Origin of the sequence: Pseudomonas sp. RIT-To-2, assembly GCF_029623465.1 — a bacterium.
GTDB lineage: Bacteria > Pseudomonadota > Gammaproteobacteria > Pseudomonadales > Pseudomonadaceae > Aquipseudomonas > Aquipseudomonas silvicola.
In genome coordinates this window covers 1-57,671 of sequence record NZ_JAPYKM010000040.1, presented here as the reverse complement: position 1 = coordinate 57,671, position 57,671 = coordinate 1, and the positions used below count along the sequence as shown (strand labels likewise).

Genomic DNA, 57,671 nt, shown 5'->3' with positions numbered 1-57,671 from the left:
GTTGCCCCTGACGCCCGTTCAGCGCATGTTCTTCGAGCGAGACATCCCTGCTCGCCACCATTGGAACCAGTCGGTACTGCTGCAGGTCAATGAACCGCTGTTGCCTGAGTGGGTGGAAAAAGCCTTGCAGGTGTTGCATACACAGCACGACGTGTTGCGGCTCGGTTTCGCGCAGCAACAGGGTCACTGGAGGGCGGAACACACCGCACCGGGTGCGGGTTCGCTCGCTCAGGAGGTGCTATGGGTGCGCCAGGCAACGAGCCAGGAACACCTCACCGCCTTGTGCCAGCAGGCGCAGGAAAGCCTGAACCTGCAACAGGGGCCATTGCTGCGGGCCTTGCTGGTGGATATGTTCGATGGTAGCCAGCGCCTGTTGCTGGTCATCCACCACCTGGTGGTGGACGGCGTGTCCTGGCGAATCCTGCTGGACGACCTGCAGACCGCCTGTCAGGCCATGGCCCGCGGGGCTACGGTGACACTGCCCAGCAAGACCACTTCGTTCAAGGCGTGGGCACAACGCCTCGAGCACCACGCGACTGGCCTGCAAGGGCAACTGGCCTATTGGCAGGCCCAACTGCAGGACGCCAGCGACAACCTCCCGCGCGACCGAGCACAAGGCGGTTGCCAGGGGCGCCATGCCATCAGCGTGGTTACTCAGTTGCGACGTGATGATACCGAACGCTTGCTTCAACAAGCCCCCGCAGCCTATCGCACGCAGATCAACGACCTGCTGCTGACGGCCCTTTCACGGGTCATCTGCCGCTGGACAGGGCAGTCGTCCGCCCTGGTGAGACTGGAAGGGCACGGTCGAGAGGACCTGTTTCGGGAGGTAGACATCACCCGCACGGTGGGCTGGTTCACCAGCATGTACCCCGTGAAACTCACACCGGCAGATAGCGTTGCCGATGCCATCAAAGGGGTCAAGGAGCAACTGCGCGCGGTGCCGGACAAAGGCATCGGTTACGGGCTGCTGCGCTACCTGGGAACGGCCGAGGCGCGAGCGACGCTGCAGGCATTGCCGCAGGGGGAAATCGTCTTCAACTACCTGGGGCAGTTTGACCAGAGCTTCGATGCACAACACGGCCTGTTCGCGCCCGCCCTGGAGCATGGCGGCGCGGGTCAAAGCCCCGACGCGCCCCTGGACAGCCTGATCAGTATCAATGGCCAGGTGTATGCCGGGGAACTGGTGCTGAAGTGGACGTTCAGTCGCGAAATCTTCGAGCGCAGCACGCTGCAACGCCTGGCGGATGACTATGCGCTGGAGCTCAAGGCTGTGATCGATCATTGCGTGAATGGCCAGGCCACGGGGGTGACGCCGTCCGACTTCCCGCTGGCCCGGCTGACCCAGGCGCAGTTGGACAGTCTACCGGTGCCGGCCAATGACATCGCCGACCTCTACCCCCTGTCACCCATGCAACAGGGCATGTTGTTCCACAGCCTGGAGGATACCCAGGCGGGCCTGTACATCAACCAGACCAGCGTACCGGTTTCCGGCCTGGATGCACGGCGCTTCGTCGAGGCCTGGAGGCAGGTGGTCAACTATCATGACATCTTGCGCACCAGCTTCCACACCGGCGGCCTGCTGGGCGAGCCGGTGCAATTGGTGCACCGTGACGTCGAGCTGGAAGTCAACCTGCTCGACTGGCGCGGCGAGGCCGACGCGCCCGGGGGTATCGAACGCTTGATCGAAGCGGATGCACATCGTGCTTTCGACCTGGCCCGTGCGCCGTTGATGCGCCTGACCCTGATCGAACTCGGCGAGCAACGACAGCACCTGATCTGGACAGCGCACCACGTGCTGCTCGATGGCTGGAGCACCTCGCAGTTGCTGGGTGAAGTACTGGCACGCTATGCCGGGCAAACCGTGGAGCAGGCACCAGGCCGCTACCGCCAGTACATCGACTGGCTGCAGCGCCAGGACGACGATGCCAGCGAAGTATTCTGGCGCCGCCACCTTCAGGCACTGGACGGTCCGACGCTGCTCTCCAGCGCAGGCGCTGCGCCTGCCCAGGGTCTGAACGGCCATGCCGCGCTGTACTTGAACTGGGATGCGTCGCGCACTGCCAGGTTGCACCAATGCGCACAACGCCTGCGTGTCACCCCCAATACGCTGGTCCAAGCCACGTGGCTGATGCTGTTGCAGCGCTACACCGGTCAGGAAACGGTATGCTTCGGGGCCACCGTGGCAGGGCGTCCGGCTGCCTTGGCCGGGGCGGACAAAATGCTCGGGTTGTTCATCAACACCGTCCCCGTGGTCCAGACGCCAGCGCCAGAACGGCGGGTTGCCAGCTGGCTGCAGGCGCTACAGCACTACAACCTGGAGGCGCGGGATCACGAGCATACCTCGCTGGCCGATATTCAGCGCTGGGGTGGTCAGAGCGGCCAGGCGCTGTTCGACAGCATCATCGTCTTCGAGAACTACCCCATCGACGAGCGTCTGGCCCAGGCCGGGCACCAGGATGTCAGCTTCGGCAAGGTCAAGAACCGCGATGTCACCAACTTCGCAATGGACCTGGCCGTGCACCTGGGCAGCACTTTGAGCATTGAGTTCCTGTACCTGCGCAACCGCTTTACCGAACAGGCCACGGCGCAGATCCTGGCTTGCTTCCAGCACCTGCTCCAGTCCTTGCTGGACAACCCTGACGCCTGTATCGGCCAATTGGCCATGCACCCCGCGGTCGTTCTGCCGATAACGGATCCTGCGCCCGTGCGGCCGTCAGTGGCGGAACTCATCAGCCGTCAGGCACGTCTGCAACCGGGTGCGATCGCAGTTTGCTGCGCGGGGCAGTCGCTGACCTATGCACAACTGGAGCAGCGCGCCGAGCACCTCGCACGAGTGCTGCGTGCACAGGGTGTGGCGGCGGAGGCCCGCGTTGGCGTGGCAATGGAGCGGTCGGTTGACACCCTGGTTGCTTTTTATGCCGTGCTCAAGGCGGGCGGGGCGTTTGTACCACTGGATATCGACTATCCGAAGGAACGGCTGCAGTGGATCGTTCAGGACGCTTCACTCAGCCTGTTGCTGAGCCACTCATCGGTCGCCGGCCGTCTGCCGCCGTTACCGGGCACGCCGTATCTAGAGATGGATTCACTCGATCTTTCCGCGCCATGTATCGACCAAGCAGAAAGCGCCGTCAGCGTCGACAATCTCGCGTATCTGATCTACACCTCCGGCTCCACGGGCCTGCCCAAGGGCGTCGCGGTGAGCCACGGGCCGTTGAGCATGCATTGCCAAGCGATCATCGAAGCCTACGAAATGGATGCCAGCACTCGTGAGCTGCATTTCATGTCATTCGCGTTCGACGGCGCCCAGGAGCGCTGGTTGTCGACCCTGATCAGCGGCGGGCAACTGGTGTTGCGTGATAGCCAATTGTGGACGCCGGAGCAGACCTTCCAGGCGCTGCATGATCACGGCATCACCATTGCCTGCTTCCCGCCGGCCTACTTGCAGCAATTGGCCGAGCATGCGGCTACCCAGCCCAGCGCACCGCCGGTGCGCATCTACTGCTTCGGGGGCGATGCGGTCGCCGACAGTACGTTTGAACGGGTCAAGGCCACGCTTCGCCCGAAGTATCTGACCAATGGCTACGGGCCTACCGAGACCGTGGTCACGCCGTTGCTGTGGAAAGCCGCTGCACAGGAGGGGTGCCAGGCGCCGATCGCGCCGATCGGGAGCGCGGTGGGCGAGCGCACCTTGTACGTGCTCGATGCCCAGCTCAACCTGTTGCCAGAGGGTGTGGCCGGCGAGCTGTACATTGGCGGTTACGGCCTGGCCCGTGGTTACCATGAGCGTCCCGGCCTGAGTGCCGAGCGTTTCGTGGCCGACCCGTTCTCGGTCGGTGGGCGTCTGTACCGCACCGGCGACCTGGTGCGCCGGCGTGCCGACGGGGTGTTCGATTACCTTGGGCGCCTGGACAACCAGGTCAAGATCCGTGGGTTCCGTATCGAACTGGGCGAAGTCGAGGCTTGCCTGCGTCTTCAACCCCAGGTGCGTGACGCCGTTGTCGTGGCATGGGACGGCGGCACGGGCAAACAGTTGATCGGCTACGTCGTCGCCGAAGATTCGGCTGCTGAGCTGCCCAAGCACTTGCGCGGAGAAATGCAGTCCCGATTGCCCGATTACATGGTGCCTGCCCAGATCATCGTGCTACCGGCATTCCCGCTGTCGCCCAACGGCAAGCTGGACCGCAAGGCCTTGCCCGCACCGGGGCAGATGGGCGAGCGCGATAGCTTCATCGCCCCGCGCAATGAGCTGGAGCGGCAGCTGGCCCAGGTGTGGAGCGAGGTGCTGGGTATCGAGCGGGTAGGGGTGACGGATAACTTCTTTGAACTGGGCGGCGATTCGCTGCGCAGTCTCAAGGTTATCTCCAGGGTCAGGGCGCTGCAGTTGTCAGGCTTCGAGCTGCGCCTGCGTGACCTGATGACGCGACCCACCATTGCCGACCTGTCGGGGTACGACGAAGCGTCTGCGGCGGTTGATCCCCTGTTGCTGCTCAACCGTCAGGTCATCGGCATGGCGCCACTGTTCTGTATTCACGCAGGCTTCGGCACGGTGTTCGATTATGAACCGCTGGCTCGTCGCCTGGACGGCCAGGTCAGTGTCTATGGGCTGCAATGCCGGATGCTGCTGGACCCGGATTGGCGCGACGCAGGCTTGCGGAGCATGGCGGCTGATTATGCGATGCATATTCGTCGCAAGCAGCCCGATGGCCCCTATCACCTGTTGGGCTGGTCATTGGGTGGGACCCTGGCCGCGTTGGTGGCCCATGAATTGGAGTGCCAGGGGCAGAGGGTCGCGAGCCTCTCATTGGTTGATAGCTTCATTCCTCAGCCACCAGCGGTCGAAACCGAGCAACAAAGCGACTGGCGTGCGGAGCTTGTCGAGTTCCTCCAGGTGCTGGTTCCAGGCCATGGGAAGGTGGCATGGGAATCGCCCGCGCCGGGGGATCTTCCTGATCGTGTCGCACTGGCCACCCTGATCGAGGCTGCCCTTGCAGCGCCTGGGGCAGGCGTCAGCGACGGCTCGGTACAGTGGTCTGTCGATGACCTGGCGCTGGGCTTCAGTGTTGCCATGCACCTCAAGGCGGTTTCGCGCTTGCCCGTGGAACTGCCATCGCTGCAGGCACGTCCCAGGTTCCTCTGGGCTGATGCCAGGAACCAGGAGGCCAAGCGTCAGTTCGAGTCTGTGGTGAGCCCTGCTGGTGTTCACAGGCAATTTGATACGGACCACTATGGAATGTTGAAAATGCCTGAGGTCATCGAAGAAGTCGTCGTTGCCTTGGCGGGCAGCCCTGATCGGGTTGGTGGCTGATGTTGTCGGGCCGGTGCACCCGCATCGGCCATTTTTCTGGTAAAGGAGTCAGGGCATGCCGTTGCATCCCGACGTTGAAGCTTTTCTTGAATTGGTAACCCTGGGGCGTGAGGTTGGCCTCCATCAGCCTATGCATGAGCTCGAAGTGGCGCAGGCCCGCTCCGAGTTCGAGGCGAGTGCGGGCGTTCTGGACCCAGACCCGCCCCGGGATACTGCGGTTGTTCGCACGGTGATCCCCACACGCGACGGGAACGGCATCGAGGCGCGCCTTTACCGGGCACCCCAATGCCCCGGCGCGGGTTGCCCGGTGATCCTGTACTTCCATGGCGGCGGGTTCGTGGTGGGCAGTCTTGATTCCCATGACAGTGTCTGCCGTCGGCTATCGGCGGCAACGGGCCATGCCGTGCTGGCCCCGGCCTATCGGTTGGCGCCTGAGCACCGGTTCCCGACAGCCACCCATGATTCGGTGGATGCGGCCCTGTGGCTATCGGCGAACGCCCAGGCGCTAGGGCTCGATGCCACCCACATGGTGGTGGCTGGCGACAGTGCGGGCGCGACACTGGCCACCGTGCTGGCACAGCTCGCGGCCGTGGGCGAGGAAGGGCTGAGCGTGCAACCCGTGGCCCAACTGCTGTTTTACCCAGTGACCGACGTCTCCCGCAAGCGCGACTCCCATCAACGTTATGGCCAGGGTTTTCTACTGGAGACAGCGACGTTGGATTGGTTTTACCAGCACTATCTGGACAACGTGGCGCAACGCCAGGACGCGCGCGTGTCGCCCTTATTGCGCACCGTACCGGCAGACCTTGCGCCGGCCTACGTCAATATCGCCGAATTCGACCCATTGGCCGACGAAGGGCTGGCCTACGCCGAAGCACTGAAGGCCAGCGGAGTGCAGGTGACGCTGAAAGTGGAGCAAGGCGCGACGCATGACTTCCTGCGCATGACGGGGATTTCGTCCCAGAGCACGCAGGTCTATGCTGCCGTCGCTCAGTGGTTGGAGGAACAGTCGGCCCCCGAGCGCAGGTGACAGCGCAACGAGCGCGCAAAAAAAAGCCAGAGCTGCCTCTGGCTTTTTGTTTGCAGGTATCGGTGCCCCGGATCAGAAGTCGTAGCGGGCGTTGACCATGAAGTTTCTAGGGTCGCCGTAAAGCCCTTGGGCGCCTTTGATACTCGACAGGTAGGTTTTATCGAAAATATTGTTGATGTTGAGTGTCGTGGAAAGATGCTTGGTGATCTGGTAGCGCGCCATGGCATTGAAGACGAAATAATCGTCCTCGGAGATCTTGTTGTTGTTGAACACGACAAAGGTAGGGCCGTTCCAGTTCATGCCGCCCCCAACGGTAACGGGGCTGAGGTCGCCTGGCAGGCGGTATGTGGACCAGAACTTGACCATATCAACCGGGAGCGAGGTCATGCTGCGCTCCCCGTCGGCATCCTTGGTCACGGCATGGGTATAGCTGGTCATCACGTTCCAGCCAGGCGTCAGCTCACCAGACAGCTCCAGGTCGTAGCCTTTGGTCTTGGCGCCCTTGATAGCCTTGTACGCGCTGTCGGTCGTTCCCGGCACGGTGTAGCCGACATCCAGCTCGGCAAGGTTGTTGCGTTCAACCTGGTAAACCGCGACGCTCGCGTTGAGGCCACCGTTGAAGAACTCCCCTTTCCAGCCTGCTTCATAGTTCTTGCCGGTGACCGGGTCGAGTACCGCCCCGGTCCTGTCCTGTGCGCTCTGGGGTTGGAAAATATCGGTGTAGCTGACATACACCGACTGATCCGGTGTCAGGTCGTAGACCATGCCAGCGTACGGTGTCACTTGCCCGCTTTCACGCCTTCTCGAGGCGTTGCGCGTCGTGGTGGTGAGGTACTGCAGGCTGTAATCGTATTTGTAGTCAGAGGTTCTGGCGCCCAGTATCAGGCTCAGGTCATCGGTCAGTTTGAAGCGGTTGGCGGCGAACAGACCGCTTTGTTCATATTCGGTCTTCATCACAAAACTGGGCGTGAAGCTGGTACCCCGTGGAAGGTAGTTGTCCCAGGTATAGAAATTGAACAGGTTCGAGATGCCATCGCTGTAGGCGGTATGGGTGTTCTTGTAGGTGTTGTAATTGTACCCGGTGATGAACTCATGGGTCTGGCCGAAGAGGGTATAGGGCCCCTGCAGGGTAATGTTCAGGCCTTTCTGGGTCTGGTTCGCCTCCGATTTGCCGCGGTCGGCCCGAGCATTGCCGGTGCTCTGATTGAGCGATGGCAATACACCCACGTCCTTGAACAGGTAGTTGCCGATCAGTGTTGAACGGTCAATGTCCATATAGTTGGCCGCCAGGTTCAGCGACCAATCGTTGGGCAGCTTCTGCTCCAGGTTGACGATGTAGTTGTAGGTCTCGATTTCATCCTTCGCCCAGCGTGCGCCGACACTGGTGGAGCGGGGGAAATAGGCTCGCTGTCCGTTGCTGTACACCAAGGGGACGCCCGCCGCGCCATCGACCTGGGTCTTGGAGTAGTCGATGCCGGTTCTGAGCACGGTCGAGTCCGTCAGGTCCGTTTCCACTACGCCATACAGGATATCCCTCTGGTTGCCGTAGGCGTCCATGAAACTGTTCTGTGTCTGTTTCGCGCCTACCAGGCGGCCCCGTACGCGGCCGTCTTCGGTCAACGGGCCGGAGACATCCGCTTCGGTGCGGTACAGGTCCCATGAGCCGAAGCCAGCCTGTACGTACGACTGAAACTCGGCAGTCGGGCGCTTGCGGACCATGTTGATCAGCCCGCCCGGGTCGCCTGACCCCGTCATCAGCCCCGATGCGCCACGCAGCACCTCGATACGGTCATACAGCACCATGTCCATGGAGGTCTGTGGAATAGTGCGTGTCTGGCTATCGGTCTGTGTGGTAATGCCATCCAGTTGATAGTTGGTGATCGCACTGCCACGCGAATAGATATCAAACCTGTCCATGCCACTGAAGGTGACATTGATCCCTGGGGTCTGCTGCAAGACATCAGTCAGGCGGTTGAGTTTCTGGTCGTCCATTCGCTGGCGGGTCATCACCGTGACCGACTGCGGCGTCTCACGCAGCGACAGGTTCATTTTGGTCGCCGTGCTGGCGGAGCCTGTGGTGTAGGACCCGGTGCCTTCGGTCGTGGCGCCCAGGCCGGTTGATTGAATGCTGGTGGCGCCCAACTCCAAGGCCGAACCACTGCTGGCGACCACGGTGACGGTATTGCCCTCGACCTGATACCGAAGGCCACTACCTTGCAACAGGATACGGATCGCATCCTCGACCCCATGACGCCCACTGAGCGAAGCGCTGCTCACATTCTCCACGTCCTGTGGGCTGTACAACACCTGTACGTTGGTCTGCATGCCAAAAGCCTGCAGCGCCGAAGCCAAGGGTTGTGCCGGAATATTCAAGGTCCACTCCTGGGCCTGGGCCTGAGCGGCCAGCGGAAGCGCCAGGCTCAGGCCCAGCGCCGGGACGCGGGTCTTGAATGCGTATTGCAAGCGAAGCACATGGGTCAGTGGGTTGAGTTTGGGGTGCGTGGGCATTTTTATGCTCTTTGGCTATGTTGGTTGGCAAGGTGTCGCAGGGTGATTTCAGGCCAGGCAGGGTTCGGTGATAACCCTGCCTCGCTCCATCCGTACCAGTTGGTCGGCCACATCGAAGTAGCGGTCGTCATGGCTGATGACGATGATGGTCTTGCCCATCCGCTTGAGCTCGGGAAGCAGCTCGGTGTAGAACACCCGGCGGAAGGTGGGGTCCTGGTCCGCAGCCCATTCGTCGAAGACCAGCACGGGGCGCTCCTCCAGCCAGGCATTGATCAGGGCCAGGCGCTTGCGCTGCCCGGTGGACAGGTCGGTGGTGGTGAACGCGCCATCGCGAATACTGACCTTGTGGGCAATCTCAAGCCGTTTCAGGTAGTGCTCGGCGTTGTGCGGCAACTGCTGGCCGCCCAGGATCGGGTCGTCGAACAGGTAGTAGTCGGAGAAAATCGTGGTGAACAGCTGGCGGTAGTCGTCCCGGTTCCGCGCGGTGACAGGTTGGTCGTCGATGCGAATCTCGCCCTCCTGGGGCGGATACAGCCCGAGCAGCAGTTTGACCAGGGTGGTCTTGCCGCAGCCGTTCTCGCCGACGATGAACACGATGTCACCGCGGTTGATCCGCAAGTTGACAGGGCCCAGGCTGAACGGGGCACTGCCTTCCACGGCGGGGAAGGCGTAACGCACATCCACCAGGTCCAGGTGGTTGACCTGGGTCAGTGCACTGGGCTTGTCCTGCAGCAGCAGATGAGGTTCGGGTGACGAGAACTGCTCGGCCAGTTCGGCGATACGCCGAAACGCGATCTGCGCGCGGCTGACGATGGGCAGGGTGCCCACCAGATGTTCCAGAGGGCCCTTCATGTACAGCAGCACCAGCACGAACCCGCTCATCACCGCCTTATCGGCACTGGGCCACAGGGTTTGCAGCCCAAGGGCCAGCACGATCACCACGAAAAACAGCATGGAGCCGAAGGTCTTGGCGATGACAAAGGTGTTGATCGAGCGGATCTGTGTGTCGCGGATAGTATCGGCCGTGCCCTGGATATTGCGGGTGAACATGCTCTGGCGGCGCTGGCGGTGAATACGCAGCTCCTTGGCGCCGCCGGCGATGGCGTTGTAGTGCTTCTGCAACTGGTCCTCGGCATCGCGTGCGGCGAGAAAACCCTTGATGCCTTTGGCGCGGGCAATGTACTGCGCGCCGGTACCGATGGCGATCGCCACAAGCATCAGCAGGAAGATAGGCCATGACAGCACGGCCAGGTAACCCAGGCAGCCAAGGGTGACTGTCAGGGAAATGGCCAACGGTGCGAACGCGAAGGCAAAGTCGCTGATGGTGTCTACGTCGTGCGTCAGTACCGGGATCAGCCGGTGGCTGCGGTAGCGCTCGATCTGCTCGATGGGGGCTGCCAGAACGCGCTCGCCCAGGTCCTTGCGCAGCTGGGCGATGATGTTCTGGCCGACCCGGTTGGTGCCGATGTCCGACAGGATCGAACTGCACAGGGCCAGCAGGCACAGCCCGGCGAACGCCCAGATCACGCCTTGGCTCAGGCCGCCGTCAGCGTGCAGCGTCCTGTTGATGGTTGCCAGCAGGATGGTGATGCTCAGGCCACCCACCATGCCCAGGACGATGGAAACGGCCACGGTGAACTTGAACGGTCGCAGCAGGATAAGCAGTTCCTTGAGCGCACCTTTGGGCGGCTGGGACATGATGGTTTCCTCGTCTGAATCAGGCGCTGGCCAGCGGGGCGGCAGCGGGTTTACGGGCGGCGTGGGGAATGTTCAGGGCCTGGTACAGCGCTTCGCCGATCTCGGCACTGCGCATCGGCAGCACGGACAGCAAGGTATCGCTCAAGCCATGGGTGGCCTCGCAGAAGCCCTGCAGGAAAACCGGCGCCTGCAACTCGCCATGGGCCAGGGCGCGGTAGTTGCGGTCTACCTCCAGGCCGTGCAGGTAGCCGGCCAGCGGCGCCAGCAGGTCCTGGTGGCTTCGACGTTCGTAGCCGGTGGCCAGAATCACGGCGTCATAGCGGCGAGTGCTGTGTTGATGGGTGGCCAGGTCGCGCAGGGTCAGTTCAATGCCCTGGTCCGTACGGGTCGCCTGCTCGATCTGCTGGCGGCACAGCACGGCATGGCGGGGTTGGCGGGTGATCTTCTGACGGTACAGCACGCCGTAGATACGCTCGATCAACTCCGGGTCGACCACCGAATAGTTGGTGTTGTGGTACTCGTTGATCAGTTGCTCGCGGTCTGCCGCAGGCTGCTGAAACACCAGGTCGGTGTAATCGGGGGCGAAGATCTCGTTGACGAAAGGCGAGTCGTCGGCGGGCTTGAGCGCGGACTTGCGCAGGATCATGTCGACCTTCACCGAAGGGAAGCTGTCATTGAGGTCCAGAAACGCCTCGGCGGCGCTTTGCCCGGAACCGACGATAGCGATGCGCATCGGTTCGCCTTCGCTGCAGGGCAGAGCGCCCATCGCCGTCAGATAGCGCGAATGGTGGAAGACGCGAGCGTCACTGTCGAAGGCGTTGAAAATGGCCGGGATTTTTGGCGTGCCACCGGTGCTTACCACCACCGAGCGGGTCAGGCGGCTGCTTTCCTTGCCCTGGGCGTTACGAGACACCACGCGCAGGCGAGCAATTGCGCCGTCCACGAGCTCCGGCTCAATGCGCAGTACGCTCTCGCCGTATACCGCCTGGTCACAGAATTGCTCGGCAACCCAGCCCAGGTAGTCGTTGTATTCCAGGCGGCACGGGTAGAAGGTACCCAGGTTGATGAAGTCGACCAGCCGGCCCTGTTGCTTGAGGTAGTTGACGAAGCTGTAGGGGCTGGTGGGGTTGCGCAGTGACACCAGGTCCTTGAGGAAGGAAATCTGCAGTTCGCTTTGCGACGACAGGGTATCGCCGTGCCAGCGATAGTTCGTCTGGCGATCCAGGAAAAGCGCGTCCAGCGCTCGCCCGCTGACGCCGGCCAGCTCTTGCAGGGCAATGGCCAGGGACAGGTTGGAGGGGCCGAAGCCCACGCCGATAACGTCGTGAATTCTAGAGTGGCTCATGCAAAGGGTCCTTCATTCGATGATGTGGGCGGCGTCCAGGGGTTGGTACAGCCGTTCGCCAAAGAAGCGCTCGCGGGACAACATCACCAGCAGGGCGCGTTTGTGCGGAAAGTCGAAATGCTTGAGCCGGGCGAAACCGCTTCGATCGAAGTTGGCGATCTGGCGGTGATTGTCATGGCGGGGCTCACAGACGATGCGCTGGGTGCGCGGGTCGTCGAGGAACAGGTAGTGGCATAACGACGAGAACCAGGCGGTGTAATACGGCTTGCCGCGGAAGGCCTCCTCGCCCACCAGCAGGTGCAGGCCGCGGTCGAAGTCGTCGGCCGGGTAGAACGGCGAAATGCGGTCTTCACGCGCCCAATAGACTTCGAAATACCCGAATGGCTCGTCATCGAACCGGCCAATCAAAGGCTGCGCATGAGGCTCTTCGAGCAACGCCCGCAGGTAAGCGTGGTGCTGCTCCAGGCTGCCTTCTTCCTCCCAGAAATGTGCTACGCGTGGGTTATTCATCCATCGGTTGAACGCTACCAGGTCACGATCGGCATCCGCCGTCGCCAGCGTCAGGGTCTTGCCCAGCCAGGGGATGAACCGGCGGTACAGAACCCCGGCGGGTGGCACGGGGCGCAGCGGATGCCGGTTGTTGGCGGTCATCACATACTGTTGAGGGGCCACCCCATAGCTGTGTTTGCACAGCCACGGTTGCGGCACTTGCCAGAACGCCTGCGCGGCACAGCGCAATCCGCCTGCGCCATTGTCGATCAGCACGCCGTCGGCCAACATCGATCGGGTAGCGGCTGATTCAGGCGTTTCCAGGTCCACATGGCAGACGCAGGGGAACCGGGTGAATACCCCCTCGCAGGCCGCCATCAGAGCCTGGCGCTCGTTACCAGGCTCCTGCACGCTGGCTGTCGTGCTGACCACGGGGTGGTCCCAGCCCCTGTGCGCGGTGAGCGTCAACTGCGGGCGGCCTTGCAAGAGCACTCGCAGGGTGTGCTGGTGAACGTCGACCTCGAAAGCGTGCGCGGGTTGAAGGCTGGCAAAAACCGGCGTTGGGGTATTCATCTGCGTGTCCGTCGTTGTAAAGCGATAGCACTGAAACGAAGGGACTCAACCGCGATTTAGTCGCAATTGCTCAAAGATCGCGGGCAACCCGGAACCCCAGCCAGTCGCCACGTACGAACTTTTTACGGTCATTGCGGTTACCCGAGCGGGAAAAGACCGCAGGCTCGCCCCAGTCGTTGCCACGAATCTGCGCCACCTCGCATTGGGGGTCGTCGATCCAGGCGCTGCCATCCGTCGGGGCGCCGACGTAATCGGTATGCCAGCAGTCCGCCACCCACTCGTAAACGTTGCCGTGCATGTCGTACATGCCAAACGCATTGGGGGCATAGCTGCCCACGGGCGAGGAGTACGAATAGCCATCGGCCGGGCCATAGACATTGGCGTGCTTGCTGATCTGGTATTCCCCCTCCTTGTCGAACGGGAACGGGAATGCCCCGGTGGACCCTGCGCGCGCGGTGTACTCGCGTTCGGCCTCGCTGACCATGCGGTAGGTATGGCCTGTCTTGGCGGATAACCAGCGGGTGTAGGCCTGTACCTCGGCGTAGTCGACGCAGACTGCCGGCTGCCGTGGGCCTTGGGCGTAGCTGGGCTTGCCGGCTTCGCACCAGCGGCCGGGCCTCTTGTCGCCACTGCCGATCACCACGCCCGATGCCTTGATGTAGGCATTGAATTCACCGGCCGTCACCTGATAACGGCTGATGGCGAAGGGCTTGGCGAACGTCACCGTATGCAAGGGGTTCTCATCGTCCTGGCGCGCCAGTTCATCGTCAGGGGTACCCATGACGAAGCTGCCTGCGGGGATGATGACCATCTGTGGGCAATCCTTGCATTCCTGAATCAGGCTTCCCGGCTTGTTTTCGGCGGCCGCGGCGGTGCATGAGAGGCCGCCGGCCAAGGCCAGCAGGAGAAGATTTACTGCTTTCATCGAAGGCTCACTGTATTGGTACGCAAGGGTTGGCCGCGTCAGCGCCGAGCGCCGAGGCGGCACGAAAATGCCGAGGGCTCAGGTCTTGGCCGTCACGGCGGCGAAGGCGCGGTGCAGGGCTGACATGTCATTGGCGCTGCCGACGGTGATACGCATCCAGTCAGGCCAGTTCGGCCATACGCGGCCCACCAGCACATTGTGCTGGGCCAGGGCATCGACAATCGGCTGGGCGGGCTGGCGCAGGTCGACCATGAAGCAGTTGCAGTGGGATCGGGTAGTGCTCAAGCCTCTGCTGGCAAACCAGGCCATGCTCTGCTCACGGACCTGGGCGTTGAGGCGCTTGCGCTGGGGAACCAGGTCGGCATCGCGCAGGCTGGCGATACCGCCCAGCGAGGCGCCCACCGGAATGAAGTTGCCACCGCCAAAAAGGCGCATTCTGGCCAGAAGGTCCGGGTGGCCCACTGCCAACCCCAGCCGCGCGCCGGCCATGCCGTAAAGCTTGGAGAACGTGTGCAGCACGATGACGTCATTGCGTGTGGAGGCCAGGTCCAGGCAGCTCTGAGCGTCGGAAAAGTGGATATACGCTTCGTCGATGACCACCACGGCATGGGCGGGTTTTTCGGCGACCAATCGTTCGATGCCTTGGCGCGAAGTCAGGGTGCCGGTGGGGTTATTGGGGTTGCACAGGTAAAACAACCCCGCGTCGGTGCCAGCGGCGAGCATCCCGGGTATGTCATGGGCATGTTCCGCGGTCAGGGGAACTTCGTGAACCTTGAGGTTCTGCTGTCGCGCGGCGATGGCGGGGGCGTCATAGGTAGGGGTGGCCAATACCAGGCTCCCAGGCTTGGTAAAGGCACACAGGGCATATTGAAGCGCTTCACGTGAACCACTGAAGGCCCTGACCCGCGCCACCGGCAGGTCGTTCTGCCTGGCAAACAGCTGAACCAGCTGGCCTTGTTGCTCGTAATGATAGAACCCGCTCAAGTCCACGGCTTTCCTCATCGCTTCCCGCGCCAGGGGCGAGGGGCCCAGCGGGCTTTCGTTGTAATTGAGCCGGATACTGGGCTCGGTCGCGGCCTGGGTGGCAGAACCAGAGGCGGGCAGTGCGGCCAGCAGTGGGGCGGCGGTCACGGCTGCCCCGAGGCTTACGAACGTTCGACGGTTGAGGGGGGTCATGGGCGAATCCTTGTGGTGGTGTATGAGCGGCGTGCTCAACGCGCCGCGTGCTGAACCTGCTCCCAGACTCTCAGGAAGTTACCGCCCCACAGCTTGGCGATGTCTTCGTCCGAGTAGCCGCGCTGCATCAGCTCGGCGGTGACATTGCGGCTCTCGCCGACGTTCTGGTAACCGATCACGCCGCCACCGTCGTTGAAGTCCGAGCTGATGCCGACGTGGTCGATGCCGATCTTCTTCACCGCGTAGTCGATGGAGTCGACGTACTCGGCCAGGGTGGCCTCGGGCTCCTGGCGCAGGATGTCGTAGAAGGGGGTCAGGAACTCGCCGAACTTCTTCTCCGACCAGATGGAGAACACCGGGTCGGTGGTGGTGCCCATTTGCGTCTGGTTCTGCACGTCAGGCAGGCCATAGCGGGCGCGCAGGGCGTTCATTTTGCTGATGGTGTCGCGGGAGAATGGCTTGAGGTATTTGGAGTAGGCGACGATGTTGACCAGGCCACCGGTGGCCTTGATGTTGGCCAGGTCTGCGTCGCTGAGGTTGCGACGGATGTCCATCATGCCCTGCACGCCGGTGTGCGAGGCGATCACCGGGGCACGGCTCTGGTGGCTGACCTGGGCCAGGGCCTGGCTGGACATCTGCGACACGTCGATGACGATGCCCAGGTCATTGAGTTTGGCCACGGCGCGGCGGCCGATGTCCGACAGGCCCCCCAGCGGGTCGACCGAGTCGCCCAGGAACGGCAGCGGGCGGGCCGAGTCGACCCAGCTGTTGTTGCCCACGTAGCCTGGGCCGAATACCCGCACGCCGCGCGCAGCCCACAGGTCGAGCTTGTCGATGTCGTCGCCCAGGGGCGCGGCGTTGAGCATGCTGATGACGATAGCGAACTTGCCTTCGCCAGCCAGGCGGCGGAAGTCCGCGGGGGTGTAGGCGATACCGGCCTGGTTGGGGAAGTCCCGCGCGATGCCGGTGATGATCTTGTAGCGTACCTCCAGCTCATTGGCCATGGCGGCCTGGAACCCCGGGGTAGGGCGGTGTGGCCAGTTGGGCCCGCTCCAGAATTCCGGCCACGACCAGATGGCGATGTTGGCACCGCGCAGGCGCGCCTTGCCGGCCTTGACCAGGTCGAACTGGGTTGGGCCGTCGCGGTTGGCTTCACGGCCTTCGGTACCGTAGTTGAGCGGTACGTCCAGGTGCGCGTCCAGGGCCAGGATGCGCTCCTGCAGGGCGTTGGCCCGCTGCTCGATGGCCCGGCTGTAAGGATGGGCCGGCAGGTACACCCAGTAATACCAGGCACCGGCGCCTGCGCCAGCCAGCAGAAGAAGCAGGACCACCAGCCATGGCCACTTGCGCGATAGAAGAGGGTGTTTCGTCATTGCCATTTCGACCCGCCTGCACGACGGCCCCATGCCGTTCGAACTTGTTGGGTGAAACGAGCTGACGTGCGGAGAATTTACCAAGCGCCTAAATCGCCTCGGTGACCGTTCGTTTTCGCTGCAGTAGTCACGTCATGAGTACAGTGGATGAAGGTGTCACGTCGAGGAATGCTGGCCGGCCTGGTGGCCGCTGGTGTAGTGCTGCCCGCGGGTTATTACGCCCGGCAGAAATGGGACGCGGCCCAGGAGGCCGAGCTGAGCTCCGACGAGCCGGCGGTGCCGGTCGCGGACCTGCCCAACACGTTGCTGGGCGAGCGGCTGGCGGGCATCTGGGACTGGCACCTGGTCGACGGTGAGGAAGCCTTTCCCGACCTGGCGCGGCCGCTGGAGTTGTTGCTGGACGTGGGGCAGGGCGCGCGGGCGGTGCGGGGCTACCTGGGCGTGCCTCCCTATGGCGATGGCCTGCAGGTGTACGGCCCCTTGGCGGCCGAACGCTTGCCGCACCTGCGCTTCAAGCTGATCGCGGCGTCTGGCAAAGGGTATGACTGCGAGGCGGTCCTCGATGAGATCTGGACCGTGTGGAGCCAGGGCGGTGGTGGGGCCACCCTCAGTGGCCTGATACGCGCGGCAGGAACCCAGGCAGGGTATTCCGGGCCCCAGGCGCGTTTCGTTGCAAGCCGCCGGCCGTTCGTGCAGGCGCGCGAGCGGCTGGCCTATGTGCCAGCCCTCCACGAGCGGTTGATCTCGCCGGGCTGGCGCTACTTTCACCAGTTATGGCATGCCAGCCGCGACCGCTGGCACCGTATCGACGAGTCGCGTCGCCAGGCGGTGCGGGCCCTGGGCTGGCAGGTCGGGCCGCTGGGCAAGGAGCGCAATGCTCGCGGCCATGACCGCCATCGCAATGGCTCGGGCGAGGATTTTCTGTTCATGCACCGGCACATGTTGCACGGCGTGCGCCAGGTCCAGGACCTGCGTTCGTGGCCGTGCATGCCGGCGCCGCGGCCCTATGTGGGCGAGAACGTGCAGGCCTTCGCGGATTACATGAACAACACAAGCGGCTACAGCGTGCCCCCGTGCTGGCAGGCCGACGGCGACCCGCACTTCAACCAGTGGCTGTGCCACATCAAGAGCCGTGAGGGGTTGTACGCCAACTTCCAGCTGTGGGAGTCGCAACTGCATGACCCTGAGTATTTGAGCACCCTGTGCCTGGGCGAGCTGGGCTCGCGCATCGAACTGGGTATTCATGACTGGCTGCACATGCGCTGGGCGGCCATGGGGCGGGACCCGGACACGGGCTGGCCGATGGCCTACGCCCGGCGCAACTACGACTTCGCCGAGCGCTGGTTCGGCGCCGAGAACGACTTCCTGGGGGACCCGTTTTCCTCCCACGTGAACCCGGTGTTCTGGGCGTTTCACGGCTGGATCGACGACCGCATCACTGACTGGTTCCTGGCCCATGAACAGGCTCACCCGGGTGAAGTGCGGCAACTGACGGTCAAGGGTATCCCCTGGTTCGCGCCGGGGCGCTGGGTATGCGTGGCCGACCCGTGGCTGGGGCCGTCCAGCGAAGGCTGTGGTGCCTGGGGCAAGAGCAACGGTGGCGGCAGCGAGCTGGACATCGAGACGATGAAACTGGCGTTGCAGGTCATCTTCAGCCCTGAGCAGGAAGCCGACCGCCTGATGAAACGCGTCCCTCAGACGCGCCCCTGGTTCGCCCGCTACCTGGCCCCCGGCCCGCGGCACGACGGCCTGTGACCCGCCCGCTATGCGGTGTGCCTGTTGCTGCGCGGCGTACGTGACGCGGCCAGGTCCGCTGCGCGCGGTGTTCGTGACGCTTTTGGGTGCGCTGACGCCGCGTAGCAGCGGACCAGGCCGCGTCGGCGGTGCATGCGGTGTGGCCGAGTGGTCGCCTACAGGGCGTTGGCGCTACAGGCGCGCCGTCGCCCAACCGCCACCCAGGGCCTTGTAAAGCGCCACGCTCGCCTGCAACCGCTCCTTGCGCAGTTGCACGCGCTCGGCCTGTGCACTGAACAAGGTGCTCTGGGCCTGCAGTACGCTGAGCAGGTCTTCGGCGCCAGCACGGTAGCGGCTTTCGGCCAGGTCGAAAGCGCGTTGGGCCTGTTGCAGTTCTTCCTGTTGCCATTGGGTCTGGCGGTCCAGGCCGTCGACGCTGTTCAGGGCTTTCTCCACTTCACCGAAGCTGGTCACCAGCACGCCTCGGTAGCTTTCCAGCAGTTCTTCCTGGCGGGCCTGGGCCTTGTCCCGTTCCGCCCGCAGTTGGCCGTTGTTGAAGATGGGCGCGGTCAGGCCCGCGCCCAGGTTCAGTACCGGGTTGCGCAGCAGGTCCACGGCCTGCCGGTCACCGGTGGCCAGGCTGGCGGTCAGCCTCAGGCTTGGGAACAGCGCGGCGCGCGCGACCCGCACATCCGCCTGGGCCGCGGCCAGGCGCGCTTCGGCGCTGGCGATGTCGGGGCGGCGGGTCAGCAGTTGGCTGGGAATGCCGGCATCAATGGTCGGGCCATGCAGGCGTTCGAAGGGCACATCGGCCAGCTGAAGGTTCTGCACGGGCTCCCCCAACAACGTCGCCAGGGTGATCTGGGCGTCGCGGGCCTGCTGCCGGTAGCGCGGCAACTGGCGCTGCTGGCTGGCCACCAGGCTCTGCTGCTGGGCCAGTTCCAGGGCCGTGGCGGAACCTGCCTGGTAGCGGTGGCGCACCACGTCGAGGATCTTCTGCGCATTGGCAAGGTTCAGCGCGGCGATGCGCGTCTGCTCGCGGGCCGCCAGGGCATCCAGGTACGCGTCGGCGACCTGGCCGGACAGGCTCAGTTCCAGGGTATCGCGGTCCAGTTCGCTGGCCTGCAGGCTGAACCCGGCACTCTCACGGGCGGCGGCGTTGCGGCCCCAGAAATCCAGCTCGTAACTCGCAGTCAGGGCGGTGTCGAAGTAGTGGTAGGTGCGCGCATTGCTGGAGGTGTCCAGCTCGCTGTAGCCCTGGCCTCTGAGCAGGCGCTGGCGATAGGCATCGGCACTGGCGTTCACCTGCGGCAGCAGGGCCCCACCGGTGATACGCACATCCGCGCCGGCCTGCCGTACCCGCGCGGTGGCGGCCTTCAGGTCGTAGCTGCCTTGCCGGGCCTGTTCAACCAGTTGGCTCAGTTGCGGGCTGTTGAAGCTGGTCCACCAGGGGCCGAAATACGCAGGCTGCCTGGCGGTCGGACTGCCCCACTGCGGTGGTGGAGTGATGTCGCTATGCGGTGGCGGTGTCTGGCTGCAGGCAGCCAGCACGGCCACCAGGGGAATCAGGGCAAATGGGAGTCTGGTCATGGTCATTCACTGGTCAAAGCGGCAACCGGGTCGAGCCCGGCGGCCTTGCGGGCTGGCATGAAACCGAAGATCACGCCGGTGGCGACCGAGCAGGCGAAAGCGCCGAGCATGGCCAGGGAGGAGAACGCCACGGCAACCTTGGCCAGGTTCAGCGCAACCCCGATCAGCAGCGCCAGGGCCACGCCGATCAGGCCGCCCACCAGTGACAGCACCACGGCCTCAGTCAGGAACTGGCGCAGAATGTCGCGCTGCCGCGCCCCCGTGGCCACGCGAATACCGATTTCGCGGGTTCGCTCGCGCACGGTCATCAGCATCACGTTCATCACCCCGATGCCCCCCACCAACAGCGAGATGGCGGCAATGGAACCGAGCATCAGCGACAGGCCGTTGCGGGTGTGTGCCTCGGCCTGAATCAGGGCGGCGCTGTTGTCGATTTCGAAGTCCTGGACACCGTCATGCAGGTTCAGCATCAGGCCGCGGATCGCTTGTTCGGCTTCGTGTACCAGGGTGCTGTCCGCAGCGCCGATGACCACGTATTCCGGGTATTCAGCGCCGGACAGGCGGATGCGCGCGGCCGAGTAGGGAATGGCGATACGCAGGTCGTTGCGCTGGTTGGCGCCGCTGGAGCCCTTGCTGGCGAGTACGCCGATGACCTGGAAAGGCACGTTTTCCACCAGGATGTACTGGCCGATCGGGTCTTGGCCATCGACAAAGAGTTTCTTCCTGACTTCCGAACCGATCACTGCCACGGCAGCCGCGGCCGACATATCGGCGTCAGTGAAGAAACTGCCTTCGGTCAGGGGCCAGTTGAAAATGGACGGGAACACCGGGCTATAGCCACCGATGGTGGAGGTCATGTCGTGGCCGCCGAAACGCACCTGGGCCTGCAGGGTAGTCGCGGCCATGATCGAATTGACCTGCGGCAACTCGGCCAATGCCTGTACGTCGCTGAGGCGGATATGCCCCGGTGGGGCTCGCGGCGTAGCCGGGGCGCCGTTCATGAACATGATGTTGGAGCCAAAGGCGCCCATCTGCGCCATGACCTGGCGCTTGCTGCCTTCGCCCACGGCGAGCATCACCACCACGGAAGCCACGCCGATGATGATGCCGAGCAGGGTCAGGGCCGTGCGGGTGCGGTTGGCCCACATCACCCGCCAGGCTGCCACCAGGGCGTCACGGGTTTCCGCCAGCCAAGGGCTGCGTTCCTGATTGGCCCGGCTCAGGCGTTCGCGCAGCTCGGCGGCCTGCAAAGCACCGGGGCGTGGTGGCGGTGCCGGTTGGCCAGCTGCGCTGTCGCTGACCACCTCGCCATCACGAACCTCGATGACGCGCTGGGCACGGGCGGCCACGTCTCGGTCGTGGGTGATGAGGATGACCACGTGGCCCTGCTGCGCCAGTTCGTCAAGCAGGGTCATGACCTCGGCGCCGCTGTGGGTGTCCAGGGCGCCAGTGGGTTCGTCGGCGAGGATGATGTGCCCGCCGTTCATCAGCGCGCGGGCGATGGACACTCGCTGCTGCTGGCCGCCGGACAGTTGCCGCGGACGGTTGCCAGTGCGCTCGCCCAGCCCCAGGCGCTGCAACAGGGCGTGAGCGCGCTCGGCCCGGGCGGCCGCGGGTGTGCCGGCGTAGATGGCCGGCATCTCCACGTTTTCCCGGGCCGAGGCCGAGGGAATCAGGTGGTAACCCTGGAACACGAAACCGAAGGCCTCGCGACGCAGCCAGGCCAGTTCGTCGTCGTTGAGCGCAGCCACGTCTTCGCCCGCGAAGCGGTATTGCCCGGCCGTGGGTCGATCCAGGCAACCCAGAATATTCATCAGCGTCGACTTGCCGGACCCCGAGGTGCCGACGATGGCGATGAACTCGCCGGCATGGATAGCCAGGTCGATACCACGCAACACCTCGACGGTGGGGCTGTCGCCGCCGCCGTAGGACTTGCGGATGCCGCACAGCTGAATCAGCGGTGTGCTCATGGTCAGCTCCCGTTGCCGGTTGGGCCGACCAGCAAGCGGTCACCTTCCTTCAGGCCATCGAGAATCTGCACCCGCAGTCGGTCGCTGAGCCCGGTGCGCACCGCACGCTGCTGTACCTGGCCATTGTCGGCCAGCACCTGAGCGGTGCGCATGCCCTGCTCATTGCTTTTGCCTTGCAAGGCGGCGACCGGGGCGGTCAGCACGTCCTGGGCAGTGCCTGCGACGAAAAACACCTGGGCGGTCATGTCGGCCATCAGGGTGTTGTCGCCGTTGTCCACGTCCAGCAGCACGGTGTACAGCACCACGCGGCCGGCGCTGCTGCTGGTGCTGGTACTGCCAGCGCTGGCGGCTGCCGGGCTGCCACCGCCCTGGCTGAGCTGGTCCAGGGGCTTGGGCGGGATGGGCAGGATCTGCCGCACGGTGCTGGTCCAGCGCCGGCCACCACCGCTAAGGGTGGTGAAATAGGCCTGCATGCCTTGCTTGACCTGGCCGATATCGGCCTCCGACACCTCGGCCCACACCGTCATGGGCGACAACCGCGCGATGCGCAGGATCAATGGCGTGCGTTGCTGGGCGTTGAGGGTCTGGCCCTGGCGCGCATCGACGGCCACCACGGTGCCGCTCATGGGCGCGTAGATGCGCGTATAGCCCAGCTCGGCCTGGGCACTGCGCAGGGTGGCCTGGGCCTGGAGTATCTGCGCCTGGTACATGTCGATGCGCGCCTGTGTGGTCAGCACCTTGGCCTGGGCGGTCTGCACGTCTTCGTCACGGGTGGCGCCATCGGCGGCCATGCGTTGCTGGCGGCGCAGTTGCTGTCGGGCCAGCAGGTGTTCGGCTTGCTGCTCCTTGACCTGGGCCTTGAGCGTCTCGATGGCATAGCGTTCGGCATCCAGCTGCGCTTGCTGGGTGGCAGGGTCGATTTCCACCAGCAACTGACCTTGCTTGACGGTGTCGCCGACCTCCACGTGCAGGGTGCGAATCTGCCCGGAGGCCTGGGCGCCGACGTCCACGTACTGGCGCGGTTGCAAGGTGCCCAGGGCCGTGACGCTGGACTCGATGTTGCCGCGTGCCACGCGCACGAACGGACGCTGCTCGGCCTCATTGGGCAACAACTGCCACGCCGCCACGGCGGCAACGGGAATCAGGCACAGTACAAGGGTTGCAGCACGGCGGGTGAGGCGAAGGTAGGTCATGCAGTGGTCCGGCCCAATGAGGAAATGCCGCCGCGAAAGCGTGGCGGGCAAACTGCCGGTTAAACGAGGGTGGAGGGGTGGAATTTAGGGGGCGGGCGGTGACTGAATGTAACCAGACCAACCCGCACCGCGAACCTTGCAGCGGACCCAGGCCGCGTCACAGGTGCTGCGCGAACTCAGGCCCAGTGCATGCAACCTGAGGCTGTGGGAGCTGCTTCGATATGGGTGATGCCCTGGGGATCAAGGCGCATAGCGCGGCTTGGCGCGAATGACGGTGTCGCCTTCTTCATTGCGGCTGAGGTAGACGGGCAGCACCTTGGGCAGGTCCTGCACCAGCGCGGCGATGTTGCGGGTGTTGTAGATGCCGCCGATCTGCAATTGCCCGGTGGCGTTGTCACCCAGGTGCACGGGGGTTTGCAGGTAGCGGTTGATCTGCGGCAGGGCATCGCTGAGGCGCAAGCGGTCAAGTATCAGCTTGCCGTCGCGCCAGGCCAGGGCCTCGTCCGCCTGTGCGGACCCGACCTGGGGAATGCTCTGCCCGGCATCATACCGGGCTTGCATGCCGGGGCTCAGGTAAACGAGTTCGTTCGGACGCCGCCGGTCACCCATGACCTGCACCGAGCCCTGGGTCAGCGTGACCACCACCTGGTCCTGGTAGGTCCAGACATTGAAGTGGGTGCCAGTGACGCGCACCTGGCCCTGGCCGGCCTTGACCACGAACGGGTGGCTGGCGTCGTGCTGCACTTCGAAGTAGGCCTCGCCCTTGCTCAAGGTGACGCTGCGCTGATCCTTGTAGTTGGCGAAGGACAGCTGGCTGCCCAGGTTCAACTGCACATGGGAACCATCGGCCAGGGTGATGTCACGCACCGCGTTGTCGCTGCTGTAGCGCTGGTAGCTGTCGGGTATCACGTTCAGGTGCCACCCTGCCAATCCGATCAGGGGGATGGCCAGCAAGCCCAGTGCCGCAGCCAGCAGTGGCCGCCTGGCCCGGCGGGGGCGGGCGGGCGCGGCAGGCGCCAGGGGTTCGACCGGCAAATACTCGCTGACCGCCCATACATCCAGCATCGTCTCGAAGCGGCGCTTGTGCGCCGGGTCCGCGGCCAGCCATGCCTCGAATGCCTCGCGCTCCTGGTCGCTGAAATCCGCCTCGTGGATACGCATGCACCAGTGCGCCGCCTCATCGCTGAGGCTGCCTTGGGATGGGTCGGAGGCGGGAGGGGTGAGCATGGCGGGCTACCGGCTGGCTGATCGAGTCTCGTACGAAGCAGCGCCCCGTTCTACTGAGATGGCGAACAATTATACAGTGAAATATCACTCCACGTAGTGGCCTGGTGCCACGAGGCGGAGGGACGCGCGGGTGCACCATAGCGCGCCAGGCGGGTAGACAACAAGGTGGTGTCGGCTGATACGCGGGTGGCGCCCGCTGAACGGGCGCCATGAAAACCTTCAGTGGCCCTGGCAGGCCTCGATGTAGTTGGTGCAGTGCGTCAGGGCGTCGCGGATCATGAAATTGACCAGGGTGGGCGAGACCCCCAGCTCGGCGGCAATGTCCTTTTGCGGCTTGCCGTGTACCCGGTACATCACGAAGGCGTAGCGGGTGCGTTCAGGCAATTGCGCCAGGGCGCTGTCGACCTTGCCCAATGTCTGGCGGTCCACATTGATCGACTCCGGGTTGGCGAACTGTGGGGCGGCATTGAGGTTGTGCTCGTCGTTGACGAAGTAACGCTGCTCCATCGACTGCTTGCGGTAGTGGTCGATGGCCAGGTTGCGCACGATACGGAAGATGTAGTTGAGGCGTGCGTTGAAGGGCAAGGTGTCGGCCTTCATGCTGGAGACCCGCAGGAACGCGTCCTGCACCACATCTTCGGCGCGGCTGTGACAACCGGTGATGCGCGCGGCCGTCTTGAGCAGGCCACTGCGGTTGGTAATCAGGGTCTGGAGAAGAGAGGGGAATCCATTGAGTGGAAGGTCGTGAGTGCCTGATTCCTGCATGCTGCTACCTGCTAGGTCTGAGTGACAGAAGGTTGTATCCATACGTAACGGCGAGGACATTAGAGTTGTTGGTTATCGTTGTCAAATGAGAATTTGTTCTATCTGTAATCTTTTTCGTGCGCTTCCATGGTGCTCATTTGCCAGCTTCTTGCCCGCAGGCGCGATTTCGGGGCAGCGGGCCGGGGAGGCGCCGTTGTGCGAGCCGAGTAAATTTCACCCGCGCGTGATCGTCTCCTGAGCAGCCTCATTCCGGCCCGCATGTGGGCCGTCTGTTCAAGGAGCCCCTGTGCATTCGTTTCCGATACAAAGCGCGGCCTGGGCCGCCTGCTGTCTGCTGGCGGCCACCGCCCACGCGGCCGCCCCCGCACCCGTGGCGCAACTGAGCTGGACGTCGCTGGGCGTACCGCATATACAGGCCAGCGATGACCACGGGCTGGGCGAGGGCATCGGTTATGCCTATGCGCGTGACAATCTCTGCCTGCTGGAAGACGAAGTGCTGACCGCCAGCGGCGAGCGTGCCCGGTATCTGGGCCGGGCGGGCACGTCCTCCAGCGGCCTGGACAACCTCACCTCGGACATCTTCTTCCAATGGCTCAATGGCCCTGAGGCGGTGCAGGCGTTCTGGCGTGCGCAGCCGCCGGCCATGCAGCAGCGCATTGCCGGCTATGTGGCCGGGGTCAACCGTTACCTGGCCCAGACGCCCAGCGCGCAGCAGCCTGAACAGTGCCGCAACGCAGGCTGGCTACGGCCGTTGGCCAACGACGACGTGATTCGCCTGGTGCGGCGCATGCTGGTGGAAGGCGGCGTTGGGCGTTTCGCCAAGGCCCTGGTGGCCGCCGCGCCACCGGGTGCCGCCGGGCCACAGGCCGCCAACCCCCAGGCCGTGGCTCAAGCGTTGGCGCAGTTGCAGACGTTTGCCAACACCCGCGGCAGCAATGCCATCGCGGTGGGTGGCGCGCGCAGTGACAACGGCAAAGGGTTGCTGTTGGGCAACCCGCACTTCCCCTGGACCGGTGGCCTGCGTTTTTATCAGATGCACCTGACCATCCCCGGGCAACTGGACGTGATGGGCGCGGCGCTGCCGGGCTTGCCGCTGGTGAATATCGGCTTCAACCAGCACCTGGCCTGGACCCATACCGTGGACCAGTCCAGCCACTTCACCCTGCACCGGCTGACGCTGACCGACGCTGGCAAGGCCTACCTGGTGGACGGCCAACCCCAAGCGTTGAAGAAACAGACCTTCACCGTACGCGTGCGTGAAGCCGATGGAAGCCTGGCAACCGTGAACCACGATGTCTACCGTTCGCGCTTCGGCCCGCTGGTGATGTTACCGGGCCTGATGCCCTGGGACGCCAGCCATGCCTATGCCCTGCAGGACGCCAACCTGGGCAACGACCGCATCCTGGCCCAGTGGGACGCCATGAACCGCGCCACCAGCGTCAAGCAGTTGCAGCAGGTCGTCGCTGACCATCAGGGCATTCCCTGGGTCAACACCCTGGCGGTGGACGACACCGGCCAGTCGCTGTACATGAACGCCTCGGTGGTGCCCAACATTCCCCTGGCGCAACTGGCCCAGTGCGCCGATCCGGCGCTGGTCAAGGCGGGTCTGCCGGGGGTGGATGGCAGCCGCAGCGCGTGTGACTGGCAGAACGACGAGGGCGCCCAGCAGCCGGGTATCGTCGCCGCTCGGCACCTGCCGCAACTGCTGCGCAATGATGTGCTGCAGAACTCCAACGACAGTGCCTGGATGACCCAGCCCGCGGCACCGCTGGTGGGCTTCTCGCCGTTGATCAGCCGCAGCGACCGGCCGCTGGGCCTGCGTGCACGCTTTGCCCTCGATCAGTTGCAGCGGTTGGGCAGCCAGGCAGTGACCCCAGCGTTCTTGCAGAGCCTGGTGACAGGCAATCGCGTGTACCTGGCTGACCTTGTGCTCGACGACATGCTGGCGTTCTGCGGCGCCCATGACGATGCCACGACCGCATCCGCCTGCGCGGCCCTGAAGGCCTGGGATCGCCGTGCGCAACTCGACAGTGGCCTGGGCATGCTGTACTTCCAATTGACCTTGGCCGGGTTGCAGACCGGGCAGGACTGGCGCGTGCCATTCTCGCCCACTGACCCCGTCCATACCCCTGCCGGCATCGCCTGGCAGAACCCGGACGTGGCGGCGCGCCTCAAACAGGCGCTGGCCACGGCCAGCGCCCAGGTGGCCAAGGCAGGCCTGGCCGCCGATACTCGCTGGGGGCAGTTGCAGGGCGTGCAGCGCGGGGCCCAGCGTATCGCCATCCCGGGCGGTGACGGCAAGCTGGGTGTCTATGACGCCATGACGACCCGGCGCCATGGGCTGCAGTTGGATGTCGATGGCGGCAGCAGCTATATCCAGTTGGTCGGTTTCGACGCCAATGGCCCGGTGGCGCGTGGGTTGCTGGCATTTTCCCAGTCCAGCAACCCGGCATCGCCGCACTTCAAGGACCAGACCCTGCTGTTCTCCGCGCAGCAGTGGCAGCCGTTGCCGTTCACCCCGGCGCAGATCGCCGCCGACGGTGAACATGAGGTGCTGCAATTGCGTTGAGCCTGCCAGCCCGGCCGGCGGTTACCCTGCAGGGTAACCGTCCCGCCGCGCGGTTCAGCCGCTGAACGTCAGCGTGCCCTTCATCATGGTGGCGTGGAAGGGGTAGGAACAGAAAAACACGTAGTCATCACCCTTCTTCAGCTTCCTGGTGTCCAGGGTCACCGTCGCTTTCTCGCCACCGCCAATCAGCTTGGTGTGCGCCAGCACGCGGGCATCACCCGGTTGAACATAGTCGTTGCTTTCGCCCGCCTTGGAGCCGTCGTCGGTCACGCCCTTGAGGTCATCCTTCTTGCTCAGCACCCAGTTATGCCCCATGACGTTCTTGGGGAGTGTGCCCGGGTGTTCCAGGGTGACCTGGAACTGCTTGCAGCTGGCGGGCACGGCGATGGTCTTGAGGTCGTAGGTCATCTGATCGGTGCCATGGATGGTCACCGAGCACTGGGTGTCGGCGAAGGCGAAACCGGAAAGCGTCAGTGCAGCCAGGGCTGCGGCAGTGCGAAGCATGGTCTATCTCCAGAAATGAACGGGCGGCGCCACGGGGGCGCTGGCCTAGAGCATGACGAAGCTCGCTGGCGAGGCTTTAGAAAGCTGAGGGGGTTTTCATTTGCGCACGCCCGAGGGGTGAAACGCATAATCAAATAATTTTATGTTACTTCCTGTTTAATATCAGTGTTGTGATAATTCGCGCCTGTGCGGGAATACGCCCGTCACCCGGCAAAGGAAGCAGGTACCCATGATGCACCTGGCGCTCTACCTCGAAGCAGGCATCCACCAGGGAGGCTGGCGGCACCCTGACTCCGCCACCCGTGGCGGTGTCGACTGGCCCTTGTACAAGAAGATCGCCAAGCGCGCCGAAGCGGCCTGCCTGGACATGCTGTTCGTGGCCGACAAGTTGTCGATCGACGACAACTACGGTGGCCACTTTGCCGACACCGTGAAGTACCGCCCCGTGGCGCGTCCCGAACCGTTGACCCTGCTGGCCGCGCTGGCGGCGGTTACCGACCGCATCGGCCTGGGCGGCACGGTGTCTTCCTCCTATTCGGCGCCATTCACGGCGGCGCGGATGCTGGCCAATATCGACCACCTCAGCGGCGGCCGGGCGGCGTGGAACGTGGTCACCTCGGTGAGCGACGGCGAGGCGCGCAACCACGGGCGGGCCACCCATTATGCCCACGGCGAGCGTTACCAACGCGCCGAAGAGTTCATCGATGTGGTCCGCAAACTATGGGATAGCCACGGTGATGATGCGCTGGTGCGAGATGTAGCCAGTGGCGTGCATGGCGACCCTTCACGGTTGCAGTATGTCGACCATCGGGGCGCCCACTTCGACGTGCGCGGGCCGTTGAATATCGCGCGCCCGCCCCAGGGCCACCCGGTGCTGATCCAGGCCGGGGTGTCGGAGACCTTCATCGACCTGGCGGCGCGACACGCCGAGGTGGTCTTCGTGGTGCAGGCCACGCTGCCCCGCGCGCGGGATTTCTACCGCCTGATCAAAGAGCGCGCCAAGGCGTTCGGCCGTGACCCGGCCTCGATCAAGGTGCTGCCAGGCATTGTGCCGATCGTCGGCGTGGATGCCCGGGACGCACGTGAAAAGGACGCGTTGCTCAAGTCGCTGATCCGTCCCGAGGCTGGCCTGAGTTTCATGTCCGCGAGCATGAACCACGACCTGTCCCAGTACCCGCTCAACGCGCCGCTGCCGGATATCACCGAGCGCATCACCGGCAGCAAGGGCCGTTTCCAGTACGTCATTCAGGAAGCCGTGGCCCGGGGCATGACCGTGGCCGAAGTGGGCAAGTGGTACGCCGAAAGCCTGTCATTCTTCTCCCCCGTGGGCAGCCCCCAGGAAGTCGCCCAGCAGTTGATCGACTGGTACCAAGCCGAAGCCTGCGATGGTTTCGTGGTGCTGCCGGCGTACCTGGAAGAGGGGGATGACCTGTTCCTCGGCCAGGTGGTGCCGTTGCTGCAGCAGGCCGGGGTATTCCGCCAGTCCTACCCGGGCACGACCCTGCGCGACACCCTGGGGCTGACAACACCGGGTAGCGGCCCTGCCCGCGTCGGCGGTATAGGCGCTGGGCCTGATACCGCGCGGCGCAGTTGACGTGGCCGGTCAGAACTGTGACTGCACCTGCAAGCCCAGCACCAGCGCATTGTCGACTTCACGCACACCATCCGGGTGCTTGATGTACTGCAGGTTGGGCATGATGTTCAGCCATTTGGTCGCCTGGATGCCGTAGTTCAGCTCGGTGGCGTATTCGGAGTGCTGTTCGGGCACGTAGCCGGCGTCGTCGTAGCTCAGGCCGCTGGCGGCGTTTGCGGTCTTGGCGTTGCGCAGGAACAGGGAACTGGCATGCACGCGGGCGATGCCCAGGCCAAGGGTGTCGGTGGGGCGGGCGTCGAAGGGGCCTTTGTACACCAGGCTGACCTTCTGGTAGCTGTCCACCGGGGTGGTGGCGCGGTCCTGGAAGGTGGCACTGGCCGTCAGTACCAGCCCGCGCGAAGCGTCGCCGTTGACCGAGGTCAGTTGCTGCTTGCCCACCAGCCAGAAACCATGGCGGCTGGAATCGCTGCGGTAGGCTTCGCCCGTGAGGGCCGCTGGCTGGTTGTTGCTGTCCTTGTAGACGTCGGTGCCGTTGGCGGTGCTGTGGTAGTAGCCGATGCGGTATTCGCCCGGCAGCCGGTTGACCGTGGGGGCCCATACCAATTCCACCGGTACCAGGGTGCCCGTGGTGCCGGCGCCGTTGAGCTTGAAGCCGTTGTCGTTGTCCAGGTCCGAGGGGTTGATGTTGAAGGCGCCGATCTGTGCATAGACCTCGCTGCTCAGGCGGTAGCGCACCCGTGCGGCCCATTGGCTGATGGGGCCGTTGTAGATGCTGTCCACGTAGTTGCCGGGTTGCGAGCCACAGAAGGCCAGGCCCTGGAACAGGCAGTCCTCGACGGCGAAGTCATCGCTGACGGCGAAGCGGCCGGCCTTGATGTTCAGGGTGTCGTCGAACCAGCCCTTGCTCACCCACAGTTCGCTGAGGCGGCTGACGCTGCCACGGCCCTGGATTTCCTGAGTCGAGCCCAGGCCGGTGGCCCGTGGGTCGCTGATCTTGTCGTTGATGTTGCTGCCGTTGCGGTTGGTGACCGATAGACTGAAGGCCGCGTCCTGCCAACCCAGCAGTTTTTGCAGGTCGATGTCGGCCCCCAGGTTGAACTGGTCGGCGTAGCGGGTCACCCGGTCATGCTTCTGGTAGCCGCCGCGCAGGTTGGACGCCGACTCGCCGGTGTAGCCCATCTTGATGTCGATGCCCTTGTTCAGCCATTCGCTTCGCAGGCCGCCCCAGTCGCCGGTCATCCAGGGCGAGTCGGCTGCGAACGCGTCGGCGGCCTGGGCACCGGAGGCGGTGCAGACCGACAGCATCAGCAAGGTGGCGCGCGGGTAGCGGGCCAGGTAGGAGGGTAGGGGTCCCATGGTGCGTGAGTCCTTTTACTGGATAGGGGGCACCGCACGTGCACGCCTGCCCTGCAGGACCGAGCTTCGCACGGGCCTGCAGGGAAGGCTGCTACGGCGGAAAAGTGTTCAGTGAATGCTCAGTTGAGCGGGCAGTTTGAGGTCCTTGCGGGTGTCGGCGACCTGCTTGGCCGTGACCGCCGGTGCAGCGTTGCCCCAACTGTTGCGGATATACGTCAGGGTGGCCGCGACCTGCTCATCGGACAGTTTCCAGGCAAAGCTGGGCATCGCGCCGCTGGTAGGGTTGTCCAGGGTCACGGCACCGCGGCCTCCCTGCAGCACGGTGGTCATCAGGCTCTGAGCGTTGACAGCCTGCACGCCGGGGTTATTGCCAAAGCCCGCGGCCAGTTGGTTGATTCCCTTGCCATCGCTGTTGTGGCACGCGGCGCAGTTGGCCGAGTACACATTGGCACCCCGTTGCATGACCGGGTCACTGGCCGCCAGCGGCTGTGCCTTGGCGGTATCGGAGCCGGGCAGGCTTTGCAGGTACGCGGCAATGGCCTGCAGGTCATCGTCGGTCATGTGCTGCGTGGAGTTGGTCACCGCTTCGGCCATGGGGCCCGAGGCGACGGCTACGTCGTTGCTGCCTGTCTTGAGGTACTGCACCACCTGCGCGGGTGTCCAGCCACCAATGCCCACGGCAGGGTTACCGGTGATCTCCGGCGCATGCCAGCCTTCCAGCTCGCCGCCTTGCAGGAACGCGCCACCCTTGTCGCCGCCCAGGAAGTTCTTGGCCGTGTGGCAGGCCGCGCAGTGGCCCAGGCCTTGTACCAGGTAGGCGCCACGGTTGATCTGCGCGCTGGCGCTGGCCACGGGCACGAACGGGGTCTTGTCGAAGAACAGCAGGTTCCAGCCCATCATCATCAGGCGGATGTTGAACGGGAAGGGCAACTGGTTGGAGACCACCTTGTTGTCCACCGCCGGCACCGTCTGCATGTAGGCCCACAGGTCATGCATGTCCTGGTCGCTGACTTTCACGTAGGCGTTGTACGGCATGGCCGGGTACAGGTTCTCGCCGTGACGGCCTTTGCCCTCGCGCACCGCGCGGGTGAACTCGGCCTCGGTCCAGGCACCGATACCGGTGTTCTTGTCCGACGTGATGTTGCTGGCCAGCAGGGTGCCGAAAGGCGTCTGCAAGGCGTAGCCACCGGCGAAAGGCTTGCCCTGGTGCGGGTCGGTGTGGCACGCGGCGCAGTCGCCGGCGATGGCCACGTAGCGGCCGCGGGCAACGGCGGGGTCTTCGGTGGTGGCCGGGGCCTTGACGCCCTGGGCACTGTCGGTCTGCTGGCCGGGTTGCGTCAGGGTCTCGGCGGCCAGCACCAGGCCGACCACACCGCACAGGGCCAGGCCGCCCAGGGCGATGCTGGCCAGGGAATGTCGGCGCTTCATGCCGGTACCTCCACCAGAGGGCCACGTTTGCCCAGGTATTGATCGATGATGGCCTTGGCCGTCCACAGGCTCAGGGCGCCGATGGTGGAGGTCGGGTTGTAGCCGGCGTTGTTGGGAAACGATGAGGCGCCCAGCACGAACACGTTGTGCACGTCCCAGCTTTGCTGGTAGCGGTTGAGCACGCTGGTCTTGGGGTCCAGGCCCATCACCGCGCCACCGATGGTGTGGTCACTGGCAGGCAGGTAAGGGCCGTAGTTGACGGCGGCCGAGTCAAAGCCGTTGACGATCTTGGCGCCCATGGCCTTGCCGATCTCGACAGCGCGGTCTTCGGTGAAACGGGCCATGCGCCGGTCGTTTTCGTTGTAGTCGAAGGTGACGCGAATCAGCGGGTCGCCGTTGGCGTCCTTGTACTCCGGGTCCAGGTCCAGGTAGCACTCGTCATGGGAGAAGCTGGTGCCCTGGTTGAAGATGAAGGTCCCGTTCTGAAACGCATGGGTATAGGCCTTCTTCCACTCGCTGCCCCAGCGCGGGGTGCCTGGTGGCACGGCGTCGGCGTTGCCGATGGGGCGCGCGCCGCGGGCCACCACCAGAATGCCGGCGCCGCCGATGAAGCCTTTGCCGGTATGGTCGAAGTTATCGCCGTTGTAGTCGTCCACCTGGGCGGAGAGGGCCCCGGCGCCGATGTACTGGTTCAACTGCTCGTCTTCGAAGAACAGGTTGGCGCCAGACACGGTCTGGAAGCTGTAGGCCCGGCCCACCACCCCCTCACGGGTTTCGGGGTTGTACGGCTTGCCGATTTTCGACAGCAGCAACAACCGCACATTCTGCATCTGGAAGGCCGAGAAGATGACGATGTCCGCCGGTTGCTCCCATTCCTTCTTGTTGCGGTCCAGGTACGTCACGCCCGTGGCGGTCTTGCCGTCCTCAGCCAAGGTGGCGCGCAGCACCGCCGACTCGGTCAGCACGGTGAAGTTGCTGCGTTGCATCAGGGCCGGTATCACGCAGGCGTTGGGGCTGGACTTGGAGAAGTTGCCGCAGCCGTAGTACAGGCAGTAGCCGCAATACGTGCAAGGGCCCATGCGCACGCCCAGCGGGTTGGTGTAAGCCTGGGACGCCTGGCCAGCCGGTACCATGAACGGGTGCAGGCCGAGCTTTTTGCTACCGTCGGTGAACAGGTCCGTCAGGCGCGTGGTGGCCAGCGGCGGTAGCGGAAACTCGCTTTTGCGGTTGCCTTCGAAGATATTCGCACCGTCGATCTTCTGACCGTTGAGCACACCCGCCTTGCCGGAAACGCCGGCGATCTTCTCGAAGCGTTCGTAGAAGGGTTCCAAGTCGTCGTAGCTCACCCCCCAGTCCTGAACGATCAGGCCCTCGGTGATCTGCTGCTTGCCGTAGCGCTTGAGGGTAAAGCTGTAGGGTTCGAAGTCAAACGGCAGGAAGCGCCAGGCCATGCCGGCCCAGTGGGTACCTGAACCACCGACGTTGTAACCCAGCTCGTTCAGGCTCCAGTCACGGGTGGGCAGCGCGGTCTGCGAGCGGTTGTTGCGAAAGGTGGTGGTTTCGATGGCCGGTGGCAGCAGCATGCTGCGGCGGGTGTCCCAGCGCAGTTCGTCGGTGTCTACCGAAGGTGGAAAGTCAGTGGAGGTTTCGAACCAGGGGCCACGTTCGATCGCCACGACGTTGAGCCCGGCGCGGGTCAATTCTTCGGCCATCAACGAACCGCACCAGCCGAGGCCGACGATCACCGCATCGGCTTTTGGGCGTACATTCGCCATCAATCAGTACCTCTTCAATACAGCATGATCACGGGGTTACAGGCGAGTGTCGGCAGAGCCGCACCGCTCACGGAATGGGGTGTCAGAGGGTGTTGTCGATCAAACTCGTGGGGATGATCGACAGCTTCTGGCCCTTCTTGGCGATCACGTCGCGAAAGTCATAGCGCGCACCCGGGAAGCCGATCATTTTCCAGCTGGCCATGCCCTTGTTGCCGCCGTAGAGGGGGTCGGCGAAGAACCCTTCGCGGACATTGGCCAGGATCTGTTCGAACAGCTCCTTGACCTCCAGGTCCGGCCCCAGATCCAGGGCCAGCTTGCCGCTCTCCATTTGCCGCAGCAGGTCATCCTGCCGGGCGCCATCCAATTGCGCATAGGCGGTGCTGAAGGTCTTGTGGCAATGGTTGTCCAACGCCGCGAGGCCCTGGCGCCAACGGTCTGCCGGGGTCAGCGGCGACTGGGTGCCCTGTTCCGGTGTGCCTTTGACGAAACGGCCCAGTCGGTACAGGGTGGCGCCCTTGCCGTAGTCGCCGGCCAGTTGGCGGTCGATGAACACGGCGCAACCGGCTTCCTTGCCACCGATGCTCAGCGCGTCCGCCGGGATCAGGCGGTCAGCCAGTGCGCCGGCCGCGTCGAATTCAGCCTGGGTGAAAAACGCCAGGCCGCCCTGACGGGGTGCGGGCAACGAAGGCACGTTGGCCTTGCCGGGTTCCCATGGCTGGCCGCCGCTGATGACCTCGGCGCGCGCAGCAGGCAACGTGGACGCTGCCGCCAGGGCCAGTGCCGATGAAAGGAAATCTCTGCGCTGCATGAAGGTGTCCTGTGGGCGATGAGGAAGGTCGAACCGCGCTACAACGCGCCTGAGCGCGCGACCAGGCGGTCACGGCGGGCGAGTCTAGGGGTGCGGCATATCACCACGCCACTAACAAATTGACGTTTTCACGTCAGAACCCATTCAGTTGGGGAGGGTCTCCTCGATCACTATGCGCAATTGAGGGGTTGCCCTGGCAGGCGCTTCCAGGTCGCCGTTGGCGACGAGCAGGTGCTGGATGGCGGCCTCGGCCTGGCCCTCGGGGTCCTGGTCGATGACCAGTGACAGCAAGCCTTCGCGCAAGAATTGCGCGTGCTGCTCGCTGGCCTCATGGGTCAGCCAGACGGGGCGCAGGTTTTGCGCCAGCAGTGCCTGGCGGATACCGGCGGAGCCGCTGCCGGTGTTATAGACCGCCGCCAGGGGGTGCCCGTCGGCCACGGCATCGTGCACGGCCTGGGCGGTCTTGTGGTCATCGTCGTGACAGCCCACAGGCCCGATCACTTGCAGCCCGGGGGCGCGTTCACGCAACACTTGCAGGAAGCCTTCCACCCGCTCCTGGTGGGCGTGGTAGAGCAGTGAGTTGGTGATCAGCAGCACCCGCCCCCGGGTGGGAATGGCCCACTGGCTGAGCAGCCGCCCGGCACTGCGGCCAGCCATGCGGTTGTCGATGCCGATGTAGGTGGCGCCGCTGAGTTCGGACAGGCTGCTGGTCAGCAGCACCACCGGCACACCCTGGTCGATCTGTGCTTTGAGCGCGGCGCGAACGGCGGGCTGGTCCTGTGCGACCACGATCAACCCTTGCCGGGCCGTGGTCGGGTTGTTGATCAGGTCGACCAGCTCGCCCGGGTTACCCTCTCGCCAGATGTGGCGTTGCAGCACCATCCGCGAGCGATACAGGTTGGCCTGTTGTGCAAACCCCTTTGCCACGCGCCGGTAATGGTCTGTGGTGCTGTCGACCATCAGCAGGTCGAAGCGCAATAGGCCGTGCACCGGTGAGGGCAGCACGCGCCGCAGGTCCAAAGCACGTGCGGCGTTCAACACCTTGCGGCGCTTGGCGTCGGAGACACTGCCGCGCTCATTGAGTACACGGTCGACCGTGCTGAGACTGACCCCGGCCAGCTCGGCCACATGAACCAGGCGTTTCTTTCGATTGATGCTGTCCAACGAAACATTTCCGTAAGGGGGAGGCCAAGGGCAATTTACCATGCAGCGACTTCCTTGCGTGGTCGATGACCTGCCCCCACTGGCGCGGCAGCGGGGGCCGTCACCCTCACAGGCCGCTGATCGGTGTGTCGGCTTTCAGCGCGGTGCGCGCCTTGGCCACCTGCGCGGGGGCCACGGCGGGCGCGGCGTTGCCCCAGCTGTTGCGCACGTAGGTCAGCACGGCGGCAATGTCGGTGTCGTTCAGTTTCCAGGCGAAGGACGGCATGCCCGCTGCGGTGATATTGCTGTCGGTGGCCGCCGCGCGTCCGCCCTTGAGCACCGCGCTGATCAGGTTCGCGCCGCCAGGGGTACGCATGCCCGAGTTGTCGGCGAAGGCCGGCACCATACCGCCAATGCCCTCGCCACGCACATTGTGGCAGGCCATGCAGTTGGTCTCGTACACCCGCGCGCCGCGTTGCATCACCGGGGCGTTGGCGGCCAGCCCGGCGGGCGCCTGGGTGCCTGAGCCTGGCAACGACTTGAGGTACAGGGCAATGTCGGCCAGGTCCGTGTCATTGAGGTACTGGGTGGAATGCTCCACCGCTTCACCCATGGCGCCGGCCGCCACGGCGGTGTCGTTGCTACCGGTTTTCAGGTATTGCCGGACCTGCTCCGCGCTCCAGTTACCCAGCCCCAGGTGGGCATCGTTGGTGATCTCGGGAGCATGCCCGCCCAGCAGCGCGGCGCCTTGCAGGTAGGCGCCGGTGTCGCCGCCCAAGGCGTTCTTCGGCGTATGGCAGGCGGCACAGTGGCCGGCGCCGTCCACCAGGTAGCGGCCTCGGTTCCATTGCGCCGATTGCTCAGGTACCGGCACGTAGGCGGCGTTCTTGAAGAACAGCAGGTTCCACCCCAGCATCGCCAGGCGAATATCATAGGGAAAGCCCAGGGTATTGGCCGCCGGTGCCTGGCTGACCGGGGCCAGCGAGCGCATGTAGGCCCACAGGTCATGCAGGTCGCTGTCGCTCATCTGCACATAGGCGTTATAGGGCATGGCCGGGTACAGCAATTGGCCGTCCTTGCGCTTGCCGTGGCGCACGGCACGGAAGAAATCCCGCTCAGTCCAGTTGCCGATGCCGGTCTGGCGATCAGGGGTGATGTTGGTGGAGTTGATCACGCCAAACGGCGTCTGCAGGCCATAGCCACCGGCGAAAGCCTTGCCGCCCGGGGCCGTGTGGCAGGCGGCGCAGTCACCCTGCACGGCGATATACGCACCCTGGCGCACCTGGGCCGGATCGGGGGGCGTGCTGTCCGAGGCCTGCAATTGGTTATCGGCGATGTCATCGGCGCGGGTGCTGCCGTTGATGTACAGCGCCGCCCCGATGCCGGCTACGACCACGATCGCCAGCCCCGCCATGATTGTTCTTTTCATTGGTTAGTGTCCTTATGCCTGAACCAGCGGGCCGGGGTTCTTCACGTACTGTTCCTTGATTGCCTTGGCGGTCCACAAGGCCAGCGCACCAATGGTGACGGTGGGGTTGAAACCGCCATTGTTGGGGAACGAGGAGGCACCCAGGACAAACACGTTGTGCACGTCCCAGCTCTGCTGGTAGCGGTTCAGGGCACTGGTTTTCGGGTCGGTGCCCATCACCACGCCACCGATGGTGTGCGAGGAGTCGTTGGCGCGGAAGGGTGTGTAATGGTCGGCCGCGAAGTTGTAGGACTCGACCTGCGTGCCGCCTACGGCCTTGGCGATGGCTTCGCATTTCTGGCGCACGAACTCGCCGGAGCGCTTGTCATTGAGGTTGTAGTCGAAGGTCATGCGCATCAGCGGGCGGCCGAAGTTGTCTTTGTACACGGGGTCGAGGTCGAAATAGGCGTCTTCATGGGAGTAGCTGGTGCCCTGGCCCTGCACCATGGCCCAGTTCTGGTAGCTGTGCTGGAACGACTGTTTCCAGCCTTTGCCCCACGCGGGCGCACCCTTGGGCAGCACCCCGGCCATGCCGATGGGCAGGCCGTTGTTGGACAGCGACTGAATACCCGCGCCACCGATGAAACCCAGGCCGCTGTGGTCAAAGTTGTCGGCATTGAAGTCGTCGATCTGGATGGCCAGGCAACCGGTATTGATGAATGGGTTGAGGTACTCGTTTTCGAACCACAGGTAGGCGTAGGACAGGGTCTGGAAACTGTAGTTGCGGCCGATCACCCCACGCTTGGTGCGGGGGTCGTAAGGCTCGCCGATTCCCGACAGCAGCATCAGGCGTACGTTGTCGAGCTGGTAGGCGGCGACGATGACAATATCGGCGGGCTGCTCGCCGACCACGCCATCCTTGCCGACGAAGCTCACCCCGGTGGCTGTCTTGCCGTCGGGTGCCTTGTTGATGTGCAGCACCTCCGTCTCCGTCATCACCTCGAAGGTAGGCTGGCGCATCAGCGCGGGTACCACACAGGCGTTGGGGCTGCTTTTGGACCAGTTGCCGCACCCGAACAGTTGGCAGTAGCCGCAGTAGGTGCAGGGGCCCATGTGCACGCCCAGGGCATTGACGTAGGCGCGCGAGATGGTACCGGCCGGAACCGGGAAGGGGTGGTAACCCAACTCCGTGGTTTTCTGGGTGAAGATGTCGTTCCAGCGGCTGGGCACCAGGGGCGGGGTGGGGAAGTCGCGGCTGCGCGAGCCTTCGAACGGGTTGCCGCCGGGAATGATCTTGCCATTGATGACCCCGGCCTGGCCGCTGGTGCCGGCGATGCGTTCGAAACGATCGTAGAAGGGCTCGAGCTCGTCGTAGGTGATGCCCCAGTCCTGTACTTGCAGGCCAGGCACCAGTTGCTGCTTGCCGTAGCGCTCGACGGTCTTGCTGTAGGGCTGGAAGTCGAACGGGTTGAAGCGCCACGAAGCGGCGGCCCAGTGGGTACCGGCGCCGCCGACGTTGTAGCCCAGCGTCAGGTTGCTCCACTCGCGTACCGGCAATGCCTGTTGCGTGGCGTTGTTGCGGAAGGTGTAGGTTTCCAGCTTCGGTGGCTGCAGGATTTCCTTGCGCGTGGCCCAGCGCAGTTCATCGGTGTCCACCGAGGGGGGGAAATCGGTGGCGGTGTCGCGCCAGGCGCCGCGCTCGATGGCGACGACCTTGAGCCCGGCCCTGGCCAGTTCTTCGGCGATCACCGAGCCGGACCAGCCCAGGCCGATGACTACTACGTCCGCTTTGGGTCTTGCGTTTGCCATGGGGCAATCCTTTATTGCGCGCAGCCGGGCGCCGTGCCCAACGTGCAAGTGCGAGGGGGAGCGGGAACTGGCACGCCAGCCCCCAGAAAGGCTAACGCGGCGTCACGCCGGGTCGCGGTCGAGCAGGCTTACCGGCTCGATGTTCAACGCCACGCCTTTTTTCTGCAGGTAGGGGCGGTAGTCGTAACGGGCGCCAGGAAAGCCGATCAGTTTCCAGCCCACCATGCCGCGGTTGCCGCCGTACATCGGGTCGGCCAGGTAACCTTCGCGCACGTTTTGCAGCAGCAGGGCGAAGAAGTCGGCGGTGCCGGTATTGGGCAGTTTCAGGGTGCCGCTTTCCATGTCGCGCAGCAGGGCGTCCTGGGTATCGCCGTCCAGGGCGCTGAAGGCCTTGGCGTGGCGGGCCTGGCAATAGGCGGCCAGGTCTTTGAGCCCGGTACGGTAGCGCTCGGCAGGCGTCTGCTTGAACTGCGGGCCCTGCTCTGGGGTGCCAGGTACAATGGGCCCCAGGCGATAGACACTGGCCGCCTGGCCGAACGCTCCCGCCAGCTCACGGTCGATGAATTCCACGCAGCCGGCCTGGCTGGCGCCGATGCCCAGTTCATCCTCGGGGATCAGCCGGTCGAAAATAGCCGCCACCTCCCGAGCTTCGTCAGCGCTCAGGTAAACCAGGCCACCTTTGCGCGTGGGCTTGGGCAATGCATCGGGCTGGGTGCCCACCGGCATGGGGGTACGCGAGCCAATGACGCTGGCGCCAGCGCTGCTGGCCACGCCGAGCGCCGTCAGTTGCACGAGCGAAATCAAAGCCTCTCGTCGTTTCATGGTCACACTCCTCAGGTCTCACGGTGCAGTACGCCGCTGCAGGTCGGGCTGCGCGCAAGGCCCGTTCCAGACGGGTTGGCACAGCCACGGCGGGCGAGTCTAGGGGTGCGGCATATCACCACGCCACTAACTAATTGACGGTTTCCCTTCAAATCCAGCAAAGGCACTTGTACTGACCCAAGGGCTGCGTTAGCGTTTTCAGGACAAATGGTAACGATACCATTGTGGTCCGCCTGGGCCTGGAACAATGCCGTTTTCGAACGCGAGGCCCAGCGTTCATGCACGCAACACCGGTTCGAGTTTCATCTCACAAGGAAAATAAGAATATGCTGAATCGACGACACTTCTGCCGCGCCAGCGTCATTGCCGGCGGTACCTTCGCGCTGGCGCAAGGCCCGTTAGCCCAGGCCGTCGGGCTGTTCAAGGCCGGCCAGCCGTTGACCGAAGTCGCCCGCCTGGACTGGTTGTGCAATGCTCTGGCGTTGACGTCCACCGGCCGCCTGTTCGTGGGGCTGCCGCGTTGGCCGGGTTTTGAAAATACCCCTTCCATCGCCGAGGTGCTGCCGGACGGCAGCCTCAAGCCATTTCCCGGTGGTGCCTGGAACCAGTGGGCGCCTGGCAAGCCCGGGGGCAAGGCACTGGTCAAGATCAACACCATCCATATTTTCGACGACGACACCCTGTGGGCCATCGACCAGGGCGAAGACGCCGGGCCCAAGGGCATCAACCCGGCACAAAAGATCCTGCAGTTCGATACCCGCGACGGGTCGCTGCTGCGCAGCATCAGCTTGCCGCCGAAAGTGCTGCCAGCGGGGGCCAACCTCAATGACCTGCGCCTGGACAGCGAACATGCGTACGTCACCGACTCGGGCCTGGGCGCGATCATCGTCATCAACCTGCGCACCGGGGTCGCGATCCGTCGGCTGGCCGAGCATCCTTCCACCAAAATGATTCCCCAGCGCCGGCCAGTCGGCGAGGACGCCCAGGTGCTGCTGATGCCCGATGGCAGTGACCATCAAGTGCACTCCGACCCCATCGAGATCAGCCCTGACGGTCAGTGGCTGTACTACCAGGCCCTGAGCGGTCCGTTGTGGCGCGTGCCCACCGCAGCACTGCGCGATGCCAGCCTCAGTGAAAAGGCCCTGGGCGAGCGAGTCGAGTTTGTCTACGACACCGGCCCGCTGACCGGCACTGCGATCGACAGCGCTGGCAACCTGTACCTGGGCGAGTACGACAAACCGCGGGTGACGGTACTGTCCCCCGACGGCAGCCTGCGGGTGGTGGTGGAAGACCCACTGCTGTCGAACCCCGATGCCATGATCATTTCCGACCAGCGCGAGCTGTACATCCCGGTACCCCAGAGCGCGCGGATGGCTGCCAACCGCGGGCCGGGTGGCAAGAGCGCGCTGCAACTGCCGTTCAAGATCTACAAGGTAAGGTTGCCAGCCACGTTGGGCAGCCGCGAGAAAGTCCCGGCTTTAACGGGGGCGGCCCTGTCGTTGTAGCCGCTGCCACAGTTTCAGGCCCTTCAATAAAAACCAAGAGAAGCTCAACAATGAAAACAAAATTGCCTTTCGCTGCCTTCACACTTTCCCTGCTGGTGCCGGTCCTGGCCCAAGCGCAACCGGTGGAACAAGTGGTTGCTCAACCCAATGTGTCCACGGCCGCCGCGCTGCAACTGGCCGAGCGCGCCACTCAGTTGGCGGCTGAGCGCCACATGAAGATCTGTATCGCCGTCACGGACACCGACGGCCACCTGCTGGCCTTTACCCGCATGCAGGGGGCCTATGCCGGCTGTGTCGATGCCTCTATCGCCAAGGCCACCTCGGCCGCACGTTTCGCCATCAACACCATCACGTTCTACGACCTGGCCCGCAAAGAGAACCTCGCCATCGGGACCATTCCAGGCATATTGCCAGCGGTGGGAGGGGTGGTACTCAAACAGGGCGGTGCGGTGGTGGGCAGTGTGGGCATCAGCGGCGATACCGACCTGACGGAGCAGAAGCTGGCCGAGGACCTGTCTGCGACGTTCATCTAGCAGCCCACGCAGGCGATCATGCAGTACAGGTGATCGCCTGCGATGCAGGCGGCGCGGTCAGTTCCACAAAGGCAGTCGCTGCTACGAGCTGTTCCCCTCGCGCTTGAACAGCGCCACCATCACCCCTCGCAACCAGCGGTTGCCACTGTCCAGGTGGTAACGCGCATGCCAATGCTGCTTCACCGAAAACCCTTCGATGGCGACCGGGCAATCATGCACCGTAAGGTCGTGCATTTTCGCCAGCGTTTCACCGATATGGCGGGGCAGGGTGGCGATCAGGTCCGTGGTCCCGATGATGGCGCCCAGGCCAAGAAAACCGGGAAGTTCCAGGACGATCTGGCGCTCGATGGCCTGGCGGCCGAGGGCGGCCTCCAGCAGCCTCTGGCCGGTACCGGCAGTGATCTGCACGTGGCCTTCGCCGCGGTACAGGGCCAGGTCCAGGCGGTGGCGGATACGCGGGTGGCCGGGGCTGCTCAGGCATACCCAGTCCTGGGGGAACAGCACTTGCTGGTACATGCCGCCCCCCAGCCAGGGCACGAAACCCACGGCCAGGTCGGCTTCGCCGGCCTCCAGGGCACGCTCGGTGTTGCCGTCGATGCGCGCCGCTTCCAGGCGAATGCCAGGTGCCGCCTTGCGCAGGTGTTCCAGCACCTGGGGCAACAGGGTGATGTGGCTGGCATCGCTGACGCACAGCCGAAAGCGGCGCTGGGCGGTGGCCGGGTCGAAGTCGGGTTGGTGAGTGGTTAGCCGGCGCAGGGACTCCAGCACCTCCCGGCAGGGGCCGATCAGCGCGTCGGCCCGCGGCGTGGGCGCCATACCCCCAGGGGTGCGGACAAACAGCGGGTCATGCAGTTGTTCGCGCAGGCGGCCCAGCCAGATGCTGATGGTGGGCTGGCTCTGCCCCAACTGTTCGGCCGCGCGAGTCACGCTGCGGGTGTCATAGAGCACGTTGAAAAGGTGCAGCAGCTTGGGTTCGGGCAGGGCGCTGGTGTCGATCATTATTGTGTTTTTCAATAGGGTTATTGAGGCCATTGTATAGCTCAACAATACCCGCGGGCATAAGGTGGGGGCACCAAAAAGGAGTCCACCGCTTGAAAATATGCATTCTGGGCGCCGGTGCCCTGGGCTGTGCCATCGGTGCCACGCTGAGTGAAGCTGGCCACGACACCTGGCTGCTCAACCGCAGCGCTGCCCACGTTGACACCATGAACCGTGACGGCCTGACCGTGCACGACGAGCGTGGCCAGCGCCAGGTCAAGGTCAACGCCAGCACCGAGGCCAGCGTCGTTGGCCCGGTGGACCTGGTGGTCGTGCTGGTCAAGTCCTTCCATACCGCCCAGGCCATCACCGGGGCCATGGCCCTGGTGGGCCCGCATACCCTGGTGCTGTCGTTGCAGAACGGGCTGGGCCATGAAGACATTCTCGCCGAGGCGGTCGGCCGGTCCAGGGTACTGGCAGGCAAGACCTATGTCGGTGGCGTGCTGCTGGCGCCTGCGGTCATCCGCGCCGGGGTGGTGGGCAAACAGACCTACATCGGCGAACTGGACGGTAGCCTCAGCGATCGCGTGCAGGCCATCGCCGACGCCTTCAACGGCGCCGGCCTGGCCACCACTGTCAGCGAAAACATCGTCGGCACCATGTGGGACAAGCTGTTGGTCAACGTCGCCACCGGTGCGCTCACGGGTATCTCCCGGCTCACCTACGGCCAACTGTACAGCGAACCGCTGCTCAAGGCCGCGGCACTGTCGGCAGTGGCCGAAGCCATCGCCGTGGCCACCGCCGCCGGTGTGCAATTGAGCCTGACCAGCCCTGGCGCGGCCTGGAACCTGGCCGCCGAAGGCCTGCCTGCCACGTTCAAGACTTCCATGCTGCAGAGCCTGGAGAAGGGCTCCGTCACCGAAATCGATTTCATCAACGGCTCGGTCGTGCGCTGGGGCCAGCGCCACGGTGTGGCCACGCCCGTCAACGCCACGCTGGTGGCCTGCATCAAGGGCATCGAGCGGGCCATGGCGGATCATCAACAAGAGGAAGCCAATTCATGAGCATCCCCAAAGCCTATGTCGAGCACGTCGCCGTGTGGGTAAAGGATATCCACTGGCACATACGCTTTTTCCACGAGGTATTCGGCATGACCCTGCGCGAGGTGCAGGGCAGTGTCGAGGAACCGATTCAGTACTGGACCCTGGGCGGCATGCAGTTCATGAGCAAGCCCGATTTCGACGGCCCTGAAGGCCGCCTCGGTCATCTGGGCGTGATGTGCGAGGACGTGGAATACGCCCTGGCCGCCGCGCGCAGGTTCCATGTGACCCCCATGCCCCAAGGCCACAACTGGCTGCGCCTGCCCGACGGCCTGGCGCTGGAATTCATCCAGGCCTCGCCTGCCGCCAGTGTGGCGCAGGCGCTGGCCATCAACCCTCGTTCGTGAGCTGCCTTATGACCCTTCAAGAAAAGTACTGGGACGATGCCCGTGAGGGCGACGAGTGCACCAGCCCCACCTACACCGTCACCCGGGAGCGCATCCTGGCGTATGCCGACCTGACCGGTGACCACACCCCGGTGCACGTCGACGAGGCCTATGCCAACGCCAGCCACTTCGGTTGCCTGGTGGCCCACGGGCTGTTCGGCCAGAGCATCGCCGACGGCCTCAAGACCCAGAGCGACTACCGTTTCCTGCCGGGCATGAGCCTGGGCTGGACCTGGGACTTCGTCCTGCCGATCAAGGTCAACGACGAACTGCATGTGAAGTTTCGCGTGGGCAGCATGCGCGCCAGCAACAGCAAACCGGGCTGGGGCATCGTCGTGCTGCCCTCGGAACTGATCAACCAGAAGGGCGAAGTCGTGCAGCGCGGCGAGCACCGCCTGATGGTTCCACGGAGGCCACAGGCATGACTCAGCCACTGCCACTCAAAGGCATTCGCGTCATCGACTACAGCCACTTCCTGGCAGGCCCCTACGTGGGCCGCTGCCTGGCTGCCCTGGGCGCCGAAGTGATCAAGGTGGAGCGCCCCGGCAGCGGCGATGCCGGCCGCCAGCACGCCTTTACCCTGGACGAGCACCAGAGCGGCTACTTCCTGCAACTGAACATGGGCAAGCAGGGTGTCAGCGTCAACATGAAGGACCCACGCGGCAAGGCCTTCATGCACAAACTCTGCGATTCTGCGGACGTGTTCATCGAGAACTACCGGCCCGGTGCCCTGGACAAGCTGGGGTTGAGCTACGCGGAACTGTCGGCGCGCAACCCCAGGCTGGTCTACTGCTCGATCTCGGCCTATGGCCATACCGGCCCCGACGCCCACCGCGCTGGCTTCGGCCTGATCGCCGAGGCCAAGAGCGGCATCATGCAGATGGTCGGCAACCCCGGCGAAGCGCCGCCGCTGCTGCGCATTTCGCTGGGCGACATGTACACCGGTATCCACGCGGTGGCGGCCATCAACGCCGCCTTGTTGGGACGGGTCAACAGTGGGCGCGGCCAGCACATCGACATGGCGCTGTACGACACCCTGGTGTCCATGCACGAGTACGCAGTGCAGTGCTACACCCTGTCCAACGGCGAGATCGTGCCGCAGCAGACCGGCCACGACATGCCCACTTCCACCCTGTACGGCGTGTTCCGCGCCGCCGACGGTGACCTGGTGATCGCCGCGCAGGTGGACGATGCCTGGAAACGCTTCGCAGTGATGCTGGAGGCTAACGGCGGCCCGGCAGGCTTTGGCAGTGACACGCGGTTCCACAGCCTCAACGGCCGCAACACCCACCGGGTGGAGATCCTCACGGCGGTGAAGGCCTGGGTCGCGGCTAATCCGGTGGCGCGCATCCTGTCGCTGCTGGACGAGATCGACGTGCCCAGCGCCAAGGTGCAGCGTATCGACGAGGTCATCGCCGACCCGCAGATCAAGGCGCGGAATATGGTCGTAGAGCAACAGCACCCGCGCTACGGTACTTTACGCATGCCGAACCTGCCGTTCCGTTTCTCCGACTGCGACACCACGATTCATCAGGTGGCCCCTGACCTGGGCGAGCACAACGCCCAGGTGGCGGCCGAACTGGGTTTCAGCGCACAAGAGATCGCGGCGATGCAGGCCGACGGCGTGCTGTTTTCCCATGGAGGTGCACAATGACAGACCGTTACAGCGTGATCGGGCGCCCGATCAACCACACCAAATCGCCCCTGATCCACGGCCTGTTTGCCGAGGTTACTCGCCAGGCGCTCGAGTACGGTGCCATCGAAGGCGACCTCGACGGGTTCGAGGCCCAGGTGCTGGGCTTCCGCGAGGGAGGCGGGAAGGGCATGAACATCACCGCGCCCTTCAAGCTGCGGGCCTTCGAACTGGCCGATGCGCGCAGTGAGCGCGCCACCTTGGCCAAGGCGTCCAATGCCTTGAAATTCGAGCACGGCAAGGTCTACGCCGAGAACTTCGACGGCATCGGCCTGCTGCGCGACATCGAGCATAACCTTCAGGTGCCCTTGGCGGGCCGCAACGTGCTGGTGCTGGGCGCTGGCGGGGCGGTGCGCGGTGCGTTGCTGCCGTTCCTGGCGGCAGGGCCCGCGCGGCTGGTGATCGCCAATCGCGACCAGGCCAAAGCGCAGGCGCTGGCGGCTGAGGTGAAGGATGAGCGCGTGCAGGTCGTCAGCTATGAGGCGCTGGCGGGGCAGCGCTTCGACCTGGTCGTCAACGCCACCTCGGCGAGCCTCACCGGCGAGCTGCCGCCGGTGCCTGTCGACGTGTTCGCCACCGCCCAACTGGCTTATGAGCTGGCGTATGGAAAAGGGCTGACGCCGTTCCTGGCGCTGGCCCGGGAGGCTGCGGTGGCGCGCCTTGCCGATGGTGTTGGCATGTTGGTGGAGCAAGCCGCCGAGGCGTTCGAATGGTGGCGGGGCGTGCGCCCCGAAACCCGCCCGGTCATCGACCGCCTGACCGTACCACTGCAATGAGGCCTTGACGGTTACCGTTTGCGTGCGCTGTTTGCTGGGTTATCGGCGACCTTGCAGCCCAGCCGCGCACCAGCAACGCCACTGCCGCTACCGCCGCGGCCAGGCCAACATGGCCGAGGCGTTCAACGGTATCCCTGCAAGCCAGGGCGCAAGCTCGGGAAGCAGACGACGGGGTCGACCGGGCGGGCCTCTTCCCGAGCTCCGCCCGGTCCCACAGGGTTGTGGTGAAACGGCTGAATGGAGCCGCGGTTACCGGTGGCGCATGCGCTGTTGTGGGACCGGGCGCAAGCTCGGGAAGCAGGCGACGCGGTCGACGTGACGCAGGTGGTAGCGCGCCACGACGGCCATGGCTCGGCGTGTGCCCTTTAGGATGGGCTGTGCAGGCAATCTTGATGTTGCGGGTAGGCAACGGTGATGTATCAGCCATACTAGGCCCTTTCCTCTCAGTCAGGCGCATCGATGTCCAGCTTGCCCGAACCCGTCTCGTCTTCGTTGTCACCCATGCGCCGCGGCCGCAGGCTGTTGCGTTCGCGCTGGCGAGGCGGGCGCCAGCAGTTGGCGTTCTGGGTCGGAGCGCTGTTGGTAGGGCTGGTGGCGCTGGCCTTCGCCTGGCTGGCTGACCAGTCGTTCGCGCTGTTTCAACGGCTGCTCGGCAGCGCCGCCTGGCTGCCGCTGCTGATAACGCCCCTGGGGTTCGCCACGCTGGCCTGGGCGACACAGCGCTGGTTCGCGGGTGCCAAGGGCAGCGGTATTCCCCAGGTGATCGCGGCGCTGGAAACGCCATCAAGGGGTTTGCGCGCGCAGGTGCTGGCGCTACCACTGGCGGCGGCGCGCATGTGTCTCACCTTGGGCGCCTTGCTGGTGGGCGGCTCGGTAGGGCGTGAAGGGCCCACGGTGCACGTCGGGGCGGCCGTGTTGCATGCCTTCGGTACCCGCCTTGGCCTGCATGGCCGTCGCACCGTGGCGGGGCTGATTCTGGCGGGGGGCGCGGCGGGCATCGCCGCGGCGTTCAACACGCCGCTGGCCGGCGTGGTGTTCGCCATCGAGGAATTGAGCCGCACGTTCGAGCAGCGCTTCAGTGGCCTGGTACTCACGGCCGTGCTGATTGGCGGTGCGGTAACCCTGGGGCTGATGGGCCACTATTCCTACTTCGGTGAGGTCGGTGGGCACTTGCCGGTGGGGTGGGGGTGGGGTGAGGTACCGGCGTGTGCGCTGCTGGGCGGTGTGCTGGGGGGCGCGTACGTCAAACTGGTACTGCCTTCACGGCGTGGCTGGATCGGTCGCCTGTGCGCCCTGCGTGACCGCACTCCCGTGCGCTTCGCCGGTGCCTGCGGGCTGGCGCTGGCGCTGCTGGGGCTGGCGTCCGGCAACCATGTGTTCGGTACCGGTTACCAGGAGACTCATGCGTTGCTGGAGGGCCAACCGGTAACCGACGGCAGCTTCCTGTTGTGGAAGTTTCTGGCCAATGTGGTGTCTTACCTGGCGGGTATCCCCGGGGGGCTGTTTTCGCCCTCGCTGAGCATCGGGGCTGCGTTCGCACCGCTGCTCGCCTGGTTGCCGGGCTTCAACCTGCAGACCTGTGCGCTGTTGGGGATGGGTGCCTATCTGGCGGGCGTCACCCGTTCGCCACTGACCGCTTCGGTGATCGTGCTGGAACTGTCACACAGCCCGGACCTTGCCATCCCCATGCTCGCGACCAGTTTGATGGCGGCGGCGATTTCCGGCTGGATCGCGCCTGTGTCGTTGTACCATGCGCTGGCCCACCAGTTCCTCGACAGGCTCGCCCCGGCCAAGGCGTGACGACCCGCATTGGGGCGCATGGGGTGTCGCTGCGCCGCAATGTTGCATTTTTGCGCTGCGCGATTTTTCGTTTTGTCCTCGCCCGGCGGTGTCGAACCTGCCCGGCCAACCCCGCCTGCCGGGCACTGGCATGGGTTTCATGAAGTGAAGGGTGGGGCTGGCAAGCATTCTGCAATAACTGACCAGTTGATCAGTTTTTTAGAGTGCCTCGCCATGTCATTGTCTACTTCGCTTTCCCGTTCCCTGGATATCGTCATCATTGGTGCCGGCATCGGTGGCTTGTCCGCTGGTATCGCCTTGCAGCAATGCGGCCATCGCGTGCGCCTGTTCGACCGGGTGCCGGAATTGACCCCGGCGGGTGCCGCCATTTCGATCTGGCCCAACGGCGTCAACGTCCTTGAAAAGCTGGGCTTGGGGGCCGCGATCAAGGCCGCCAGTGGCCAGATGACGTCCATGAGCTACAGCACCGCCACGGGCGAGCTATTGACCCGTTTCAGCCTGCAGCCGCTGTACGAAGCGGTTGACCAGCGCGCCTGCCCTATTGCCCGCACCGCCTTGCAGGCGATTCTGCTGCAAGCCTGCGGCCCTGAAAATGTCACCTTGGGCGTCACCTGTGAAGCCGTCGAAGCGTTGGCCGAGGGGGTACAGTTGCTGTTCTCCGATGGCCAGCGCATCAAGGCTGACCTGGTGGTGGCGGCCGACGGCACCCATTCGCAGTTGCGCAACCAGGTGGCCGGTGCGCCTGTGGCGCGGGAGTACTGCGGTTATGTCAATTGGAATGGGCGAATCGCCGCCGCCGAGGACCTGGCGCCGGTGGCGGAGTGGACCCAGTTCGTCGGCGAGCACAAGCGCGTGTCGTTGATGCCCATGGGCAACGGCCAATTGTATTTCTTCTTCGACGTACCGCTGCCGGCCGGCACACCGAACCTGCGGGAGGCCTACCGCGACGAACTGCGGGCCCATTTCAGCGGTTGGGCGCCCGCGGTGCAACGGCTGATCGAGCGGCTGGACAGCAGCATTGTCAGCCGCGTGGAAATCCACGATATGGCGCCCATTGCCAGCTTCGTCAAGGGCCGCGTGGTGTTGTTGGGCGACGCCGCGCACCCCATGGCCCCGGATCTGGGGCAGGGCGGGTGCCAGGCCCTGGAGGATGCCTGGGCACTGGCGCGCTGCCTGGAGCGCGACGCCCCCGACCTGCCCGCCGCTTTGGCACGTTACGACGCTGCGCGGGTCGAGCGCACCGCCCAGATCATGCAGCGTGCACGCGCACGGGCGGGCGTTACCCATGGGCATGACCCCCGCCAGACCGAGGCCTGGTACCAGGAACTGGCCGAGGAAACCGGGGAGCGGGTGATTGCCGGGTTGGTCAAGACCGCCGTGGGTGGTGGTGAGTTGCTCAGGTAGTCAATCCGGACCTGGCCACTCCCCTGTGGGACCGGGCAGGGCCATATGTCACGGGTGCTCGATTACCATCACTGCGGTGGTGTCGGGCTCCAGTGCCTCGAACACATGCGCTCCCTGGGCTGAGTAGCTCATGTAGTCCCCCGCATTCAACACCACCGGGTCCTGCACCGGGCCAACCCTGGCCCGGCCGCTGCACAGCAGCACATGTTCCAGGGTGCCGGCCGGGTGCGGCTGCGACAGTTTTGCTTGGCCAGGCTGCACCTTCAGCCGGTAGAGGTCGCGGCGCACGCCTGGCGGGCAGTCGGCCAGTAACGTGGCGGCGTAATGGCCGTGCTCGGCATACGCCGTTTGCCCTTCGGTCGCCCGGATCACCCGCACCTGCTGCGGCGGCTGCTCGAAGAAACGCGTCACCGGCAACCCCATGGCAATGGCCAGCGCCCACAAGGTCTCGATGCTCGGGTTCCCCAGCCCGGCTTCCAGTTGGGACAAGGTGGACTTGGCAATGCTCGCGCGTTTGGCCAATTCCGTGACGGACAGGTTGGCCAGTTGCCGCTCGCGCTTGATGGCCAAGGCGAGCAGGTCAATGGGCCGAGGCCGTTCTGCGTGTGGGTAGTTCGTTAAATCATTCATTTGTTCGCCAAAAAATCCTTAAAAAGGTTGACCTGCCCTGTTAACAGAATCAGCATATCGTCCGAATGTTCATTTTATCGGTCTTATGCAGCAATAAGGAAGGTGTGCGTGGTCAACGCTCAATACCGGGGTACTCTGGAAATGGTCGCCGCCATGGTGATCTCCGGCACAGTGGGCTGGTTCGTGCTGTTGTCCGGGCAGTCAGCCACGGCCGTGGTGTTCTGGCGCTGTGTGTTCGGTGCGCTCGCCCTGCTGGTCGCGTGTGGCCTGCTGGGTGTGTTCAAGCGCGGCTGCGTCAGTGGCGCCCAGTTGGCCTGGATAAGCGTGGGTGGCGTCGCGCTGGTGCTCAACTGGGTACTGCTGTTCAGTGCCTACCGACATGCCACGATTGCGATTGCCACCGTGGTCTACCACACCCAACCGTTCATGCTGGTGGCTTTGGGCGTGATGTTTCTGGGGGAGCGTTTTTCTGTCGCCAGAAGCCTCTGGCTGGCGCTCGCGTTCGTGGGGCTGGTGCTGATCGTGTCAGGGCAGATGGGCGGCTCGGCCAACGCCCCGGACTACCTGCGCGGTGTCGCGCTCGCCCTCGGTTCAGCATTTTTCTACGCCCTGGCGGCGCTGATCGCCAAGCGGCTGAAGGCGGTGCCTGCTCACCTGATCGTACTGGTGCAGATGATCGTGGGCGTGGTGGTGTTGGCCCCTTTCACGGATTTCTCCACCATCGTGCAGCCCGGCGGGCAATGGCGTTTCCTGGTGATCATTGGCGTGGTGCACACGGGTGTGATGTCCACCCTGCTGTACAGCGCCATTCAGAAGCTGCCGACACCCGTGGTCGGGGCGCTGTCATTCATCTACCCGGTGGTGGCCATTCTGGTGGACTGGGTCGCATTTTCCCACCCCTTGAGCCTGCCGCAACTGGCGGGGACGGTGTCGATTCTGCTGGCGGCATGGGGGATGAACGTTGATTGGGGTCAAGTACGGGCCCACGCAGGGCGCCCATAATAAAACCGAATGAGGGGGCTGATAATTCTCATTTTTTCTTGCTGTATTGCGGCCCTCTGCTAAGACTCTTTGAGTCGATGTTTCCATGAGGTCAACGGAATGCCAGCCATCAAGAAAATGAGCGTCGTGCAGCTGACCATGCTGACCGCCGTTAACATGCTCGGTTCAGGCATCGTTTTATTACCCACCAAGTTAGCCGAGGTGGGTGGTATATCGATTTTGTCCTGGTTGGTGACGGCCACAGGGTCGCTGGCCCTGGCCTACGCCTTCGCCCGCTGCGGCATGCTCAGCCGAAAGACCGGCGGCATGGGCGGTTATGCCGAATATACGTTCGGCAAGGCCGGCAACTACATCACCAACTACACGTATGGCCTTTCGCTACTCATTGCCAATGTGGCGATCAGTATTACAGCGGTGGGTTATATACAGACGCTGTTCGATATCAAGTTGGACTCCCTGCAAGTAGGCCTGGCAACTATCGCGTTGCTGTGGATTACCACGTTCGCCAACTTCGGGGGCGCAAACATTACCGGCAAAATAGGGGCGATCACGGTCTGGGGCGTGATCGCCCCCGTGGTGCTGGTGTCCACCATCGGCTGGTTCTGGTTTGACAGCAGCACCTATGCTGCCGGCTGGAACCCTCACGACCGTGGCTGGTTCGACGCTGCCGGCGCCTCGGTGGCCATTACCCTGTGGGCGTTCCTGGGCCTGGAGTCGGCGTGCGCCAACGGCGACGCGGTGGAAAACCCCGAGAAGAACGTGCCCATCGCGGTACTGGGCGGCACCCTGGGGGCGGCGGTGATCTACATCGTGTCCACCAACGTCATCGCCGGTATCGTCGACAACGCTGCGCTTGTGTCGTCCACCGCGCCGTTCGGCCTGGTCTTCGCCAAGATGTTCAACCCGGCCATCGGCAACCTGGTGATGGGGCTGATGGTGCTGGCCTGCATTGGCTCGCTGCTGGGCTGGCAGTTCACGGTGGCCCAGGTGTTCAAGAGTTCGGCGGACACGGGCTATTTCCTGCCGATCTTTGCCAAGGCCAACAAGCATGGTGTGCCGATCATCAGCATGCTGATCCTGCTGGCGATCCAGACGGCCCTGGGCCTGCTGACCATCAGCCCGGACCTGTCCAAGCAGTTCGACACATTGGTGAACCTGGCGGTGGTCACCAACCTGGTGCCGTACATCCTCTCCATGGCCACCCTGATGACGCTGCAGAGCATCTCCAATGTGCCGCCCCGCAAGGCCATGATCACCAATATCGTCGCGGGCATCGCCGCGGCCTACAGCTACCTGGCGCTCTACAGTTCGGGGGCCCAGGCGCTGATGCTCGGCGGGGTGGCGACCATTGTCGGCTATACCCTGTTCGGCTTCGTCAACACCCGGCTGATCCGCCTGGAAGCGCTGAACAACAGCGTGCCGACCCAGACCGTGGCGGCCCAGCACATCGTCGGCCAGCCCATACCGGTCAATGACCTGAACGCTGGCGCCCCGCACAACCGCACACTGGAGGTGACCCCATGACCGAATACAGACACCTGCTGGGCATGCTGGCCCTGCTGGTCAGCCCGCCGCCGGACAAACGCAGCGTCTTTGGCCGTGCCCTCAACCAGTTGATCAGCGACGTCGAGGAGCGTTCCATCAGCGTGCTGGTGTCCGAGACCCTCAGCGACGCCACGTCCATTCTCAGTACCGACCCGGCCATCCAGTGCGTGCTGCTGAGCTGGGAGATGGACACCAGCGAAGGCCACCAGGCCTGCATCAACCTGTTGACCGCGCTTCGCGAGCGCAACACCCGGGTGCCGGTGTTCCTGATCAGCGACCGCAGCACGGCGTCCAGCGTACCGCTGATCGTGATGCAGCATGCCGACGACTTCATCTGGCTGCCCGAGGACACCAGCCGCTTTCTCAGCGGGCGCATCCTGGCGGCCATCGAGCGCTATCGCCAGGCGGTGCTGCCACCGATGTTCGGCGCCTTGCTGAAATTCGCCCGCAGCTACGAGTACTCGTGGCATACCCCAGGGCACGCCGGTGGCACAGCCTTTCTGAAAAGCACCGCGGGCCGGGCGTTCTACGAATTCTTCGGGGAAAACCTGCTGCGCTCGGACCTGTCCATCTCGGTGGGCGAGCTGGGTTCGCTGCTCGACCACAGTGGCCCCATAGGGCAGGGCGAGCGGTATGCCGCGAAGGTGTTCGGCGCCCATCGTACCTACTACGTCACCAACGGTTCATCGATGTCCAACCGGGTCATCCTGATGGCCAGCGTCACCCGTGACCAGATCGCTCTGTGCGACCGCAACTGCCACAAGTCCGCCGAACACGCCATGACCTTATCGGGTGCCATTCCGACCTACCTGGTGCCCACCCGCAACCGCTACGGCATCATCGGCCCGATCCTGCCCCAGACCCTCAGCGCCGAGGGGGTCAAGCGCGCCATTGCCGAGAATCCGCTGGTGCACAGCGGTATCGACCCCACGCCCGTGCACGCCATCGTCACCAACTCCACCTACGATGGCCTGACCTACAACGTCACCCGCGTCGAAGACCTGCTGGGCCAGAGCGTCGACCGCCTGCACTTCGACGAAGCCTGGTACGGTTATGCGCGGTTCAACCCGTTGTACCGCGACCGCTTCGCCATGCACGGCAGCCCGGCCGACCATGACGCCTCGCGGCCGACGGTGTTCGCCACTCAATCCACGCACAAGCTGCTGGCGGCGCTGTCCCAGGCTTCGATGATCCATGTGCGTGATGGCCGCAACCCCATTCCCCATGGGCGCTTCAACGAGTCGTTCATGATGCACGCCTCGACCTCGCCCAACTACGCCATCATGGCCTCGTGCGACGTCAGTTCGGCGATGATGGAGCAGCCCACCGGGCAAATCCTCACCACGGAGTCCATCGAGGAGGCCATCGCTTTCCGCCAGGTCATTTCGCGCATGCACAGCGAGATGCTTGCCAGTGACGATTGGTTTTTCTCGTGCTGGCAGCCCCCGTCGGTCAAGGTCGGCGCGCTGGACGTGCCGTTCCACGAGGTAGACCCCGGTCTGCTCAAGGCCGAGCCAAGCTGCTGGGTACTGCACCCCAATGCCGTGTGGCACGGTTTCGGCGACATTGAAGACGGCTACTGCATGCTCGACCCCATCAAGGTCTCGGTGCTGAGCCCAGGCATGGGCGATGACGGCAACCTGCTCGACCGTGGCATACCGGCGTGCGTGCTGTCCGCGTACCTGGGGCGCCAGGGCATCGTGGTGGAGAAGACCACCGACTTCACCATCCTGTTCCTGTTTTCCATCGGCATCACCAAGGGCAAGTGGGGCACCCTGGTCAACGCCTTGCTGGACTTCAAGCGCGACTACGACAGCAACCTGGAGTTGGAACTGTGCCTGCCCGACCTGCTGGCCGCGAACCAGCAGCGCTATGCCGGCATGGGCCTGAAGGACCTGGCGGACGAGATTTTCGCCGCCATGAAACAGCACAAGACCACGGCAGCCATGGCGCAGGCTTTCGGCACCCTGCCCGAGGCAGTGTTCAGCCCGGTGCAGGCCTACGAAAAACTGGTGAAAAACGAAGTGGAGCTGATCACCCTGGAACAGGCCGCAGGGCGCATCGCGGCCACCGGGATCGTGCCGTACCCGCCGGGCATTCCCTTGCTGATGCCGGGTGAAAAGGCCGGGGCGATCGAGGGGCCATTGCTGGCGTATCTGCGGGCCCTGGAAGCCTTCGACCGCTCGTTTCCAGGCTTCACCCACGACACCCATGGCATCGAGAATGTGGATGGGGTGTACCACCTGCTGGTACTGAAATAGCGACCCCGTCGCGGCCGTGCACGTCATGTGCGTGACGCGGCCAGGGCTGCTGCAGGCTGCAAGCCGCCGGCTCTGCGCGTGGGCGGCTGGCTTTGAGTGACAGCCGTTGCTCAGGGGGCAGTTGTGCAGCAAAGCTCAATGCTAGCGCTCTATCAACCCCATACTGCGCGCCTCGTAAATGGCCTCGGCTTTGGAGCCCACGCCCAGTTTCTTGTACACCCGGCGCACGAAGGTCAGCACGGTATGGCGCGATACGGCCATCAGAGCGGCGATTTCTTCGGCGGTGAAGCCTTTGGTGAGGTACACCAGCACTTCCTGTTCGCGCGGTGAAACCAACGGGCGTGGCGCGTCGGCACGGGGGCGCAAGCGTTGCACGAGCTGGCGTGCGATCTGCGGGCTGAGCGGGCTGCCACCGGCGCGCAGGCTACGAATGTCGGCGACGATGCAGGCCCGGGTGTCGCCCTTGAGCCGGTAACCCGATGCCCCCGCCTGCAGGGCGCGCATCACGTGCGCTTCATCACCGAGGGCCGTGGTGACCATGATCTCGCACGCCGGCCAGCGTTGCTGCGCTGCCTGGATCACGTCCATGCCGGGGCCGTCGGGCAGCGTCAGCTCCACCAGCAGTACGTGCGCGGCGGGCCCTTCGAGCATTGCCAGCCCGGCGGCACGGCTGCCCGCTACCGCCACCATGCGCATGTCGGGCAGGGCGGCCAGGCGGGTAAGCAAGGCGTCTTGAAGCAGGGCATCGCCTTCGACCATCGCGATGTGAATGGGCGGGCGGGCTGGAGCGGCTCGCATGGGGTACCAGGCCGTGAGGCATGTCAGGCAAAAAGGAGCTGGAGATTGCCATACATGCCCAGGCCGCTCCATGGCCGTTGGTCGCACCGCTTCAGGGCAGTTGGATGCCTTGGTCGTACGGCGTTTGCAGGTCGCGCTCAGGCAACTCCCAGATGATCAGGGCAGGGGGTGTCCGGGTGAAGGCAGGGCTGTCGAAATAGGCCTTGGCCGCCCCGGAAAACTCGCCGCCGTCCTTGGCGAAACTGCCGACTGGCGCATTTAGCGCATGCTGCAGAAAACCGAGAAAGTTCGAGTTATGGGAAAACGAGGTGCCGATCAGCGCCGTGTTCGGCAGGTGGTCGTCGCCGAACAGGTCGTCGAGGTTGTCGCCGTTGGCCTGGGCGCTGGCGCTGGCCTGAGTGGCGGCGACGTATTCGGGCTGCGGTTGCAGCGACACGGGCAGCCCGTCGATGCCTGCCAGGTGCACCAGGTCGCCGGGGCGTCGGGCGTTGGCCTGGGGCATGAGGTCGAACGCCTGTTGCGGCGTGGGCTTGAAGCCGATGCCCTGGACGGCCTGGGCCACGCGCTCGGCAGCGGCGCGGGCACCGGCCTCGCTCCAGTGGGTGTCGGTGCGCAGGTAAGCGGCGTCGCCCAAGGGGTGCAGGGCCGGGGTCAGGTCCACGGCGGCGATGCCAGCGGCTTGCAGCATTGCCAGCCACTCGACGATGCGCGGTGCCAGCGAGGCCGGACGGGCCAACGTACACAACTGGCGGGCGGCAATGCGGCTCTTGTCCGGGACCACGGCCACCAGCAAACGGATGCCGCGCTTGGCCAGCGCCTGCTGCAGGCTGACCACGGCCTGTGCCTTGGCCCGGGCGTTGGCCATGGCGGCCGGGTTCAGGCGCAGCTCATCGGTCAGGAACAGCCAGCCAGGGCAGCCCTGGCGCACCCGAGGGCCCAGGTCGCCGAACAGCAGCCAACTGGCGTCGCGCTCCAGGGTCGCCGCTTGGCTGGGCACCGGGGCATTGGACAAGGTCTTGGCGAACCGGTGGGTGATGGCGCCCTGCAGCACTTGGTCGCGCGTCACCACGTCAGGCAGAAACGGCGCCGAGCCCTTGATCAGCAACCAGGCGCACGACGCCGCGGCCACGACAAAGAACA

Annotated in this window: 42 protein-coding genes (1 of these 42 running past the window's edge); 17 read left to right on the top strand and 25 right to left on the bottom strand. The window is 64.4% G+C overall.

The genetic code is table 11. The features are described 5' to 3' along the window. The coding region annotated (locus QBK88_RS26265; protein ID WP_277964333.1) for a non-ribosomal peptide synthetase crosses the window boundary (this coding region is incomplete at its 5' end): on the top strand, positions 1-5,308 show 5,308 of its 5,546 nt. The annotated region extends 238 nt beyond the left edge of the window. Positions 5,309-5,363: 55 nt separating this feature from the next. Next, on the top strand, positions 5,364-6,338 hold the full coding sequence (locus tag QBK88_RS26260; protein ID WP_277964332.1) for an alpha/beta hydrolase: 975 nt from the start codon (positions 5,364-5,366) through the stop codon (positions 6,336-6,338). 72 nt (positions 6,339-6,410) lie between these two features. Here QBK88_RS26260 and QBK88_RS26255 read toward each other — a convergent pair whose 3' ends face one another. From QBK88_RS26255 to QBK88_RS26225, 7 genes are all read right to left on the bottom strand, one after another. Continuing rightward, positions 6,411-8,846 (bottom strand): TonB-dependent siderophore receptor, encoded by a 2,436-nt coding sequence (locus QBK88_RS26255; protein ID WP_277964331.1) that lies wholly within the window; start codon positions 8,844-8,846, stop codon positions 6,411-6,413. A 48-nt stretch (positions 8,847-8,894) separates the two neighbouring features. Further along, positions 8,895-10,544: a cyclic peptide export ABC transporter gene (locus tag QBK88_RS26250; RefSeq protein WP_277964330.1), complete on the bottom strand. Its 1,650-nt coding sequence runs from the start codon at positions 10,542-10,544 to the stop codon at positions 8,895-8,897. 19 nt (positions 10,545-10,563) lie between these two features. Continuing rightward, positions 10,564-11,889 (bottom strand): SidA/IucD/PvdA family monooxygenase, encoded by a 1,326-nt coding sequence (locus QBK88_RS26245; RefSeq protein WP_277964329.1) that lies wholly within the window; start codon positions 11,887-11,889, stop codon positions 10,564-10,566. A gap of 12 nt (positions 11,890-11,901) precedes the next feature. After that, entirely contained in the window at positions 11,902-12,951 is a 1,050-nt protein-coding gene (locus QBK88_RS26240; RefSeq protein ID WP_277964328.1) for a GNAT family N-acetyltransferase, read from the bottom strand. A gap of 70 nt (positions 12,952-13,021) precedes the next feature. Further along, positions 13,022-13,876 (bottom strand): dihydropyoverdine dehydrogenase, encoded by an 855-nt coding sequence (gene pvdO / locus QBK88_RS26235; protein WP_277964327.1) that lies wholly within the window; start codon positions 13,874-13,876, stop codon positions 13,022-13,024. Between the two features lie 78 nt (positions 13,877-13,954). Further along, positions 13,955-15,052 (bottom strand): pyoverdine biosynthesis transaminase PtaA, encoded by a 1,098-nt coding sequence (gene ptaA / locus QBK88_RS26230; protein ID WP_277964326.1) that lies wholly within the window; start codon positions 15,050-15,052, stop codon positions 13,955-13,957. Between the two features lie 35 nt (positions 15,053-15,087). Continuing rightward, a complete protein-coding gene (locus QBK88_RS26225) occupies positions 15,088-16,425 on the bottom strand; it encodes a dipeptidase (RefSeq protein WP_445765004.1) in 1,338 nt (445 codons plus the stop codon). Between the two features lie 147 nt (positions 16,426-16,572). On the opposite strand from QBK88_RS26225, the gene pvdP reads away from it, so the two are divergent. Beyond that, positions 16,573-18,180, top strand: coding sequence for a pyoverdine maturation tyrosinase PvdP (pvdP, locus tag QBK88_RS26220; RefSeq protein ID WP_277964324.1), 1,608 nt, complete (start codon positions 16,573-16,575; stop codon positions 18,178-18,180). Positions 18,181-18,351: 171 nt separating this feature from the next. On the opposite strand, the gene QBK88_RS26215 is transcribed toward pvdP, so the two are convergent. From QBK88_RS26215 to QBK88_RS26195, 5 genes are all read right to left on the bottom strand, one after another. After that, positions 18,352-19,755, bottom strand: a complete 1,404-nt coding sequence (locus QBK88_RS26215; RefSeq protein WP_277964323.1) for an efflux transporter outer membrane subunit — start codon at positions 19,753-19,755, stop codon at positions 18,352-18,354. Continuing rightward, a complete protein-coding gene (locus QBK88_RS26210; protein ID WP_277964322.1) occupies positions 19,752-21,719 on the bottom strand; it encodes a MacB family efflux pump subunit in 1,968 nt (655 codons plus the stop codon). The genes QBK88_RS26215 and QBK88_RS26210 overlap by 4 nt, the downstream gene beginning before the upstream one ends. Positions 21,720-21,721: 2 nt before the next feature. After that, entirely contained in the window at positions 21,722-22,912 is a 1,191-nt protein-coding gene (locus QBK88_RS26205; RefSeq protein WP_277964321.1) for an efflux RND transporter periplasmic adaptor subunit, read from the bottom strand. A gap of 240 nt (positions 22,913-23,152) precedes the next feature. Beyond that, positions 23,153-24,139, bottom strand: coding sequence for a FecR family protein (locus QBK88_RS26200; protein WP_277964320.1), 987 nt, complete (start codon positions 24,137-24,139; stop codon positions 23,153-23,155). A gap of 219 nt (positions 24,140-24,358) precedes the next feature. After that, positions 24,359-24,904, bottom strand: coding sequence for an RNA polymerase factor sigma-70 (locus QBK88_RS26195; RefSeq protein ID WP_158155493.1), 546 nt, complete (start codon positions 24,902-24,904; stop codon positions 24,359-24,361). A gap of 286 nt (positions 24,905-25,190) precedes the next feature. Here QBK88_RS26195 and pvdQ point away from each other — a divergent pair, with 286 nt between their 5' ends. Then, positions 25,191-27,473, top strand: coding sequence for a bifunctional acylase PvdQ (pvdQ, locus tag QBK88_RS26190; protein WP_277964319.1), 2,283 nt, complete (start codon positions 25,191-25,193; stop codon positions 27,471-27,473). A 54-nt stretch (positions 27,474-27,527) separates the two neighbouring features. On the opposite strand, the gene azu is transcribed toward pvdQ, so the two are convergent. Beyond that, on the bottom strand, positions 27,528-27,977 hold the full coding sequence (gene azu / locus QBK88_RS26185; RefSeq protein WP_277964318.1) for an azurin: 450 nt from the start codon (positions 27,975-27,977) through the stop codon (positions 27,528-27,530). A gap of 229 nt (positions 27,978-28,206) precedes the next feature. Here azu and QBK88_RS26180 point away from each other — a divergent pair, with 229 nt between their 5' ends. Beyond that, complete coding sequence (locus tag QBK88_RS26180) at positions 28,207-29,571, top strand: LLM class flavin-dependent oxidoreductase (protein ID WP_277964317.1); 1,365 nt, start codon at positions 28,207-28,209, stop codon at positions 29,569-29,571. A 9-nt stretch (positions 29,572-29,580) separates the two neighbouring features. On the opposite strand, the gene QBK88_RS26175 is transcribed toward QBK88_RS26180, so the two are convergent. The 8 genes from QBK88_RS26175 to QBK88_RS26140 all read right to left on the bottom strand — a co-directional run bounded on the left by QBK88_RS26175 (position 29,581) and on the right by QBK88_RS26140 (position 40,120). Then, on the bottom strand, positions 29,581-30,876 hold the full coding sequence (locus QBK88_RS26175) for a carbohydrate porin (protein WP_445765003.1): 1,296 nt from the start codon (positions 30,874-30,876) through the stop codon (positions 29,581-29,583). Between the two features lie 159 nt (positions 30,877-31,035). After that, positions 31,036-32,355 carry a c-type cytochrome gene (locus QBK88_RS26170; RefSeq protein ID WP_277964316.1) on the bottom strand — a complete coding sequence of 440 codons (1,320 nt, stop codon included), beginning with the start codon at positions 32,353-32,355 and terminating at the stop codon, positions 31,036-31,038. Further along, entirely contained in the window at positions 32,352-34,130 is a 1,779-nt protein-coding gene (locus QBK88_RS26165; RefSeq protein WP_268143175.1) for a GMC family oxidoreductase, read from the bottom strand. The genes QBK88_RS26170 and QBK88_RS26165 overlap by 4 nt, the downstream gene beginning before the upstream one ends. 82 nt (positions 34,131-34,212) lie before the next feature. After that, on the bottom strand, positions 34,213-34,938 hold the full coding sequence (locus QBK88_RS26160; protein ID WP_277964315.1) for a gluconate 2-dehydrogenase subunit 3 family protein: 726 nt from the start codon (positions 34,936-34,938) through the stop codon (positions 34,213-34,215). 144 nt (positions 34,939-35,082) lie between these two features. Continuing rightward, the gene (locus QBK88_RS26155) at positions 35,083-36,102 is read right to left on the bottom strand and encodes a LacI family DNA-binding transcriptional regulator (RefSeq protein WP_268143171.1); all 1,020 of its coding nucleotides are present in this window, start codon (positions 36,100-36,102) and stop codon (positions 35,083-35,085) included. A gap of 106 nt (positions 36,103-36,208) precedes the next feature. Beyond that, complete coding sequence (locus tag QBK88_RS26150; protein WP_277964314.1) at positions 36,209-37,510, bottom strand: cytochrome c; 1,302 nt, start codon at positions 37,508-37,510, stop codon at positions 36,209-36,211. 12 nt (positions 37,511-37,522) lie between these two features. Continuing rightward, positions 37,523-39,298: a GMC family oxidoreductase gene (locus QBK88_RS26145; protein WP_268143168.1), complete on the bottom strand. Its 1,776-nt coding sequence runs from the start codon at positions 39,296-39,298 to the stop codon at positions 37,523-37,525. 102 nt (positions 39,299-39,400) lie between these two features. Further along, complete coding sequence (locus QBK88_RS26140; RefSeq protein WP_277964313.1) at positions 39,401-40,120, bottom strand: gluconate 2-dehydrogenase subunit 3 family protein; 720 nt, start codon at positions 40,118-40,120, stop codon at positions 39,401-39,403. 326 nt (positions 40,121-40,446) lie between these two features. Here QBK88_RS26140 and QBK88_RS26135 point away from each other — a divergent pair, with 326 nt between their 5' ends. Together QBK88_RS26135 and QBK88_RS26130 are read left to right on the top strand one after the other, a co-directional pair. Then, positions 40,447-41,625, top strand: a complete 1,179-nt coding sequence (locus tag QBK88_RS26135; RefSeq protein WP_277964312.1) for an L-dopachrome tautomerase-related protein — start codon at positions 40,447-40,449, stop codon at positions 41,623-41,625. Between the two features lie 50 nt (positions 41,626-41,675). Then, complete coding sequence (locus tag QBK88_RS26130) at positions 41,676-42,158, top strand: heme-binding protein (RefSeq protein ID WP_277964311.1); 483 nt, start codon at positions 41,676-41,678, stop codon at positions 42,156-42,158. A gap of 81 nt (positions 42,159-42,239) precedes the next feature. Here the strand turns inward: QBK88_RS26130 and QBK88_RS26125 are convergent, their stop codons facing one another. After that, complete coding sequence (locus QBK88_RS26125) at positions 42,240-43,157, bottom strand: LysR family transcriptional regulator (protein WP_277964310.1); 918 nt, start codon at positions 43,155-43,157, stop codon at positions 42,240-42,242. Positions 43,158-43,249: 92 nt separating this feature from the next. Here QBK88_RS26125 and QBK88_RS26120 point away from each other — a divergent pair, with 92 nt between their 5' ends. The 7 genes from QBK88_RS26120 to hpxO all read left to right on the top strand — a co-directional run bounded on the left by QBK88_RS26120 (position 43,250) and on the right by hpxO (position 50,295). Beyond that, positions 43,250-44,200 (top strand): ketopantoate reductase family protein, encoded by a 951-nt coding sequence (locus QBK88_RS26120; protein ID WP_277964309.1) that lies wholly within the window; start codon positions 43,250-43,252, stop codon positions 44,198-44,200. Then, entirely contained in the window at positions 44,197-44,583 is a 387-nt protein-coding gene (locus QBK88_RS26115) for a VOC family protein (RefSeq protein WP_268143158.1), read from the top strand. The genes QBK88_RS26120 and QBK88_RS26115 overlap by 4 nt, the downstream gene beginning before the upstream one ends. 8 nt (positions 44,584-44,591) lie before the next feature. Next, positions 44,592-45,047, top strand: coding sequence for a MaoC family dehydratase (locus QBK88_RS26110; RefSeq protein ID WP_277964308.1), 456 nt, complete (start codon positions 44,592-44,594; stop codon positions 45,045-45,047). Next, on the top strand, positions 45,044-46,276 hold the full coding sequence (locus QBK88_RS26105; RefSeq protein WP_277964307.1) for a CoA transferase: 1,233 nt from the start codon (positions 45,044-45,046) through the stop codon (positions 46,274-46,276). The genes QBK88_RS26110 and QBK88_RS26105 overlap by 4 nt, the downstream gene beginning before the upstream one ends. Continuing rightward, positions 46,273-47,091 (top strand): shikimate dehydrogenase, encoded by an 819-nt coding sequence (aroE, locus tag QBK88_RS26100; protein WP_268143151.1) that lies wholly within the window; start codon positions 46,273-46,275, stop codon positions 47,089-47,091. The genes QBK88_RS26105 and aroE overlap by 4 nt, the downstream gene beginning before the upstream one ends. A gap of 501 nt (positions 47,092-47,592) precedes the next feature. Then, a complete protein-coding gene (locus QBK88_RS26095) occupies positions 47,593-48,891 on the top strand; it encodes a chloride channel protein (RefSeq protein WP_277964335.1) in 1,299 nt (432 codons plus the stop codon). Between the two features lie 213 nt (positions 48,892-49,104). Further along, complete coding sequence (gene hpxO, locus QBK88_RS26090) at positions 49,105-50,295, top strand: FAD-dependent urate hydroxylase HpxO (protein ID WP_277964306.1); 1,191 nt, start codon at positions 49,105-49,107, stop codon at positions 50,293-50,295. A 48-nt stretch (positions 50,296-50,343) separates the two neighbouring features. On the opposite strand, the gene QBK88_RS26085 is transcribed toward hpxO, so the two are convergent. Next, the gene (locus QBK88_RS26085) at positions 50,344-50,925 is read right to left on the bottom strand and encodes an XRE family transcriptional regulator (protein WP_277964305.1); all 582 of its coding nucleotides are present in this window, start codon (positions 50,923-50,925) and stop codon (positions 50,344-50,346) included. 108 nt (positions 50,926-51,033) lie between these two features. Between QBK88_RS26085 and QBK88_RS26080 the strand changes: the two genes are divergently transcribed. The 3 genes from QBK88_RS26080 (at position 51,034) to QBK88_RS26070 (ending at position 55,733) form a co-directional block, all read left to right on the top strand. After that, positions 51,034-51,927 carry a DMT family transporter gene (locus tag QBK88_RS26080; protein ID WP_277964304.1) on the top strand — a complete coding sequence of 298 codons (894 nt, stop codon included), beginning with the start codon at positions 51,034-51,036 and terminating at the stop codon, positions 51,925-51,927. Between the two features lie 99 nt (positions 51,928-52,026). After that, complete coding sequence (potE, locus tag QBK88_RS26075; RefSeq protein ID WP_268143141.1) at positions 52,027-53,451, top strand: putrescine-ornithine antiporter; 1,425 nt, start codon at positions 52,027-52,029, stop codon at positions 53,449-53,451. Then, the gene (locus tag QBK88_RS26070; RefSeq protein ID WP_277964303.1) at positions 53,448-55,733 is read left to right on the top strand and encodes an Orn/Lys/Arg family decarboxylase; all 2,286 of its coding nucleotides are present in this window, start codon (positions 53,448-53,450) and stop codon (positions 55,731-55,733) included. The genes potE and QBK88_RS26070 overlap by 4 nt, the downstream gene beginning before the upstream one ends. A gap of 141 nt (positions 55,734-55,874) precedes the next feature. On the opposite strand, the gene QBK88_RS26065 is transcribed toward QBK88_RS26070, so the two are convergent. Next, complete coding sequence (locus QBK88_RS26065) at positions 55,875-56,531, bottom strand: response regulator transcription factor (RefSeq protein ID WP_277964302.1); 657 nt, start codon at positions 56,529-56,531, stop codon at positions 55,875-55,877. 91 nt (positions 56,532-56,622) lie between these two features. Beyond that, the coding region (locus tag QBK88_RS26060) for an alginate O-acetyltransferase AlgX-related protein (protein ID WP_445765002.1) at positions 56,623-57,671 on the bottom strand (1,049 nt) is incomplete at its 5' end.

Excerpts from the sequence above, each read along its gene's own strand:
- QBK88_RS26260 (WP_277964332.1), top strand. The coding sequence starts at position 5,364 with ATGCCGTTGCATCCCGACGTTGAAGCTTTTCTTGAATTGGTAACCCTG.
- QBK88_RS26255 (WP_277964331.1), bottom strand. The coding sequence starts at position 8,846 with ATGCCCACGCACCCCAAACTCAACCCACTGACCCATGTGCTTCGCTTG.
- QBK88_RS26250 (WP_277964330.1), bottom strand. The coding sequence starts at position 10,544 with ATGTCCCAGCCGCCCAAAGGTGCGCTCAAGGAACTGCTTATCCTGCTG.
- QBK88_RS26245 (WP_277964329.1), bottom strand. The coding sequence starts at position 11,889 with ATGAGCCACTCTAGAATTCACGACGTTATCGGCGTGGGCTTCGGCCCC.
- QBK88_RS26240 (WP_277964328.1), bottom strand. The coding sequence starts at position 12,951 with ATGAATACCCCAACGCCGGTTTTTGCCAGCCTTCAACCCGCGCACGCT.
- pvdO (WP_277964327.1), bottom strand. The coding sequence starts at position 13,876 with ATGAAAGCAGTAAATCTTCTCCTGCTGGCCTTGGCCGGCGGCCTCTCA.
- ptaA (WP_277964326.1), bottom strand. The coding sequence starts at position 15,052 with ATGACCCCCCTCAACCGTCGAACGTTCGTAAGCCTCGGGGCAGCCGTG.
- QBK88_RS26225 (WP_445765004.1), bottom strand. The coding sequence starts at position 16,425 with ATGACGAAACACCCTCTTCTATCGCGCAAGTGGCCATGGCTGGTGGTC.
- pvdP (WP_277964324.1), top strand. The coding sequence starts at position 16,573 with ATGAAGGTGTCACGTCGAGGAATGCTGGCCGGCCTGGTGGCCGCTGGT.
- QBK88_RS26215 (WP_277964323.1), bottom strand. The coding sequence starts at position 19,755 with ATGACCATGACCAGACTCCCATTTGCCCTGATTCCCCTGGTGGCCGTG.
- QBK88_RS26210 (WP_277964322.1), bottom strand. The coding sequence starts at position 21,719 with ATGAGCACACCGCTGATTCAGCTGTGCGGCATCCGCAAGTCCTACGGC.
- QBK88_RS26205 (WP_277964321.1), bottom strand. The coding sequence starts at position 22,912 with ATGACCTACCTTCGCCTCACCCGCCGTGCTGCAACCCTTGTACTGTGC.
- QBK88_RS26200 (WP_277964320.1), bottom strand. The coding sequence starts at position 24,139 with ATGCTCACCCCTCCCGCCTCCGACCCATCCCAAGGCAGCCTCAGCGAT.
- QBK88_RS26195 (WP_158155493.1), bottom strand. The coding sequence starts at position 24,904 with ATGCAGGAATCAGGCACTCACGACCTTCCACTCAATGGATTCCCCTCT.
- azu (WP_277964318.1), bottom strand. The coding sequence starts at position 27,977 with ATGCTTCGCACTGCCGCAGCCCTGGCTGCACTGACGCTTTCCGGTTTC.
- QBK88_RS26180 (WP_277964317.1), top strand. The coding sequence starts at position 28,207 with ATGATGCACCTGGCGCTCTACCTCGAAGCAGGCATCCACCAGGGAGGC.
- QBK88_RS26175 (WP_445765003.1), bottom strand. The coding sequence starts at position 30,876 with ATGCTGTCGGTCTGCACCGCCTCCGGTGCCCAGGCCGCCGACGCGTTC.
- QBK88_RS26170 (WP_277964316.1), bottom strand. The coding sequence starts at position 32,355 with ATGAAGCGCCGACATTCCCTGGCCAGCATCGCCCTGGGCGGCCTGGCC.
- QBK88_RS26165 (WP_268143175.1), bottom strand. The coding sequence starts at position 34,130 with ATGGCGAATGTACGCCCAAAAGCCGATGCGGTGATCGTCGGCCTCGGC.
- QBK88_RS26160 (WP_277964315.1), bottom strand. The coding sequence starts at position 34,938 with ATGCAGCGCAGAGATTTCCTTTCATCGGCACTGGCCCTGGCGGCAGCG.
- QBK88_RS26150 (WP_277964314.1), bottom strand. The coding sequence starts at position 37,510 with ATGAAAAGAACAATCATGGCGGGGCTGGCGATCGTGGTCGTAGCCGGC.
- QBK88_RS26145 (WP_268143168.1), bottom strand. The coding sequence starts at position 39,298 with ATGGCAAACGCAAGACCCAAAGCGGACGTAGTAGTCATCGGCCTGGGC.
- QBK88_RS26140 (WP_277964313.1), bottom strand. The coding sequence starts at position 40,120 with ATGAAACGACGAGAGGCTTTGATTTCGCTCGTGCAACTGACGGCGCTC.
- QBK88_RS26135 (WP_277964312.1), top strand. The coding sequence starts at position 40,447 with ATGCTGAATCGACGACACTTCTGCCGCGCCAGCGTCATTGCCGGCGGT.
- QBK88_RS26130 (WP_277964311.1), top strand. The coding sequence starts at position 41,676 with ATGAAAACAAAATTGCCTTTCGCTGCCTTCACACTTTCCCTGCTGGTG.
- QBK88_RS26125 (WP_277964310.1), bottom strand. The coding sequence starts at position 43,157 with ATGATCGACACCAGCGCCCTGCCCGAACCCAAGCTGCTGCACCTTTTC.
- QBK88_RS26115 (WP_268143158.1), top strand. The coding sequence starts at position 44,197 with ATGAGCATCCCCAAAGCCTATGTCGAGCACGTCGCCGTGTGGGTAAAG.
- QBK88_RS26110 (WP_277964308.1), top strand. The coding sequence starts at position 44,592 with ATGACCCTTCAAGAAAAGTACTGGGACGATGCCCGTGAGGGCGACGAG.
- QBK88_RS26105 (WP_277964307.1), top strand. The coding sequence starts at position 45,044 with ATGACTCAGCCACTGCCACTCAAAGGCATTCGCGTCATCGACTACAGC.
- aroE (WP_268143151.1), top strand. The coding sequence starts at position 46,273 with ATGACAGACCGTTACAGCGTGATCGGGCGCCCGATCAACCACACCAAA.
- QBK88_RS26095 (WP_277964335.1), top strand. The coding sequence starts at position 47,593 with ATGCGCCGCGGCCGCAGGCTGTTGCGTTCGCGCTGGCGAGGCGGGCGC.
- hpxO (WP_277964306.1), top strand. The coding sequence starts at position 49,105 with ATGTCATTGTCTACTTCGCTTTCCCGTTCCCTGGATATCGTCATCATT.
- QBK88_RS26085 (WP_277964305.1), bottom strand. The coding sequence starts at position 50,925 with ATGAATGATTTAACGAACTACCCACACGCAGAACGGCCTCGGCCCATT.
- potE (WP_268143141.1), top strand. The coding sequence starts at position 52,027 with ATGCCAGCCATCAAGAAAATGAGCGTCGTGCAGCTGACCATGCTGACC.
- QBK88_RS26070 (WP_277964303.1), top strand. The coding sequence starts at position 53,448 with ATGACCGAATACAGACACCTGCTGGGCATGCTGGCCCTGCTGGTCAGC.
- QBK88_RS26065 (WP_277964302.1), bottom strand. The coding sequence starts at position 56,531 with ATGCGAGCCGCTCCAGCCCGCCCGCCCATTCACATCGCGATGGTCGAA.